Consider the following 57,671-nt stretch of genomic DNA (forward strand, 5'->3'; position numbering starts at 1 on the left):
TCGGCTTGAGGGTTCGAAATTGCCAGGAAAGGGCAGTTTCTAAAAAGTCAAAAAAAAAATCCATCCCACTGAAAGTCGTGAGATGGATTCAAAATAAAGAGATTATGGATTATACTTGCCTTTTCAGGCACTTATTAATTGTTCGCGTTTTCTACGTAGCGGAAAGAAGCCGCATTGTTGATGTCCGCTGAGTTAGTACCAATCCACAGGTTGAATTTACCTGCTTCAGGTGCTATCACATTGTTGAACGTTAAGAATTCGATAGTTGATTCATCGATACTGAACTCGATTGTTTTAGTTTCACCAGCCTTGATCATTACTTTTTCAAAACCTTTCAATTCTTTTACCGGACGGGTCACAGAACCTGCGATGTCACGGATGTAAAGCTGAACGATTTCCTCACCGTCTAATTTAGAGGTATTGGTCACCTCAATAGAAGCTGTGATATTGCCCCCTTTAGAGAATTCATCAGAAGAAAGGTTCAAATTTTTGTACTCGAAAGATGCGTAGCTCAAACCAAAACCGAATGGGTAAAGTGGGGTGTTAGGTACATCTAAATAAGTAGATTTGTAATCTGCCCATTTTGCTGGATCCTCCGGACGACCGGTGTTCTTGTGGTTGTAGTAAATTGGGATTTGACCAACGTTGCGTGGGAAAGTCAAAGTAATTTTACCTGATGGGTTATAGTCACCGGAAATTACATCAGCAATCGCATGTCCCGCCTGAGTACCTAAATACCAGGTCTCCAAAATGGCATCCATATTTTCTTCTTCCCAGGAAAGATCCAAAGGACGGCCACCCATCAAGACCAAAGTGATAGGCTTATTTAACTCTTTCAATGCACGCAATAATGCTTTTTGTGATTTTGGAAGGGTGATATCCGTACGTGAAGCCGCCTCACCAGTCCATTTCCAGAATTCACCTGCTGCTACGATAATTTCGTCCGCATCCTGAGCTACAGCAAGTGCCTCTTCAACTTTTGCCTGGATTTCTTCCGCTGTTTTTGCATTTTCTGCTTCAATCTTACGAGGTAGCGTAGCGCCTTGGGCGTATAGGAAATCTACTTTAGATTTTTTATAAGCAGCCATTAGACCTTCTTCCAGAGTTACCGACTTTTTACGGTCTCCCTTAATCGCCCAGTCACCATTCAAAGACATGCGCTCTTTTACGAATGGCCCAATCAAAGCAACTTTTTTCTTCTCTTTCTTAGCCAATGGCAAGGTATTGTTTTCGTTTTTCAACAATACAATTGAACGCTGCGCGTTTCTTCTTGCTTCTTCAAAGTATTCCGCTTTTTCAATGGTAGCGGCCTCGCGCTCCTCATCCATATAGCGGTAAGGATCTTCAAACAATCCCAGGATAAATTTCAATTCTAGAATACGAGCAGCGGCCTGATTTACATGATCTTCCGTAATTTTACCTTCTTCAATCAATGCGCCAACGTGCTTGATAAATGCAGCGCCGTTCATGTCCATATCGATTCCGGCATCCAAAGATTTTTGTGCAGCTTCTTTCAAATCTTCTGCAAATCCATGGTCCACCATCTCATTAATCGCCGTGTAATCGGTAACTACTGTTCCGCGGAAATCCCACTCACCACGTAAAACATCGGAGTACAAATATTTTGAACCCGTACAAGGTACGCCACCAATTTCATTGAAAGAAGTCATGAAAGTCGCCACTCCGGCGTCAATGGCCGCCTCGAAAGGAGGGAAATAAATTTCGCGAAGTGTTCTGTCCGACATGTCCGTCGTGTTATAATCACGTCCGGCTTCAGCGGCGCCATAAGCCACAAAGTGTTTTGCTGTTGCCAACATGGTGTTAGGCTGATCGAAATCTTCCCAGCTTTCGATACCCTGGAAGCCTTTAACTCGTGCTTCTGCTACTTTTTTTCCTAAGTAAACGTCTTCACCAGCTCCTTCCATTACGCGGCCCCAACGTGGATCGCGGGAAGTGTCAATCATAGGCGCGAAAGTCCAGCTGATACCAGCAGCGGTACCTTCTTCGGCTGCAATTCTTGCAGAACGCTCCATCAATTCCAAATCCCAGGAACAGGATTCCGCCAAAGGAATAGGGAAGGTGGTTTTATATCCGTGGATAATATCCGCAGCAAAAAGTACCGGAATATTCAAGCGGGAATTTTCAACCGCATATTCCTGCAACTGGCGAAGGCCCTTGGCACCAAATACGTTGAACATGGAGCCCACCAGGCCCTTCTCCATATATTCTTTATAATCATCCTGAATGGCTGGGCCAGTTACCGCAGTTTTACCTGGGAACTGCGTCATCTGACCAATTTTTTCTTCTAGTGTCATTAAAGCCAATAAGGAGTCTACCTTAGCTTCAATGGTGGCATCTTTAGAATAAGATTTCCAGTCACCCGTGTGGGCTAGGCTGGATTGTGCAGTAGCGGAAAATCCCACTCCCGCAGCCAATGCTGTTGCAGCAATCAGCGATTTAAGTTTATTGATTTTCATATAGAAATGTATAAAGGGTTTAGCCGTAAATATGATGTCTGACCGCAAAGCGAAATAGGATGCTTTGCCTGTTTTTCCTGACCTTACAAAGATGGAGTAAAAAGGAGGCTTTCCATATTTTAGTCCCCCTACAAAAGCCCTTCATGCTTGTGTTTCCTGGTATTAGCTTGTTTAGCAGGCTTTTGATTAGGATTTGATTTTATGTGTAGGGGTGCTTGTAGTGGTAAAAACACAACAAAATTCAGCGCATAATTTTCAGTAAAGAGAAAAAATGTAGATTTTTGCTTTTGCCTTATTAGCGCAGGTTTTCCTCTGGTAAATGCTGGATCGGGTAATTTGAATGAGGTTTTGGGATAGTATTGATTTTTATATTTATGTTGGCTTGTGGATATTTGTAGCATGATAAATAGGAGGCAATGGTGTGAGGGATTTATATGGTATGGAGTTATTATTCCATTACTTTTTTTCACTTGTATTTTTGAAGCGAGCGCAGAAACTGTAGAAATTTCCCGATCCCCACGCATGCAAAATTTCAATAAACTTGCGTATGGGGCTGCTAATCAGAACTGGGATGTGGCCACTTCCGAGGCAGGTTATATTTATTTTGCAAATTCTGTAGGCCTGTTGCAATACGATAGTAAACGATGGGAGCTTTTTCCCACGAAAGAAATGCTGAGGGCGGTGATGCCTGTAAATCATTTGATTTATGTCGGCGGAAAAGATATCCTGGGATACTATGAAGAGACGCATCAGGGTTTGATTTATCATGATCTGACTGAGCTGATCGATTTTCAGGATGAAATCTGGAAAATTATCCCGGTAGCTGAGAAAATTGTATTTCAATCCTTCAAAGCGCTATACATTTATGATGGCAAGCGTATTCGGCAACAAAATCTGACGGGAAATTTGACTACCTATGCTTATGGGGTTCGCGATCACCTTTATTACCATGAGTCTCATGGGGCTTTGGTAAAAGTGAATTTGGAAGGAGGGCGACAGGTTTTTGAAGAGCAAATGCTGAAGCAGTGGAAGGTGAAGTTTATTTATGAACTTGAGCAAGACCAACTATTGCTGGGGACCTTGCGCCATGGCTTGTTCTTATATGATCAGGAAGGAATAATCCCTTTGGATAATGAACTTTCTGAGCTCCTGAAAAAATATCAAATCAATAAAGCCATTCCCTTGCCCCAATTGGGTTGGTTTGCTTTTGCCACCATGAATCAAGGGGTGCTGATCGCGCATTTGGATGGTAGGATTCGTCATCATTTAGATACCCAGAATGGGCTGTCGGATAATCGGATTCATGGCCTTGCTTATAAGAATGGCGCCCTATGGGTTGGAACGGAAAATGGTATTTCTCAGGTAGTCCTGGATGATCCGCTCTATTTTTTTCATGATCCCCTGGTACAGTTGGGCGCTATCGAAGATGCAATAGCCTTTGATGGACATTATTATATTGGGACGAATCAGGGCGTTTATGTAAGTGACGGCGCCTTGGAGGACCCTGATCATCGGCTAGAATTAATTCCGGGAACGGATGGGCAGGTTTGGAAATTTTCCATTGTCCATGGGGCGCTGTTTTGTGGGCATAATGATGGGGTGTTTCAACTCCAGGGGAAAGTTGCCAGGAAAATTTCCTCCCGTGGCGGGGCTTATCAATTAATTGCGCCCCGGGACAAAGAGGATTTAATGATCACCACAGGGTATCGGGGATTGGAAGTCTATCAGAAATCTGAGGGGGATTGGAAGCATCTTCGATTCATTCCCGGCTTTGATCAGGTACTTCATTATCTGTTGCCGCTGGAGGATGGGAGCTATTTGGCTTCCGGACCTAATAAAAATTTGTGGCAATTTCGATTGGATGAAAAATGCGTTAAAATTTTAGAATTAGAGGATTTGCGGGTAGATGCGCAACTGAAAAATTCGGGGAATTTAAAATTGGATTTTTGGGCCGGGGAGGCCTTGATTATTGACAAAGATTCGGTGTTTCGATTCAATCAAGACGGAATTTCCGCCGGGCCTGAAGAGTTGCAGGGGGTGCAGGAAATCTCAGCTCGCAATGGGGATTTTCATTTGTTGAATCAAAGAGGGCAATTGGTCCTTTGGGATTTGAAAAAAGGGCAGCGGGTAAGCTTGCCCAAGCATGTGGAACGGCAGGCTGATCTTCAGATTTTTGGTAAAGAGAAACTGATTCCATTTGGGGCGGCCTTATTTTTTATCCCGATCGAAAAAGGATTTGAGATTTTGAATGTTGCCCAATTAAATGACGGGACTACTCCTGCCTATGCACCGGTACTGAGAGGTATTTCCTGGAAGAATGAGCGGACGGATGAATTTTTTGAAAATATTGAGCAAGATGAAATTCCTTATGCATACAATTCCGTGAATCTTCGTTTCACGGATTTTAACTATTTAGAGGAAGTTCCCTATGAATACCAACTATCGGGTTATCATCAGGAGTGGATGCTTTTAGGTGGTCAGGAGAATTTGACTTTTGGTAACTTACCCGCCGGGCAATATCAGTTTCTTTTGAGGAATCCTGCAGGGGATGTTTTTCCTTTAACGGATTTTGAAATTTCACCTCCCTGGTATAAAAATTCATGGTCGATCTTATTGTATGTGATGTTCCTGATCAGCTTGATTGGCCTGGCCTGGAAATGGCATCAGCTAAGAATGCGCAAGCTTACTTTGGAGATGTTGCAGCGTAAGCGAATGCTTTTGAAGCAACAAAGGCAGGAGAATGAATGGCGTTTAAAAGAAATGGAGCGTTTGCAACTGGAAGAAGAGGTTTCGGAAAGTAATCGGGAGCTTTCTCGTATCATGGCCCGCCATGGTAAAAACCGGGAGTTGATCGGAAAACTGCGTGAGGAGGTAAACAAACTTAAGGATAAGGGGAACATCGGCCAAACAAAAGCGCTGACTAAGCTGCACGATATTATTGATAATAATTTGGATGAGGTTAAGGATTGGCAGGTATTCGAATCGGCCTTTAATCAAAAACATGCTAACTTTTTCACCCATTTAAAAAAGGCGCATCCTCAGTTGACGGCCGAAGATTTAAAACTTTGTGCTTACCTGAAAATGCACTTAAGCACCAAAGAGTTGGCGCCCATTTTTAATATTACCCCTAAATCAGTAGAGGTAAAGCGTTATCGTTTGCGAAAAAAGATGGACCTTCCGAAAGAGAAGAGTTTACAGGAGTATTTGGATAATTTTTAAAGCATGAGTGTTTCTTATAAAGCCGCCGACACCAATTACACGCCCAAGCATTGGAAATTTTTAGCAAGGAAATTTAAAAGCGAAATTAAGCAAGCCATTTTTTTTTATGAAGATGGCCGGGTGAATCGATTTGAATTTTCCTTTCAAAAAGACGGGCAACGGTTTCATTTTTTAGCTTTTGATGGCGTTTCTCCTGGCAGCAGGGGGAGAGGAAGAGCAGTTTTTACCAGCCTGAGAATGGAGGTTCCCGAAAAGCATCCTGAATTTATTTTGCGGCCAGCAATTCCAACAGTGGATTTCTTTAACCGCTTGGTCTTTAGAAAAAATTATACTTAGCCCGGATTATTCATGCTTAAATCCTCGTTTAGCTGTAAGGCGGAAAAAATGATGGAATAGTTTCCTATTTCGAGTTTTTTCCAACGAAACAGATGAATGAGGAGAAAGCAAGCTTTCGCAAATTTGGGCTATTATAATTCAAAGAAAATAAGTTTTTAAGAGCTGAGAATAAGCCGCTTGCTCGTGGTTAAAATAAGCGGTGAATAATTCGGGTTAGGGCACCGCACTTGAAGGTATATATTCGCTGTATGCGGAAGAGGCAACATTTGCGATGCAGTTCTCCAAAGGGCTGGCTTTTCTGACTAAAATGCCGTCAACTATTGTATGTGATAATCAAACCTATGATTGGGTCACTACCCAGCGATATCTGGAAGTCAGAACGCCCTTCCTTTTGGTGGGGAAAAAGGAGGTAGAGCATTTTTTAGTCATGGCGTTTGATTTGGCTGCTCAATACCAGGGCATTGTAAGTCATTCGTAATTTATTGAGGCTGCATGAGTTCTGCTAAATTTTGGGGTAGTTCTAGGAGCAAGATGGCTTTTGTCGGGGAATCGGGAAGATAGCAGATGGGGTATTTTTGGCTTTTGTTAAAGGATGATCTATTGGTTTTTTTGAGGGAGTAAAGATGATTTTTTTGATCTTCCCCTTTAAAGGTAAATTCAAACTTAAAAACAGGCTCCTCATTTATCGTAATGTTGGTGTTGTAGATATTGGTGAGCTTGGCTTTTGTTATCAGACCTTGTTCAATAACCTTCACAATACGGCTGGTGGAGTATAAATAATATATTAGGCCCGCAATACATATAGTGATGAGGATAAATATAAGCCCCATTTTTTTTCCTTCTGATTTGGTGTTGGTTAATCCCTTGATTCGATGTATATCCGGATTTTCAAGACTATATTCAATCTCTACTGGTTCCTGCACCTTAAATTTCGCTTTTGAGGAAAAAGAACTCCATTGTTTATCGCCCCAGGGAGAATGGAAAGTATATACGTATTCATAGGCCGATACTTCACCATCTTCATTGTAATTCCGGTAAATTTTGTCAATGGTGCCATCACCAATTCCGACTTCACTCCTCAGGTAACGGACCTCCTGCCAATCAACTTCTCTTGAAACGGTGAATAGAACGAATAATATTCCACAAAGGACAAAAATAGGGATCCACTTTATTTTTTTAAGGAAAATGGAGGTTTTTAAACCGAATGACAGTTTTCGATTGGTCAGGCTCATAAAAAATAGGTTTGTATAAATATGAGGAAATATTTATATATCTATAGAATTTCTTAGTTTATTATTACGATCAAAGATAAATAAATTTTGGAAGACTCTCATTAAGTCTGTAAACCTTGAAGAATTGGGACGCAGTTATTGGGCACCAATGGCGACCTCCATTCTGATGAAGGGCCTGGTGCTTCCGAAGACATGGCTAATGCCGCTTTATTTTTTTGCTTCCGAAGTGGTGTTATTAGCATAACAAGCTACATAGGGCGGTGGATGGAGGGCAGGTGCTGCCAGCGTCGTTGGGTGCGATGGTTTAGATTGAATATATAATTACATCCTTTACGGCAGTCAATCGAAATTATTTTGAAGTGATTATTTATTGATTTACAATTAAATATGATTTTGTAATGAATAGATTAAGCGGAGCCCAGTGCTCCGCTTTTTTATTAATATTTGATCATATTGAATACCAGATAAATGAACAGTAAGATTAAGTTGAGAAGGGTGAGCCATTTGATCGTTTTCCACATTGCTTTCATGAAATAGAATCTTGTCACCTGAAAAATGGAAACGAATAGGATGGTTTCAGGTTTTAGTATCCGCAATGCGGACTTGATTTTTTGACAATGTTTGATCGTGATTTTCAGTTTTTTACCAAAAGGAAAGAAATTGTGATCAATAATTTTGATGAGCTTGGTAAATTTATACTAAAAAAGCGACCAGTCTCATTATCGAAAGATTAGTCGCTATTTTCCTGAGAATTTTACCATTATGTCCGGATAAAATTATAGATCAAGTGGCCCGATAAAAGTATTTTTCCCGGTACCGAAAACATCTTCTGAAATGACATATTCCGTTCCTTCCAGGTTAAATAAGAGGTGGAAACGTTTTTGTCCCAGGTAAAAGCCAATGGCGGCTCCTACTTTTTTGCTGTTCAAATGGCAAGCTATCATCTGCCCAATTCGTAATGGCAGTTACGTTTCCAAAAGAATTCGGATTGTTTTGGTAAAAGGAAAACTGAGTGCCATCACTATTGATCATATACCGATTTGCCGGCCCTTCGCTGGATTTGAATCTAATGGCCATGGCTCCAATGCCGTTCAGACTGATGGGATTAAATCCATCGGCTAATTTGGGAATGGGCTGGGTGCCATTAAAAGACCAGCGGCTGTCAAAACGGATATAGGCATATTGACTACCCGTAACCTCCATGGTCATGATCCAGGGCGCAGCATCGTCATTACCATCAATATTACAAGCAGCACCTATATAGATTCCTATATTTATTCAATTTAGGAATCCCTGTAGCAAGATCTATGGGGGTGTTATATGCATGGTTTTCATAGATAAAAAATGACATGTTTATTATGCAGATGCCCGTATTCGTCAAAGGGTTGATTTTGAAGGGGAAAAATATTAATACTTAGAAAAATCTATTTTTGGGAGGGTTTAGAGGTGATGTCAACAAAAAAGCGCTTCCGTGAAGAAGCGCTCTGTTGGGGGGTTAATAGTGTTGTTCTAAAAATTGATAGAAATTTTGTTTGAGCTCTAGATTAATCTTTCGATTCAAAGCTAAGTTTTCTTTTAATTCCTGATGGGCGTTGATATCCATTTTTTCGGGGATTAAATCTCCATTTTTGGCGTGAAGATTCAGGTTTTTTTCCTGTTTATGGATGTGGTTTTTGTAAATATCGAGTACTTCCTTCTGGCGAATGAATTGATTCTGGAAATGTTCAACCTGAGCTTTGAACTTTTTTTCTTTGACTAATTTGGAGACTTCTCCGAGTCTCATATTTAAAACTTCCAATTCGTCGGCCATCAGGTAGATTTCAGTGATCCACTCATTGTTTTCATTTTTTAAGGCTTCAATGTTGATGGCCTTATTTTGGGGAATTTCCATGGGCGTAATAATTTTTTGGTTATTGAATTGGTTAATTCGGGTCACGCGATCCAATGGTTGCCTTTAGAGTCTTGATCTGAGATCAGTATTAAAATACAAAAAACTTGTCAGATTATGATGTTGAAAATGAGCTTTTTAATGCCGTTGTGAAAATAAACTAATTGGAAGGGGATGGGGGATTTTAGATTTGAAAATGAGGTTATTGAAATGCAGTCTAATGGTTTTGGTTTGGGGAATTTTTTATTTTTCCTGTAATGCACAGGGTCGGTTTCCGGATCCCGGTTTTAGCCCTATAAATTACCGGCAACAACGGATTGAATGTCAGGATTATTACAAGGTTGATGTAAGTCTCAAAACTTTATGGAAAGTCGGAGGAATTGATGTGTTGGACATTGAGTTGGAGACCAGAGGTCCAACAGGAGAATGTCACGATAGGTGCAAGAGCGGGGGATTTGTCCGTTTGTATGGGATGTGAATACTTCTTGTTTAAATTTCGGGTATTGGAGATCGTTTGAAGCTTTTTCGCGTCTTTATTATAATTTAGAAAAGCGAGTTTACAGCAAAAAGTCTGTTGAGTTTTATTCCGGGAACTATTTTAGTCTGGTGGTGGCGTGTTCCTATTCAGGCCTTTCTGCCTCTTCTGAAACTGAAGATCAAAAGAAACGGCAGGTTATGCTTACTTATGGCTTTTTATGAGATATGCAGCGATATTTTATAATTTTATTTATGGTATGGAAACAGGCCTGAGCAGGGTAAGCGATTTTCGCAATGCTCACCAATGGATGTTGACGCTTCGTTTCAGACTGGCTTATGTATTAAATGGATAATATAAAGGCGATTTAGGCCGGAACTTATTTTCTTTTTTTATCCACGTAATTTTCCCTAAGTTCGCCTCAGTTTTCTTCAGGGCGGGGTGAAATTCCCCACCGGCGGTGATAGCCCGCGACTCTCATATATTGGGATTGATTTGGTGAAACTCCAGGGCCGACGGTATAGTCCGGATGGAAGAAGAAAAAGCGAATTCAGATGATAAAGATTGTCTGACCAATTTTTTATGCCCTGATGAGTTTTTATGATTAATCACAGTTTTATGAAAACCATCAAAGAGTTTGACAGCAATTTTGAATTGCGTGTAGAAAAAGCAATAGAAGCCCTTCAGGATGGAAGAGGGGTTTTGCTAATGGATGATTTTGACCGGGAAAATGAGGGAGATATTATCTTTCCTGCTTCTACAATGACGGCCAAAGACATGGCCTTAATGATTCGGGAGTGTTCGGGGATTGTTTGTCTTTGCCTGACGGATGAAAAATGCCAATCCCTGGAGTTGCCGCCTATGGTTGCGGTGAATAATTCCAAAAATCAAACCGGATTTACGGTGAGCATTGAGGCTAAAGAAGGCGTCACCACCGGTGTTTCTGCTAAAGATCGTCTTACCACCATTCAAACAGCTATTGCGGCCAATGCGGTGCCGGAGAATTTAGCCCGACCAGGGCATGTTTTTCCTTTAAGAGCGAATGCGAAAGGAGTTTTCGGGCGGAGAGGCCATACAGAGGGAAGTGTTGATTTGGTGAAGTTGGCAGGCTTAGGAGAGGCCGCGGTTTTGTGTGAACTTCAAAACGAAGACGGAAGCATGGCTAAATTACCAGAAGTGTTGGTGTTTTCAGAAAAGCACAATATGCCGGTGCTTTCCATTGAAGATTTAGTACAATACCGTCAAAAGATGTTGGTAGCAATGGAATTGATGGAAAACTAAGTTTTTTAAAAAAATAAATAAGGAATTAGTCGTACGCTCTGGTTCCTTATTTTTCTTCCTGGCTTATTTCGCGGTCGGATTTAGCAGTTCTTTTGTAGAATAAATAGCCATTTTCTTCATGAATTAATTCGAGATCCCTAACCCCTCGAATTCGGTATTTATGATCTTTTCGGATGTACAGGTATACATCTTTATCAATATCACCAAAAAGGAACCATTCCTTAGATTTAGCTCTCGGGTTTTCGTATGGCATCACATTGCCATAGAAATAGGGTAGTGTTTCATCTTTTTCTCTGGCGATGATATAACAGTTTTTGTCTTTCATTTCTCCAACAAAACGGGTCAGCGGACCCTGATATGCTTCCTCAAATATGGGCAAAAACAGATGAATGGTGAATTGAATGCTTAATATGGCAGAAAAACCGAGCCATTCCATGCCAAGGGTGATCTGATTTTTTTTGATCAGGAGCAATGCGACCATAATTCCAAAAATATAGAAAAGCCCTACAATTCCTTCATTTCCGGTAGGGAATCGCATGTGGGTAATTGTCTCCTTCCAAAAGTCATTTTTGATGATCTCCCATGTTGAAAATTGCTCCAATAAAAAGGGACTCAAAAATACCAGGCAACCCATTACGGTAACTGTTATGATGATGGAGGAGCTGAGCCATGCGGGAAATTTCAGTCCCCCAGCCAAATATTTTCTTAAATATAGTGCCGAGAAATAGCTTAAAGGAATGAGGGATAAAGAGCTGAAATAGAGCCAGTTTTTTGCGGGAAAAATCGCGAAAAGGATCAGGATCGTCCAGGAGCAAATGCCCATTAATTTTTTGAATCCTTTGTTTCTCTTTTCTTTAAAATTAGCCAGGAAATAGGCCACTGAAAAGTAACTCATCGGAAAACAAGTCATTAAAACCAGCCAAAGGTGGGTGCTGGGTACCGGACCGTTTAAGATTTTATTGCGACCAAGGTATTGCAGGTTATGATGAATAATATTTTTTAAAAGCTCGAAGTCGTTTTTGCTCAAAAATAGCAGTAAAAAGAATAAGAGGAAACTTAATAAGCCTAAGCCCACTTTTAAAATAGTGAGGTTGTCTGGAAGGTATTCGAACCGATTAAGGGTCCAGAAAATGATGAGGATGACCGAGGGGATTACAAAGCCTTCCAGTCCGGAAAGTAAAATACTGATGCCGATAAAAATGCCCGAGAGGAAAAGCATAATGTCCTGCTTTTTTTCACTACCGATATAGTAAGTAAATAAGGTGGCGAAAATCAACAAATGGTTAAACGGAGTGGGCCCGGCGAAGCGGAAAAATAAATGGGGAAGAAAGGAAGACAAATAACTGGCTACCCAAAGCCAGGCCAAATAGCTTCCATGCATTTTTCTGCCCATTCGATAAATTAACAAGAGGGTCAAAATGCCCGCCATGGCATTAGGGATTCTAATGGCAAAGGGGTTGGTGCCAAAAAGCTTAATGGAAGCACTTAATAACCAAATATAGCTGGGAAGCTGATCCCATTGATATTGAAAGCCCAACTGTGGCACCCACCATTCTCCGGTGATCAACATTTCCCGGGCCTGTTCTGCAGTCTGTAATTCAACGCCTTCAATCAATGGGAGCTGATGAATGTAGGGGATAAATAATAAGGCACCCAGGAGTGTAATAATGATCTCGTCCTGAAATTGATGAAAGGAATTACGAATTCGGAGTTGGGTAGGGGTTTTAATGGCCTTTTCGTTTTAGCGTTTTTTTATTGTACGAAAAGGGGATTGGGGTGTTGGGACTAGGAGCTGCTGTTTGATCAGATTGAAAAATGCATAAATCTTTTCCTGAACCAGCGGAATAAGTAAATGATGAGCTATACGCTTGGATCTGCGTTTAGCGGTAATGGGGGTGAAAAAAAGAATAGGGCCTAAATGTTTTTTTAAGGCGGCAGAGACAAGAAGAGAAAGCTGGTTCAACCAAAACGAAGCCATTAGAAATTTATCAAAACCCATCACAACGACCTTGTATTTGGGCTATTAGGAGGTTTCCTGAATCAGGCAGTGCATAATTCGGTGGAAGGCAAAAAAAGCCCTGAAAGTCTCAGGGCTTTTGAGTAATTCTTCTTCTTGCAAAAGTGTTATTCTTCTTCCAGGGCTTCCAAAATATCCGCCATTTCATCATAGTCTTTGAAGCCAGGACGAATTTCCTCCCCGCCTTTAATCGAAATGCCTTTAATTTCAGAGGAGATTAATTGACTTACATTTTTTTCCTCAATGCCAAATCCAAGTACGATGTCATACTCCTTGGCAAGTTCAAAAACAGCATCCAGTTCTTCCTGAAGCGTTTCTCCCTTACTGTTTTCAATTAAAAGGTATTCGATATATTCTGAAACATCAGAAATTTCATCTTCGATCTCATCCATGCTTTTGGAGGCGAGATCCACCTTGTAAATTAATTTTTTACCAGTGGTCTGAAGGGCTTCCAATAGATCAATATCGCTCACCTGAATCGCTTCCAATTCACATTCACTGCAAATCTGTTGAATGGTTTGCAGATCATTGCTTTCAAACTCCACTACGCGATCAACACCAGCAATCCATTCAGTGATTTCGGCATATGAAGTAGGGTTCAGGTTGTTGTCTTGCTTGGTGTCCATAGGGAAACCAATGGCATCAACCAGCATTCCAGCACAGTAACGGGCATCGCTAAGATTATTCACCGCGCTAATTTTAACATATGTTTTGAGTGCCATGAGTATATTTTATCAAAAATTCGGGCTATGTTTAATGTTCATTCCAATAACAGGTTATTTTTTGGCAAAAACTGCTGTTTTGGAATGGCTACGAATTACGAAATTGTCGTTGTACTTAACAACCCCTATGACTAAATTTTTGACAAATGGAAAATTCTTCTCCTGCCGTTCAGCAAGTATCTCCGGAAGAGTTTCTTTCTCTTAATAAAAAAAGTGCCAAATCGATTGTGTTATTTTCAGCACCCTGGTGTGGCTTATGTAAAAGAATTACTCCCATTTATAGAAAAAAGGCGATGGAAATAGCCCAGGTGAATTTTTTTAGTATTGATCTCGGCGAATTTCCTCAGGCAAGAAATCTGGCTGAAGTGACCAGTTTACCTTTTTTCGCCACTTTTATTGATGGGAGAATACAGGAGCGTAAAGCCAGCAGTAAACCGGATGTACTTATGAACCTGATTAATCAACTTATAAATGAATAAAATTTTTACACTTTTATTACTCATGACCTCCACTTTGGTGTGCAACGCACAAGAGAGTAGGTTTTTGGTTCGCTTTATGGACAAATCAGATAATGAGTTTGACCTGAATCAGCCCGAGGCGTTTTTAACTGCGGAATCTCTTGAACGCAGGAGCCGACTGGGGATTTTTTTAGATGAAAAGGATTTACCCCTTTCTCCCAAATTCCGACAAAAAGTAAAAGATGAAGGATATTCCATCTGGGGTGAAACAAAATGGTTAAATGGGTTAGTGGTGCTGGCTGATCGCGCCCAGGAAAATGCTTTAAATCAGTTGGCCGGAGTAACCGAAGTGGCTTATCTTGGTCCACATATTATTAAGAATTCAGCTCCGGAAATTCCTGTTTCCAATGTCGGCAGCCCGACTACGGAATTAATGACTAGCCTGCAGAACAGCTTTCTGAATTTGGACTCCTTATATGATTTGGGATGGAATGCCGAAGGGGTGCGCGTGGCTATATTTGACGCCGGTTTTCTGAATGTTCCATTTGGGGAAAGCTGGGTAGCGGTACATGAAGATCGGATTTTTGGAGCAAGAAATTATATTGAGCCCGGATTGGACGTTTATCGTTATCATTTGCATGGAACCCATGTGTATTCCACTATGGGGTATTATAAAGAAGGGGAATTTGAGGGCATCGCACCGGAAGCGGACTATATGTTTTGTGTAACCGAAGACGTGGCCAATGAATATCCTTTTGAAGAAATTAATTGGCTAATGGCCGCTGAATATGCCGATAGCCTCGGGGCGGATGTTATTCAATCTTCCCTGGGTTATTATGACTTTGATGATCCATCAATGGATTATACACCGGCAGATTTGGATGGGAAAACAGCCTGGATTACTCAGGCAGCAGGAATTGCGGCAGAAAGAGGGATTTTGGTCGTGAACTCTGCAGGTAATGAGGCCAGAAATTATTGGCAAAAGATTTCCTTTCCGGCGGATCATGAACATGTACTGGCTGTGGGCGCAATGGATGAAAAATGGGCCAGAAGTAGTTTTTCCTCTTTTGGCCCAAATGCAAATGGGCTGATCAAACCCAATGTTTCTACCCTGGGCTCCTCTGTGGCATTGGCTGTAGGAGAAGGTAAATATGTAAGAAGTTCAGGAACCTCTTATGCTTCTCCGATGATAGCGGCTCTGGCAGCCATGGTAATTCAGGAGTATCCGGATAAAAAACCGGAAGAGGTGATCACTTACCTTCAGGAGAATGCGCATCAGGCTTATGCGCCGGATACTTTAATTGGATATGGCGTTCCGATGAATAACCAGCGTCCTTTATATGTTTTGGAGCCCAATGGGGAAAATTTGCAGGTGAGTCCGAATCCTATGGCGCCTAATCTTCTAAGGCTATTGGTAGGGGAAGCGCCATTGATGGATTGTCAGTTGCAAATCATCGGGGTGGACGGGAAGCCGCATTTTGCTCAGAAGGAGGATTTGAATGCTTTAAGCACCAAAGAAGTTCAGCTTCCGGCGCCTTTAAACGGTGGGGTCTATTTTTTGAGGTGGGCTACCCATAAGGAGCAGGGGGTGAAAAAAATTGTGGTACAATAATCTGCAGAAGTCCTGAATAGTTTGCCTGAACGGCATTTTTTGGCATATTTGTATTCTTATTTTTATATCATTATGAAATTCATCAAGCTATTATTTATACTCTTCTGTGTTTCAATTTTTTCCTGGAATGCAGTAGCTCAAAACACCACCGAAGCGCAAAAATTCATTGATCAGGGCTTGGCTGCTTTTGATAATGGCGCATTAGAAGATGCAGAAAAAGCATTCAGTGCTGCCGCGGAAAAAGACCTAAAAAATGCCGGCATTTATATGCTTCGGGGAATGACCCGCGAGGCGATGGATAACGGTCAGGGGGCGTTGGATGATTATAATATGGCATTAAATCTGAACCCGGAAGACACCGTGGGCTATGTGGTGAGAGGCCAATTGCGCATGGCCCTGGGCAATAATGATGGAGCAGTAATGGATTTTACCAAGGCGCTTGACCTGGATGATGAAATGCCGGAAGCTTATCGTTCGCGTGGAATGGTGTATTATTTCCAGAATAATTATCGTCTGGCGCTTTCTGATTTTCAGGAAGCCTTGCTTTTGGAAGCTGATGATGCCTCAGACTATTTTTACATTGGTATTTGCCTGCGTGAATTGGGGGATAATGCCCGTGCGGTAGGCTTTTTCAATACTTGTTTGCTTTTTGATGAAGAAAATGCAGAGGTTTATTACCAGCGTGGTTTAGCCAATAATGATTTGTTATTTGTGGAAGAGGCTTGTAGTGATTTTAGAAAAGCCTATCAGTTAGGGATGACTGATTTGAAGGAATTATTAGTGGAGTACTGCGGGAAAAATAAAGGCTAAGTGGTATTCATGAATTCAAAATCATTTCCCATAAATTGATTTGGATTAGGTGAGCCTGGTTATTTTGAGGCCGGAATGCGCAGAAGTCTGCTCAGAGACTTTTGAGAATATATTCCCAGCCTCTGCTGATATACTTTGGTTCACAATTTGCAGTTGCGTACCTTTGCCCACTTTCAAGCGAAAGGAGAATAAATGAAAAGAGTGGTAGTTGGTTTGTCAGGAGGGGTTGATTCCTCTGTGGCGGCCTATTTACTCAAGGAACAAGGCTATGAAGTAATAGGCCTTTTTATGAAAAACTGGCATGATGATTCGGTAACCATCAGCGACGAATGTCCGTGGTTGGAAGATTCAAATGATGCCTTAATAGTAGCAGAAAAGTTAGGAATTCCCTTCCAGACCATCGATTTAAGTGAGCAGTACAAGGAACGTATCGTGGACTATATGTTCAATGAATACGAGAAGGGCAGAACGCCGAATCCTGATGTATTGTGTAATCGCGAGATCAAATTCGATATCTTTTTGAAGGCTGCAATGGATCTGGGGGCGGATTATGTAGCTACTGGTCATTATTGCCGAAAGGATGAATTTGAGAAAGACGGTGAAATGGTTTATCGTCTGTTGGCTGGAAAAGATAATAATAAGGATCAGTCTTATTTCCTTTGTCAGTTGAATCAGGAACAGTTGTCGAAAGCATTGTTCCCGATCGGGCATTTGGAAAAGCCGGAAGTGAGAAAAATTGCGGCGGAAGCGGATCTGATTACTGCGGAAAAGAAAGATTCCCAGGGATTGTGCTTTATCGGCAAGGTACGCCTTCCTGATTTCCTTCAGCAAAAACTGAAGCCGAAAGACGGTAAGATTGTAGAAATTACGGAAGATGCGCCGGTATTTAAGGCACATCAGGAAAAAATCCAGCAGGCCGCTTCAGAAGAAGAATGGTTAAAGGCGATTTCAGCGCCCTATCAGTTTCATCCGACCATGGGGAAAGAGGTGGGAGATCACCGGGGTGCTCATTATTTTACCATTGGGCAGCGCAAGGGACTGTCGGTTGGTGGAACGAAGGAGCCTTTGTTCGTGGTAGATACCAATACGGATAGCAATGTGATTTTCACTGGTCAGGGGAAAAACCATCCCGGTTTGAAACGTTACGGCCTTTTTGTGTCGAATCAGGAAAGCCATTGGGTAAGGGAAGATTTACGCCTTAAAGTAGGCGAAATGAAAAAATATCTGGCCAGAATTCGTTACCGTGAGGAATTGAGTGCGGCTACGCTTTATCAAAAGGAAGATGGGCTGTACATCGTTTTTGATCAGGAGCGAGTAGGAGTTGCGGCCGGTCAGTTTGTGGCCTGGTACGATGGCGAAGAGCTAATTGGTTCAGGAACAATCGGATAAATTGACCATAATTTTTGGTGAAATTCCTATTGAAAATATTGATAGCCCCAAAGAGGTCTTGGTCTGATTTAAATTGAAAAAAAATAGCAAAATAGGACCTAAAAAATGCGCTTTAACTTAACAGAAGGACATTTTATGCGTATATTTGACTATTGAATTTCGAATCAAGATACACCCACCCGGTGGTCACGTTTTTCAAATCTAACAGTTACATAGTACCGGGTGAAGCGATGCGGTAAAACCGGGCCTCAACCAAGCCTTGCGTTTGGTCAAGTTCTTCGGAGCTTGTCAACAGTGGAGGGTTGATCCGATTAGCAGCCCAAATCGTGTTTTTTGGAGATTTAGATAAAACCTTCAATACGCCACTGGTGGGTACCTTATATAACCACTGTCTTTGATTAGGCAGTGGTTTTTTTTGGGTGAGACTTTTAGGGTTTTAGAAAAAATGTAGTGAGCACAGCCAAGGTGGTGTTTTTTTTTCTGCCTTTACCTTCATTTTGGGATTAATGGGTGTTTGATTTCCCGATAGATTGGCCATTCAATGCCTTAATTGAATATTGAAATGTTTCTTTTTCATTTTTTCTTGATAAAAAACGAAACAAAAAATCAAGGCTGTGATCAATTCTGGCGAGCCATCGAACCTGCTGCCGGAATTCATCAAGGCGTTATTTGAAGGTTGCAGTGCATAGAAGAAAGTATTGAGGAAATAACGCTGTGATGACTTCTCATCGGTAGCAGAACCCTTGGCTTTTCGCCAATTGATCAAGGCCGGATTGTTGTGATGGAAGGTTTCGTAGCTACCCTTACTCTAACAGTAAGCCCAGCAATAATTCGAGAAAATTTGTTCAATTTGTTGCCAAAAATCTCCTTCAATAATAAGCGCCAATCTGCTCAGTTCGCGATATAATGATATTTCCCTCTTTTCTTTTTCATTTTTTCTTGATAAAAAACGAAACAAAAAATCAAGGCTGTGATCAATTCTGGCGAGCCATCGAACCTGCTGCCGGAATTCATCAAGGCGTTATTTGAAGGTGGCAGTGCATAGAAGAAAGTATTGAGGAAATAACGCTGTGATGACTTCTCATCGGTAGCAGAACCCTTGGCTTTTCGCCAATTGATCAAGGCCGGATTGTTGTGATGGAAGGTTTCGCAGCTAACCTTTCCAAAAGTAAGCCTAAAAAAAATCGAGAAAATTTGTTCGATTTGTGGCCCAAAAACTTCTTTAATCAGAGCCATCGAACCTGCTGCCGGAATTCATCAAGGCGTTATTTGAAGGTTGCAGTGCATAGAAGAAAGTATTGTGGAAATAACGCTGTGATGACTTCTCATCGCTAGTAGCCTCAATGGCTTTTCGCCAATTGATCAAGGCCGGATTGTTGTGATGGAAGGTTTCGCAGCTAGCTACCCTCACTTCTAAAAGTAAGCCTAAAAATAATTCGAGAAAATTTGTTCATTTTGTTGCAAAAAATCTCCTTCAATAATAAGTGCCAATCTGCTCAGTTCGCGATATAATGATATTTCCCTCTTTTCTTTTTCATTTTTTCTTGATAAAAAACGAAACAAAAAATCAAGGCTGTGATCAATTCTGGCGAGCCATCGAACCTGCTGCCGGAATTCATCAAGGCGTTATTTGAAGGTTGCAGTGCATAGAAGAAAGTATTGAGGAAATAACGCTGTGATGACTTCTCATCGGCAGCAGACTCAATGGCTTTTCGCCAATTGATCAAGGCCGGATTGTTGTGCTGGAAGGTTTCGCAGCTAACCTTACTTCCAAAAGTAAGCAAAAAAAATTGAGAAAATTTGTTCGATTTTTGGCCCAAAAACTTCTTGAGTAGAATGTCGATACTTCGAAGGTATGTAGTAGCTTCACAACTAAAACAAGCATAACCTGGATTCTAATTTTAAGTGCAAGTTTATTTGGCATAAAAAAAAGGTATCCGGTACCTTTGAAATTTAAATCTAATTGCACTTAAATAAGAAATAACAATGGCCCAGATTACCCTGACACAAAGATATGAAATTGAAGCGTTAGTTAAAATAGGGTTCAATAAAACAGCTATTGCTGATAAAGTTGGATTTCATGTATCGACTATAGGGAGAGAAATAAAGCGTTGTCGTAAAGGGTATTACGACGCTGATACGGCGCATAGTAAGTACCTGGCCAATCGTAAAAATAATCGGGAACCGTATAAACGGACCCCTGAAATGGAACAAGTAATTCGTAAGTTTCTTATTGATAATGATTTCAGCCCAGAACAAATAGCTGGAAGATGCAAAGAGGAAGGGACTCCTATGATCTCAGTTGAAGGAATTTATCAATTCATTTATAGTGTCCCTGAATTGGCTAATCACCTTAGGATCAGTAAGGGGAAAAGGAAAAAACGGAAATCTAATTCAAAAAATGGATCAAAAATTCCAGATCGGAAACCTATTCATATTCGACCCACGGAGGCTGATAATAGATCGGAGTTTGGGCATATTGAACTTGATGTTGTGGTAGGGACCAAGGAGAAGTCAAATGTTTTGGTTACGGCTGTTTGTAGAAGGTCTAGATATACATTGATCGGAATAGCATTAAGCAAATCAGATAAAGATGTTTTGAAAGCTTTAGAAGATATGGCTTCAAGATCTTTAATACCTTGGAAGACGGTTACTTGTGATAATGGGAAAGAATTTGCATGCCATAAAGAATTAGAAGCCTCTGTTGGTTGTGTGGCCTACTTTGCAGACCCTTACGCCAGTTGGCAAAGGGGTACCAATGAAAACACAAATGGCCTAATAAGACAGTACTTTCCTAAAGGGAAATCAATGGACAATATCAAAATGAATTCAGTACTCCAAGTAGAAGAAACCCTCAATAATCGCCCAAGAAAGAAATTGAATTTTTGGACGCCTATCGAATATATTCATGGTGAAAGAAAAAATTTGATCACCATCAATAAAACTTGCATTTAAAATTGGAATTCAAGTAACCAAATATGGGCAATGGAAAAAAATAGGATAAATATTCATAATGACCTGAGCCTCAATTTTTTTAGGAGGTGCTGAGTCTTCCGTGGCCTAATTCGGCTAAAGATCATTTTAAGATGTACTTTTTTTTAGACTTTGCGACGGATTATTTCGTTTTCAGTTTTATCAAAAATAGTGATGCTAACAGGGCTGATTTACAGAGGAAGCCCTGCGGATAGGCCTGGTTTTTGATGACTTCAAGCGCATTCAATTAGTGAAATCCGATAGAGATGAGGGATTATGCCTAATTCAGTAGGTGATTTTAAAAAATCACTACTCATGAATCTAATTGGATTTTAATCTCGTTGTAAAAAAGTCTATATTTGAGTTAAGGACCTATTTTATATCAATGCAATATTGTCTATTTATTTATGGAACCCTGATGGATTTAGAAATCCATGAAATTCTTTTCGGCAAAACATTTCCGATTAAGCCGGCAGTGCTAGAGGACTATATGATCTGTCATCATGACGATTTTGACTATTTCTTTTTAAGACCAGCGCCTGGGGCGAAAACGCAAGGCGGATATGTGGAAATAGGAGAGCAGGAACTCCGGAAAATAGATTTATGGGAAGGTCGGGAAGAATATGAAAGAACTACCGTAAAGATTCAAACCAAACACGGTGTACAGTTTGCTCAAGCGTATATTGGCCTGATGGATGGAAAACCCTTACCGGAAAAATATATTGGAAAATACTCCAAGCGCACCCGTAAAATGCAGCAATTAGATCTGATGGAGTGGCGCAAAGAACAAAAAAAAATCCAACCTTAATGGTTGGATTTTTTTTTATCTAATTTCCTTCATAGCGAAGAAACCAATCATCACTAAAAAGATTGATTTTATGAATTCAAAGAGGTAATACCAAAATTCAAATGAGCTCTTTCCTTTGATGATCATTTTGAAACTTTCCAGCCAATAGCCATCCACATTGGGTAGGAAGCGAATACTTTGAACAATTAATAAGATCACTACAATCAGGAAGGACCAAAACACTTTAGCCCTGGGTATGGCAAAGATAAAGGTGAGTGCGAAAATGATGGACATATAGATTTCCATCTTGTTGAGGCTGTTGAAAACCATTTTACCGGCACCATCCATCAGATCAATGATGAAGTCTTCTCCACCCACTTTGGCGTGCACGGTATTTTGAATAAAAGATAAGCCAATCAGTAATCCCAACCACACAAAGGGGATTCCTACCCGCATTTCTCTTCCGAATTTTTTTAATTGACTAATCATGGTAAATAAAAATCAAACGTCAGTTCTTTCATACATTTAAAATGTCCCTTTGGACATGAATTTCTTCCCGCCTTTGAACAGGGGCGGCATTTTAATTTTGTATTTTCAAAGACAAAAAATTTAGTTTTATAGGGATGGAAATTATTCGGGACAGTGCTGCCCCAAATACTATAAATGGTCTTCTTGAATGCGGCTGCGATATGGGTAAGGCCGGTATCATGGCCGAAGACATATTGGGCCTGTTTCACTAAAGAGGCCGACTGATTCAAATTGAATTTCCCACAGGCATTGAAGATGACGGTCTTCTTACCCAATTCCGTCAGGCCTTCTTCATAAGGCGCATTGCTCTCTCTCTTCCGGAAAAATTCCTCCAGCTTTTCGCCATTTTCCGCATCATCAGGGCCTCCGACCAGTACGATCGGCCGGTTGATGCGGTCGCATAGTACCACCATCTGTTCAAAAGGCAGAATCTTAGTAAACTTCGTTCCTCCGATCACATAGGCGACATATCCCTTGCGAAACTCCTCCGGAAGCCACTCCATTTCCACTTCATCCTTTTCGGGAATATAATGATCCATTCCCTGCTCGTCATTCACCACTCCCAAAGGTTTCACTGCATCCATATACCGATCGGTGACATGCACATTGGGCATGAAATTGATTTGGAAATTGGTATAAAGGAATCGCTTGATCCTAAGTTTGTCATAAGTGGAAGAGGGGACACCCAGCGCCCATTTTATCCTGCTGGTTCTGAAGTTATTGTGGAGGTCCACCACGAAGTCAAACTTTTCCTGCTTCAAATCAGCGATCAAAGGCGACATACTGCCTTCCAGCAAATGTAGTTTATCAATATAAGGATTGGCCTCCAGAAGTCCCCGGAACTGTTTTTTTACGGCAAAATGCAGTTCGCAGCCCTCAATCTGAGTTTTGATGCAGCGCACCACCGTAGAAGTCCAGGCAATGTCACCAATGGAGGAAAATCGCAGTATTAATATTTTTTTATACTTTTTTGTCATTTTCTTAAGCGGCGCTTAGCCTTTCTTGCTTTTGAAATAAGCAGCCACTTCCGCAGTGCTTTTGGTGTTGAAAGTCTGATCTTTTCTCAAACCGGCCTTTCGTCCCACCTGTACACCATATTGCATGTCTGCAAAACCTTTGATTTCGTGTGCATCCGGATTAATGGAAATCTCCACTCCCTTTTCCAGCGCCTGATGCACGAAACGCCAGTCCATGTCCAGTCTCCACGGATTAGCATTGATCTCAATGATCACCTTATTGGCCGCACAGGCATCAATAATCATTTCATGATTCACCGGATAACCTGCACGCTTTAGAAGTAATCTGCCTGTAGGATGTCCCAACATGGTGGTGTAAGGATTTTCAATGGCTTTAATCAGTCGCTGCGTAGCGGTGGCCTCATCCATATTCATATTGCCATGAATGGAAGCGACAATAAAATCGAACTGTTTCAGGATTTCGTCCTCATAGTCCAGGCTTCCATCTTGCAGGATATCAGACTCTATGCCTTTAAAAATTCTGAAGTTTTCAAAGCCGGCATTAAGGCGATCAATCTCGGCATGCTGCGCCAGTACTCTTTCCACTTGCAGGCCATTGGCATAGGCGGCAGTCTGGCTGTGATCCGAAATCCCTAAATACTCCCATCCCTGAGACTGACAGTAGGCGGCCAATTCTTCCAGGCTATGAGATCCATCGGAATAGTTGGAGTGGTTGTGCATAGGCCCACGCAGATCTGCATAGGTCAGTAATTGATCCGGGGAATTTTTATCCAACCAATCCCATTCCCAAAGGCCTTCTCTCATTTCCTGAGGGACGAAGGGAAGGCCTGCGGCTTCATATATTTCCTGCTCGGAGGCAAAAGCTTTTTGATGCAATAGCTGACGCAATGTTTTTTCAGGACTCAAGCCCTTATTCAGGTGAGCGGGGGCAACGCCTAATTCAAATTGCCTGTTGGTGAATTGATCCAGTGGGCAGAAGTGAAGCAGAAATCTCATTTCATAATCCTCATGCTCGAGGTAAGCGGTGAATGGCCCCGATTGCTCCTTATTTTCCTGAAAACCGGTGGCTGCTAATATCTTTTGGTGGGCGGCTATCGGGCTTTCTGCAGCAATAACCATTTCAAGTTCGGCCACAGTTTCTCTTTGTAACAGATAGTCACCGGTAAAATCTATTTGCGCCTCCGGTAATAGGGTTTGTAAAAGGCTTTTCATTAATTCCGCCTCTTCCTGAGCGTCAGCCCAACGTTTCTTCCAGTGATTTTCTTGCCAAAATATCAGGGCCTCCTTTAAAGATTCCACCGTTTTGGCCCCAAAACCTTTGGCTTTACCCAGGCTTCCGGTATTGCAGGCTTCTAAAAGTGCTGCCGGAGTAGTAATATTTAAATCCATCCAAAGGGCACGTAGTTTTTTTGGACCGAGGCCTTTAATCTTTGCCAGTTCCAAAAGTCCCACAGGCGTACTTTCTTTTAATTCCACCAGCTTGGCGAAGGTGCCGGTTTCGTTAATTTCTGCCAGGGTGGCTGCCATGCTTTTCCCCAGACCTTCCTGTTGTTCCAGGTTTTCTACTGACCAGTCCTCCACCCAAAGTACATTATTTTCAATCATGCTGACTACTTTCTGGTAGGAGCGTAATTGAAAAGGATTTCCTCCGTGAATTTCTTTCAATAACAAGTACTGCTTTAGCGGGCTAATGAGGTCTTTTCTGGTCAAGGGTAATTTGGTTTAGGTATGGAAATATATTTCTGGCCAAAATTAATCAAAATGATCTCCTTTGAAAAATTTATACCCATATATGCTGTGCTGTTTACGATTTGTTTAAGGTATTGTCTGTTAGTGGTTTGTGTTTTTGTTTCAGGGGGGTGAGTGATTTGGGTTTCTTTTTATTTTTATAATGTTTGATTTATAGTGGTTGGTGATGCTTGTTTTTAATGCGAAAGTAATTCATTAAAACGGTCATTATGTGAGGAATATGGCGCTTTCTGAGAAAGCCTTCACAAATTTTACGTATATTTTAAAAAGTACTTTTACCGAGAGTTAAATTATTGCCCGATATGAGTTTCCTGCGTCTTTTTTCAGTAATCTTCCTGTCTGTTTATGTTTTTAATGCCCAAGCCCAGTTGGTGAAAAGCGAAGAGGTGATTGGGCAGGTGGCAGAAACGGAATCCTTTTTTCATGTATTCAGTAATGCTGATTCCTCCTTATATTTTTTTAAAAAAAATCAGCATAAGGTTAGAGATAAGCAAGCCTTATGGGAGGTGAGTAAATTTAATCAGGCTTTGGAGGAGGTGGCTCATCAACAATATTATTTAAGCAGTCGGGAGGATTTGATTGGTTATGATACTAATGGGCAGGACATTTTTCTTTTATTCACTGAAGACTTGGAGCATATTCGTAAGCTGACCCTTTACCAAATGCCTCTTTTCGGACAGCAGGCATTGAAGGAGTTTAAAATTGATTTACCTTTTCAATTAAAGATGCAGGCTTATGAGACGGTGGGGACGCATATGGTGCTCGCCGGAGATGTGAATGAAAAGGCCGTGGTGGTATTGTATGATTTGACCAACGGACAATTGAAAGTGGTTCGGAATCATTATAATGAAAAAAGCCGCCTGCTTTCACTGACCATTGATGATGCCACGCAAACATTTAAAACGGTTACTATTTTTCGGCACCGACAGGCAAAATATGAGGTGCGGCTTAGCATTTTTGATGAAACCGGCAAAGAATTACTAAAACATCAGTTTTTAACCCCGGAGAATCAGAATTTTCTTTCCGCTACCACCCAGACTCTCCCTAACTTTGATGAATTGCTGGTGGCAACTTATGCAGAGGGGGGAGCGAACATGGAAGATTATGCCAAGGGCGTAATGGTTTGCCGTTTACCGCTAAGAGGAGAACAGCAATTTCAGAAAATACCTTTTGGCGCTTTAAGGAATTACTATGGTTACCTTCCCCTTGACAAGCAAGAGAAAATGCAAAAGAAAAAGAAGAAGAGAAGCTCCAGTAGTAAAGATATGAATGTAATGAACCGGATGATCTTGTCTTCTCGTAAAACGGGCTTTGGCGAGTATGCCTTTTATGGGGAATTCTTTTATCCTACTTACCGGGCGCTGCAGGAAGGTATGAGTGCATTGAATACCATTGTTAACCAGACGCAGGTGTATCGGTTTAGCCATAATATGATGGTGGTTTTTGATGCGCAGGGGAATTTATTGTGGGACAGGGCATTTCCACTAAACGATCACGAACAGTTTGTCCTTAAAGGAGCGGGTGCTTTTGCATATTTGCCGGAAGATCATGCGGTGATGATTTATAAAGAAGAAGATGAACTTAAAGGATATGAAGTAAGCCTGTTGGGAGATGGAGAAATCACTGCCGGTCGGGAGTTTAGCCTGATGGGCCTGCCGGAAGATTATGCTAATAATCAACAGTATTCCGGTGCGGGTGGAGAGATTATGCACTGGTATGGAAATCACTTTTACCATTATGGGGTATATGATCCCATGGGGAAAGGCCGGGAGCCGTTTTTCTTTTTACAAAAGTATAGCTGGACGCCGGTAGTGGAAGGTAAAGCAGGATCCGTGGAGTAGGGCTAATTCCAAGAGTATTTTGAATAAATAACAAAAATACCCCACCTCTCAGGCAGTTCTCCTTACCTTATGCGAGTTTAATAGCCAAAATTGGCCATGAAAATTTCATTAGTGCAAAAGAAGCGCTGCCAGAGAATTTTGAGAGAACAGCATTGCTATTGTTGGGGAATTATCAAAAATCGTTTACAATAATTCCAATTTTCAGCCGGATGATGCGCTTTTAAACAGGCTCCTAATTGAGATTATTAAAAAGTAAAACTAATTTTTGGGGGCTGATATTCTCGGTGGATAACTTCTTTAAGCTTGAAAGGCAGAGAGAAAATAAGCGCTATTGGTGAAGTGCACGGCAATTTTAAAATTTTGATGCGGCTTTATGCGCGCTTTAGTGGTATAAAAAAACAGACCTTATTATATTTGCTTTCGCTATGAACAGACGTAAGATATTCAGTAGTGAATTGTTGGATATTACCATCCAACGAATGACTCAGCAACTCATTGAAAACCACGGAGACTTTGAAGACACCGTAATTTTGGCGCTTCAACCCCGTGGTGTTTTTTTAGCCGAACGTCTGAAGACGTGTCTGGAGGAAAACATCGGTCGCCCTATAAATCTGGGCTACCTTGATATCACTTTTCATCGTGATGATTTCCGCAGGAGAGAGAAACCTCTACAGGCGAACACCACTCACATCCCATTTCTAATTGAGAACAAGAAAGTCATCCTGGTTGATGATGTATTGTATACCGGTAGATCCGTCCGCGCTGCTATGGATGCGATGATCACTTTTGGTCGACCGCAGGCTGTGGAGCTGGCAGTGCTGATAGACCGGAAATATACCAGAGACCTTCCCATTGAACCGAATGTGGTCGGGCAGCATGTGAATACTGTCGCCAGCCAACGCATAGAGGTTGAGCTGAAAGGGAAGGATTATCAGGAAGATTCAATTTGGCTTACGGAAAAAACTCAGGATTAATGTCTCAATTAAGTACCAAACATTTACTAGGGATCAAAGACCTTACCCCGGAGGATTTGCATCTAATATTTCAAACTGCCGATCAGTTTAAAGAAGTGATTAATCGCCCCATAAAAAAGGTACCATCACTACGGGACATTACTATTGCCAATGTGTTTTTCGAAAACTCTACCCGCACCCGCCTTTCTTTCGAATTGGCAGAAAAGCGCTTGAGTGCAGATGTGGTAAACTTTTCGGCAGGTAATAGTTCGGTGAAAAAAGGCGAAACCCTTTTGGATACGGTGAATAATATCCTTTCTATGAAAGTGGATATGGTCGTGATGCGTCACGCCAGTCCCGGAGCACCTCACTTTCTGTCCAAACATATTGATGCCAACATTGTGAATGCAGGTGATGGTACTCATGAGCATCCCACTCAGGCTTTGTTGGATACCTTTTCGATTCGGGAGAAATTGGGCGATGTGGCCGGGAAAAAGGTGTGCTTATTTGGAGATATCGTCCATTCCCGAGTAGCCCTTTCCAATATCTTTGCGCTGAAGAAATTAGGCGCTGAGGTGATGGTGTGTGGACCCAAGACCCTTTTGCCTAAATATGTGGAATCTTTGGGAGTGAAGGTAGAGCTGGATGTTCGAAAGGCATTACAGTGGTGTGATGTGGCCAATGTATTACGAATTCAGCTTGAGCGTCAGCAGTTGAAATACTTTCCTTCATTAAGAGAGTATTCTCAGTATTACGGCATCAATAAAGGACTTTTGGACTCCTTGGACAAGGAAATCGTGATTATGCACCCGGGGCCGATTAACCGCGGAGTGGAATTGAATTCCGATGTGGCGGATTCCGATGCGGCGATTATTTTGGATCAGGTTGAGAACGGGGTAGCGGTTCGTATGGCAGTACTTTATTTGTTGGCCGGTGCCGGAGCCTAAGGAAAGCTTGCATCAATGATGATTTAAAAAAAAGTGCTATTAAGCGCTAATTGATATTTAACATAATAAGACCAGCCCTTAGTGGCTGGTTTTTTTATGGTTGAGATGGCAAAAGTGGAATCGGAATTGACCACCAGATTTGCACTATACCCGAGCATAGCGCCGGAAAAATATGGTTTCCCCCACCATTGCCTGATGGGGGATTAGTGCTTTAATTTTAGAAATTAGGAATGCTGGGTTGAGGAATGTTATTCATTTGCATCATCATTTGTTGCTGCATCATTTGCTGGTGAAACATCATATTGTATGAATTAATAACTCCTTCATTGGGCTGGGCCAGATACTTTAACGTATAGACGTATTCCAATTGATCCGCATGCTTAATTCGTTTTTTTCGAGCAAAGAAGTCTTTAGCATAGGGGGCTTTATCAAAGGCCTGAGTAAACCGCTCGCTTAATTTAGGGTGAAGTCCATCTGTTATTTTAGCGTATTGGATCACCTCTCCGTTATTGTCAATGTCTACCGCAATCATGGTTTTACCATTTCTTTTAAACGGGAGCGCATTTGCAGTGGTAAAGACGCTGTATTCTGCCTGAAACATAGAACCAATAAGCGTTAATGGACTCACATAGGCTTTACTTACTTGCTCTACCCGGATATTCCCTTTCTTATAAACGGAGGATTTCAATTTTCCTTTTTCAAAGGTTCTGGTGAAAGTGAGACCTCGAAAGGGATCATTGAAAGTTTCTATCCCGGATGATTTTTCATTAAACAAAATAGCCCCCACCTGATCACACACCGCATGATATTTAACTTTGTTCTTATTAGTTACATAATAGACATAATGGGTTTTCCCGTTGGGATGATAGGTATGTATAATTTTTTCCGCACGTTGGTTCGGATTTAATTGCAATGCCCCTTTAGGACTAACTTCCAAATAATAATCATGATTGTTTTCGGTGGAGGTAAAGTATATTGTTTTTAATGGAGCGCCATTGGGGTAATAATACTCCGTGGTAAGCTTTTCGATATAAAGTTTTGGGTATTTGCTCAATCCTTCTGATTGATCAATGATTTTTTCCAGGGTTTTGGTGACCAATTGGTCGGTTGCCAAAAGGTAGGTGGATTTGCTCCAGGTACCCGCAGGACTTAATAATTCTGTCTCGGTATAATAGGTTGCTTCCTCCTGATGCTCCACCATGGACCAGTTTTGGTCAAAATAGGTTTTGATTCCATTGATGGCATGAAAATCATTTCTTAATGCGGTAATAAGGTTATCAAGATTTTGATCTCCATTCGCCACTAATTTTTCCTTTGAAAAAAATGGGAAGCTACTGATAGAATTGAAATAACCTTCTTGGAGGTCTGGTTTGTGTGGTATTAAATTTTTTAGGACTTTTTCTCGTTCATACAAACTTTTTAACCTTCCCTTTTCCGTATAGGGGATCCCCAATTCATAACAAACGGAAGGGCTATTTAAAATAATTTTATTGAAAATATCATGATCAAAGTTTTTCCCATTTAATACATAAGCCTGCTGGGTTTCCATGTCTTTACAAACCAGGTATTTTTTCATTGGCTCCGATTTTTTACTTAAGGAACTCTTTTTCAGGGCAATGTAAAACATGAAGGAACCCATTTGAAATTCTTTTTTCAGTAGTCCCATATTATCCTTTCCGGAAAGAATTTCATTCCATATCTGGGGGTCATGATCGGTAAATAGAGAGTCTTCCCCAATCACAACACTATATTTTTGAAGTGGATCAAGCTTGGGGGTATTATAACCTTCTAAATATTTCAGTTTATAATTCCCAAAGGAAACCTTCACCTTGGTGTAAATGGGGGCTTCCTCCGAACTTAAGTATAGTTTTGCCGGTGTAAACTCCTGACCGTAATAGGCCTTTTCAGTAAAATTGCTTTTAGGGTTGTCCATCATGCCTAGATAGCCATATATAGGCTCACCATTCGGTAAGATGTAATGTCCAACAAGATTAGGATCCGTGCTTTGAGTGAAGGCCGTCAGAGCGGAGCTTAGATAAAAAAACAGGAATAATGTACGAGTCATTTATAATGAGATTAAAATAAAATTACAGGGCTCAATATAAAATATTCCTGTTTAATATACGATTATAAATATTTAAAATTAACCGTTTAAAATTTCACCATCCTCATGGCGCGTGGTGGATTGAATCGGAAACCTACAAAAAATTGGAGGCTTTGTCGACTACTCGTGTTGTAGATGTCTTTTTCTTCTATAAAGGCGCCACTGGCAAATTGCGTATACAGGCCCCCAAAATAGCGTTCCCCATTAATTCCAATTCCTATTCGACCATCAATGCGAAACAGAACCCCATAGTCCTGATCTCTAATAAGCTGTTCTTCTTCTAGTTTTTGTAACCAGCTGTAGACCAATCCAAAACCCGGGGCAATTCCAGCGCTGATATAAATGGATTTGTGGATAACAAAGGTGTGGAAATAACCATAGTTTAAGCCGATTTCAATATTATCGGATTGTTTTATCTGAACAGGCAAAAGGGTGTCTGCAGCATCCTGCGTTTGGAAATATCGATAATGTGAAATCACCATCCCACTACCTGCGCTTTTTAATTGTCGTTCTGTCTGGGTGGATAAAGCCCGCAGAGAAAATTTAGGATTAAATTTATAACCAGTGGCCCCCTCAAACGCTCTGTATCGCAATTGATTTTTTTGAATATAGGGGTCGCCAAATTGCCATTGTGGTAGGAAGTCGGCCGTATTGTCTAGATAAAAACCCTTTATCCGGCGCGTTCTAAAATTATGAAACCAATGGGTTCTTATAATAGAAAAGTCCAGATCATAGCCACTGCTTTTGCCTTTGATATCCCGATCCTGATTAGAGGTGAAGAATGGGGGCGTGTAGGAAAAGCCTCCTGCCAAGCCACGGTAATTGACCTGAAATTTTAACCGTTGGTTTGAATTCGGAATGAAATCAAACTTTTCATCACCTACCGGGTCAAGAATAAATAATTCGGCATTTTCGATTAAAGCTACTTTAAAGTGCAAATAAGCATTCATTTCATCGATCCACCCATTATATCTGATATGCGTATTGCTGATTTTCCTTAAAGAATCAGCTGTTATAGGTTGAATGAATCCGGGCTTTTTTTTTGTACTGTGTTTTTTATAGGTGGTTCGTTCCTGAATTTGTTCCTTGAAAATTTTGCTGAGGCTGCCTAATTTTTCATCATAAATCAAGCATAAATTTTTATTTGGATATTTTTCTAAACTTTTGTCAAAATATTCAAGACGGATTTGCTTAATCACCTCTTTCCGCTCCTTTGCAGGAAGAGAATTTTTAATGGGTGAACTGATGTGGGTATTGAGATCCTCCTGTGTTAATGGAATAGCATTATATTGAGATTCATACACTTGAACTATTTTTTTAGCTCGAATGCTAATAGTGGCTAAGTCGGCTTCTGCATACTGCTCCACAGATAATTGGTAGCGGTCTTTCAGTAAATCTTCCGCTAAAAGGTCATAGGATCCGGTGGTGGGTAGGTAGCCATATAGCTTTCGAACTTTCCTTAAATCGGTGGAGTCAGGGAGTACATAGTTGAATTCTTCCTGAATGATCTGGCTACCACTTATCCTTTGGTTTTCTACTAATTGATGGAGGTTTTGTATATAGGGCTTTTGTCCTAATAAATTCTGTTGAATGACGGTAATGGTCCTTCCTCCTTGTTGAAATGAATGATATTGCACATCATAGGAATTGGCATTTTTTATGATTTTTAGGCCTGTACATGAAAAGGAAAGTGATAAAAAAATAAATAGGAGACTTCTAAGCATTTTCGGGTAGGATTTTAACCATCTTTACATCATTATTACTTTTAAAAAGATGTTTCTGTTTACTTGGGATCAGGAATTATAAAGTTTAAATCAATTTTGCATGAGGATACTCTTGACTGCCATAGGCACCCGTGGAGATATGGAGCCTTTTTTGGCTATAGGAAAATTGTTAGTACAAAGAGGACATGAAGTGCATTTGATGATGCCGGCACAATTTGAGCCATTAGCGCAAGAGGAAGGCCTGTCCTTTCACTCTATGGGGGAGGCCTTTATCAAAATGCTGGATAGTGAGGTGGGGAAGCGCGCGCTCGGAGGAGGTGGGGAATTCTGGTCCAAAATATTGGCCTACATTCAGTTAGCCATGCAACAGGGAAAGATAAATAAAGACATGGTGCTCATTCAGCAGGAAGTCATTTCCCGACTTCATCCGGAACTGATCCTATACAATGCCAAAGTCATGGTCCCGGTATTATGGGGGATGCAACCACACCATAGGGCCATTCAGGTGAGCCCTGTTTTGTATTTGCATGAGGTGAGGGATCATAGTCATATTGCTTTTAATCGCAATTTCGGACCATTCTGGAACCGACAAACCTTTGCTTTGGCCCGTTTTGGCTTAGTAAAAACCTTGCTAAAAGCACAGGAATGGCTTAAGGAGAGCAAGCCCTTTGACAAGCAGGCCATTACTCATTATCTGAAAAATAATGAGGTGATCTATACTATTTCTCCTTACTTATTTCCCAAACCCCAGGAGTGGCCTGAACACCGCCGCGTAATGGGCTACTTTGAGCGGCCCAAGGAAATTCATTTCACGCCCTCAGCGGAATTACTGGCATTTTTGGACCGGCATAAGGAGATCTTATTCATTACGTTCGGAAGTATGACCAATCCCGCTCCGGAGGAGAAGACCCGCATTGTACTTCAGGTCCTGAAGGAATTGCAAATTCCCGCTCTTATTAATACCGCCGCTGGCGGATTAGTGGTTCCTGAAAGTTATGATCAGCAGAGGGTGCATTTTGTGGATCAGGTACCCTATGATTTTATTCTGCCTCATATGAAGGCTATGGTGCATCATGGAGGAAGTGGAACGGTGCATTTGGCTTTAAAAAATGCTTTACCGACCTTGATCATTCCGCATATTATTGATCAGTTCGTATGGGATCGGGAACTTTCAGCCCAGGCTTTTGGTCCGCGGGGTATTCCAATCGCTAAGCTTAATGAAAAGGTATTGAAAAAGAAGGTTTTGGATCTGTGGACTAATCCCCTATACGCACAAAATGCAAAGGCCATCTCAGAAAAGATGGCCAGTGAAAATTTTGAAAAAGAATTCTTTAAAGTGATCGAAAATCAGGGCTAGCTTTCCATTACTATTCTTCCTTTTTACTTAAAAGATATTTCAGGCGTTCCAGGGTTAAAGGTTTGGAGGTGAAACCTGAAACAGGTTTGAAATTAGAAGCCTTATTTTCATCATCCGGATCAATGGAGGAGGATAACATATGAATTTTAATATTAAAAGAACGTTCCTCAAAAGCTTCCAAAAACTCCCAACCGGACATATACGGCATATTGATATCCAGAAAGATAATGTCCGGAAGGCTTTGGCTGTTTTGTAGTTCCTCCAATGCCTCATCCGCACGAAGAAATGATTTTACTTTTAGGCCCGAGTCCAGCAACTCCAGCATTTTGGTGGAGATTTTATGATGCAGCGGATCATCGTCAATCATCCAAACATTGGATACCGCCAAAGGGGAGGCCTGTTCAAAGACGGGCTTTTCTCTTTGGTGCAGGACATCATTCATTTCATGAAGTTGATCATCCAGCTCATTGGCGCTTTGAAGCAGTAATTGTATGTTTTCATTTTCCGGGCAATCTTCCAATAACAATTGCGACAGCCCGATGATGCTGCTTAACTTTGCACGAATCTTATGCGAATTAATATGGTTAAGCTCGCGTAGTTTTTCATTTTGTGTCTGTAGATCCCTATTCAGGGCTTTTAACTGTTCCTGAAAGCGCATTTCCTCTGAAATATCTTTCACAAAAACTGCGCATCCGGTCACTTTTCCATCCATGATGATGGGGTTGTAGTTCGCCTGAAAATAGGTGCGCTCATAAAGCTCATTGCCATATACCTGCGTGATGGAATAAGACTCCCCATCCAATGCACGCTGGATATCGCTTTCTGCCTTGACATGGTCTCCGTTTACCCGCATATATTCCAAAACGTTTTTACCAATTTCAATATCCAGCCCATAAATCTTTTTCATGGTCAGGAAATGGTTGCGGTTAAAAGCCGTGTAACAGAATTGATTATCAAGCGAAAAAATAATGTCCTCCGTGCTTTCAATAATACTGACCAACTGCGTCTCTAATTGGCTCGGCATCAAAGAAAGCGAAGCATTAGATATTTTTTGTGGAAAAAATTGAACAACACAATCTTCCACTGATATTTTCTGATAGAAAATTCGAAAGGGGTGAAGTGTTTTGGATTGTGGAAGCTGAAGCGCTAACTCAACGGCCGGACTATCCGTTTCGATTTGATTTTGCTGACAATGGAGAAGGATTTCTTGGATTAAAATTCCGGTAAACTCTTCACTGAGATATTGAAGTGCATTCTTATTATAATCTAAAATTTTAGCATTGGGAATATTTAATATAACTGCAGGAGTTGGGTATCCCGAGTGAATATTAATAAGCCCATTTTGTCCGGTATCGTTTTTCATCTCCATTTTCGTTACTTCCTCACGTAAAGTCGCAATATAAACGAAAATAATAATTGATTTGTATGATTCTTTTTGGAATTTTTAATGATCTGCCCGAAATCAAACGATTGTTGTGATTATTCAGGGATATTTCCGTCTAAATTTTGTTAAATTATGAATTGGGGAGTTGGTTTGTTATTTACAATACAAGATTAAAATGGTATGTTAAATAGACTTTTTACTGGACTGTTTGTCGCTTTCCTGTTCACAGGACAGGTATTTGCTCAACGCGCATATCAGGGGTACCAATATCATCCTGATCACCTTGAGGTTAACACCAATGATGGGAAAATTCATATTACGCCCTATGGCGCATCTTCCTTTCGGGTAGATTTTTTAGCCAATGGAGAGGCATTGCCTTTTCCGGTGAATGCGGCGGCAGGTGCTCCCGAACGTACGGAAACCAAGGTAAAAGAAACGGATACGCAATTGATTTATTCCGTTGATGATTTATCGGTGATATTAGAGAAAAAGCCCTTTCACCTAAGCTTTGTACGCGATGGAAAGGTCATCCTATCTGAAGAGAAAGGCTTCTTTGATCAGGATTCTGTGGCCGGATTCCGCTTTGAATTACAGGATAATGAAAAACTGATCGGTGGAGGGGAACGTGTATTGGGCATGGATCGCCGTGGTCACCGCTTAGAGTTGTACAACCGTGCTTCCTATGGTTATGAGAAACATGCGGAATTGATGTATTACTCTATGCCGATGTTGGTTTCTTCGGAGAAATACGCTTTGATCTTTGATAATGGCGCCAAAGGATTTCTGGATCTTGGCGCTACGGAATCCAATATTCTTCAATTTGAAGCGATGGGTGGCAACATGAGCTACTTTGTTGTCGCTGGAGAAGATTATCCGGAGCTTATGAATAATTTTACGGCTTTGACTGGCCGTAACCCTATGCCGGCGCGTTGGACACTGGGGAACATTGCTTCCCGTATGGGCTATCACAGCCAGGAAGAAGTGGAAATGACCGCCGGAAAATACAAAACCGAGGAAATTCCATTGGATGGTATCGTGATTGATCTTTTCTGGCAAGGTAAAGACCTGACCGGTCATATGGGGAATTTGGATTGGGAACCGGACAGCTTTCCGCAACCCGAACAAATGATGGCGAACCTAAAAGAGGATGGTGTTAAAACGATTTTGATTACCGAACCTTTCATTCTGACCAATTGTAAGACCTGGGACTCAGCGGTGGAAAATAAAGTTTTGGGAACGGATACTTTAGGGAATCCTTATAAGTTTGATTTCTTCTTCGGAAACACCGGTTTGGTGGATATTTTCAAACCTGAGGCCAAAGATTGGTTCTGGTCTTTTTACAAAAAGCATACTGATGCTGGTGTTGGCGGATGGTGGGGCGATTTGGGAGAGCCTGAGGTTCATCCTGCTGGTTTGCAGCATGTGAATGGTTCTGCTGATGAGGTGCACAATATTTATGGACATGAGTGGGCGAAAATGGTCTACGATGGATATGCCAAAGATTTTCCAAATGAGCGTCCGCTGATTTTGATGCGTTCCGGCTTTGTGGGTTCTCAACGTTATGGATTAGTGCCCTGGACGGGAGACGTGAACCGTACCTGGGGTGGTTTATGGCCACAGGTAGAACTTTCTTTGAGCATGGGACTACAAGGAGCAGCTTATATGTCTTCTGACTTGGGTGGTTTTGCGGGGACTTATGAGGATCCTGAATTATACCTGCGTTGGTTGCAATTTGGCGTATTCAACCCGGTTTATCGTACGCACGCTCAGGAAGAAGTGCCCGCAGAGCCGGTATTTTGGGATGTGAAAACCAAGGCCATTGCCCGTGAGTTTATTCGTTTGAGATACCAAATGATGCCTTATAACTATACTTTGGCTTATGATAACCACACTACGGGTATGCCATTGATGCGCCCATTGTTCTTCGAAGAAGATCGTGCAGATTTGATCGACTATGTGGATGCTTATATGTGGGGAGATGCCTTCCTGGTAGCGCCGGTTCGTGAAAAAGGACAGCAAAGCAAAAAGCTTTACTTGCCAATAGGTCACCGTTGGTTTACTTTCGATACCGATCAGGTATTTGATGGCGGTCAGGAGATTTCATTGCCTACAAATATTAAGCATTTGCCGGTAATGGTGAAGGCAGGATCCTTTGTACCGATGGCGGAGGTTTTCCAAAGCACTGAATTTTATAATACTGAAAAATTGACCCTGCATTATTTTGCTGATCCTTCCGTGGAAGAAGCCAAAGGAGAAATGTATGAGGATGATGGCCATTCGAAAGATGCCATTGCCAAGGGGGATTTTCAATTACTGAAATTTGAAGCTGATCAGGTGGGTGATGCTTTGAAAATTGCATTGGAGAAGACCGGTAAAGGTTATGTAGGAGCTCCTGCGGAGCGTCAGACGACTTTGATTGTCCACCAATCACCGGAAGCGAAAAAGGTGTCCGTAAATGGTGAGAAAGTAAAAGTGCAGAAATCGAAAGAGAAGTGGGCTGCCAAAGGTGGTGCATTCTATGACGAGGCAAGCAAGCAGCTGCATTTGACCGTAGCATTTAACGATAAAGTTGACATCGTGATCAATTAAGTATATCTGATATCGCATTTCAAGGGCCGGGGCTATTTTTAGCTCCGGTTTTTTTATGACCGATTTTTAATAAATTGCTTTTTTATTTCTGAACCTTCCTGCCATGTCGTTAAATCTTTCCCTTCTTCAATCCATCATAAAAATTTATGGAGAGGTCTCTTCGGCCAACCTGAAAAAGATTACGGATTTGGCGTCGCTTGTTCAATTGGAAAAGGGGACATTAATTTGTAAGGAAGCAGTAATGACCGTAGCATTTAAAGATAAAGTTGACATCGTGATCAACTAAGTATATCTGATATCGCATTTCAAGGGCCGGGGCTATTTTTGGTTCCGGTTTTTTTATGACCGATTTTTAATAACTTGCTTTTTTATTTTCGAACCTTCCTGCCATGTCGTTAAATCTTTCCCTTCTTCAATCCATCATTAAAATTTATGGAGAGGTCTCTTCGGCCAACCTGAAAAAGATTACGGATTTGGCGTCGCTTGTTCAATTGGAAAAGGGGACATTAATTTGTAAGGAAGGGAGCAGTAATAATAAAGAGTATTTCCTGACAGCCGGAATTTGTCGTTCCTTTATCTTATCGGAAAAAGGAGAGGAGATCAGTTTGGGCTTTTATATCGGCCCTGTTGTTTTACCTCCACAGACCAGCAGAGTAAAGTTTGAAAAATCTTTATATCAAATGGAATGCCTCTCCGGGGTGGAGATACTGGAATTACCAGCGGATCAATTTTTAAACCTCATGGTGGAAGAGGAGGAAATCCGCAACTGGGGAAATGCGGTACTGCATCAGGAATTAAGTGAAAAGGTGGAGAAGGAATTAATATTGGCCAGTTGTGGAGGGAAGGAAAAGCTTCAGTGGTTTCGCTCCAAATATCCCCTTTTGGAACAACAGATCCCACATGGGATGATTGCCTCATTTTTGGGCATGACTAATATTTCACTAAGTCGGTTACGCGGTGGGGTATAGAGAGGACAGGATGGTTCTTTTTTTCTTTTATATTATTATCCCAAAATAGCGTTTTTTTTGATATGGTTTGATCCTAATTATCAGAATGTTGAACTTGAAATAACAACATTGATGATTTATGAAAACCTGGTCAATTTTAACGATTTTCGTCTCCTTTTTTTGGGGAGCAACCGCTGCAAAAGCGCAAGAGTCTGATGGACTAAAAGAGGAGGTAGCTCAATTAACACCTCCTTCCAGAACAGGTCAACCTCGATTATCAGATTTTCAGTCTCAACAAAAAGAGAGACCGTTTCATAAACCACCGCATCTGCCGGACGATATTTTGGTGAAGCCTTTGGAAGAATTGGCTTTGAAATCCACGGATTTCAATTCGATGTTAACGGATATTTCTACAGAAAACCTGCGTTTTAAGAAAGAATTATTGGCAGGTAAAAAGCCAAATCAATTGCGCCAGAAAGGAGCTGTGGACAGCTTCCTTTTTTATCAAAAAGGGGCACTTCGACTGGAGCAATATTTTGCTTATTCTGCAATTGACCGTCCTCATTACCAAATGTCAATTACGAAAAGCATGACGGCTCTGGCGGTAGGCCTGGCTTTGGAGGAAGGTATTTTTCATTCGGTGGAAGACCCTGTTTTGAAATATTTTCCTTTTGATCAGGGAGAGTTGCCGGAAGCTGCATTCCAAATCAAGATGAAAGATGCACTCACGATGCAATCTGGTATTCGACTACCGAAAAATTTTAAACCCGCCACAGTAAAGGAAGATATAGAGCTTTGGCGTCAGATTTTTAAGGAGGCAGAATACCTTCCTGCTGGTTCTGCCTACAAATATCAGGGGATTGATCCGTCCTTGTTCAGTTCCGCCCTTTATCTGCAGACCGGGAAAACCATGGAAGAATATTTACATGAAAAATTATTGATGCCAATGGGTATTCAAGCTGCTTTTTCAACCACCCCACAAGGGATGACCAAAGCTCCCGCAGGAATGGATCTTACCTCCAGGGATATGCTTAAATTAGGAATTTTAGTTTTAGAGCAGGGGAAATTTGCAGAACATCAGTTTCTATCTTCCTCTTGGATAAAGGAAATGACGGACGGATATGCTCAAAATGGAAAAAATGAATACGGATATTTTTGGTGGCGCCATGTTGAGCGTTATAATGAAAAGGAGATTGCAGTTATTTCTGCGCGGGGAGCGGGAGGACAGTTTATTTTTATTTTGCCGGAATTTGAGGCGATCTGTATTTTTACCTCCTATGGCACGCGGAAACCATTTCAATATTTATCTCAGGAAATTATTCCCATTTTGGCCGAGGGGAAAAACTCCTGGAATCTCCATTAACAAATGTTAATGCAGGGTATTTAATTTTCTGCCTAATTGGGAATAAATCAAATTAATGGAAAATGAAAAAGTAGTGATTTATGTTATTTGTTATTGGCTAGGTCAGGCCTCTGCTCAAAATACCGCCCTATTGGTGATTGATTTGTAAACTAATTTCCTTAAGGAAGATCCCCTATTCATGTGGATTTGGCCGCAGTGGAGATTTTCTTTGAAGCCATTCATAAGCAGGAGCGAAATTTTTGCCGAAGCGGACAGTACTTTAATATTTTATGTGCTGAATGTATGGCATTCGCCCTTAGTCCGGATTCAATCCTCTTTTAGCTGCAAGGAGGGAAAAATGAAGGAATAGCCTCCTGTTTCGAGTTTTTTCCAATGAAGCAGAAGAATGAGGAGAAAGCAATATTGCCCAAATTTGGGCTATAAAAAAATCCGCAGGAATGTATTGAGTTGATGATAAATCAGATAAGGTGAATTGCTTAATTTAGTGGTGAATAATTCGGGTTAAAAATTGGATTGCCGGAAATGTATCAAAGGCAGATACGGAGGGGGTAGGGCTTGATGATCGCTTAATGCTTTGTGCCGATCAGTTTTATAGCTTTCAGAAAGCGAAACCAATTTAGGAGGAACCGTATGCGGGAAATCCGCTCGTACGGATCTGTGAGGGGGCGTGGAGATAACGAACCGCTCTACTCGGAAATCCGGCCGGCTTAGGCTTGGTGGAATAATTGATTAATAATACTGACCGTTTCTGCTGCGGCTATTTTTGGCTGAAGAGCCGTATCTGAAATGCCCGAAACGACACGAGTAATATCATGGTCGATTTCACCTTTAGCCCAAAGGTCTTTATTCGAAACAGTTAAATAGGCGGAGAAATTATGATGTCCGGAGCCGGGGCGTTCTCCAATAATGTGGATGATCCCGCGCTTTTCTTGCTGTTTTCCTGCCTCACCAAAAATATGTTGCCCACAGTGATAGCCTGCCCTTACACGTCCATTTTTGATGATGACAGGCTGTTTGCTCAAGCGGTAATTATTAACGGCCAATTCATTTTGCAAATGTTCCAAATAAGGAAATAGATGCCCATCATCCATGATGGCCCGGGCGTTTAAGCCATCCGAAATAATGATCTGAATTTCGGGACTTTCGCCTTTCCAACTCGTTCGCATTTCTCGTAAAGCGCTTAGCGATTGACTCGTTATTTTTTCTCCACTCTCCGGATGGTAAACATAGTCCTTGCGGTCAGTTGAGGCCGTAAATACCCTCAAAGCAGCAGGGATGGATAAAACAAAATCAGCATTCATTTCTGTCCAAATGCTCACTTTTGCATCCTGGTATAAACTTTCTACTTCCGCAGCTAAGCCGGGATTTAAATCCCAATAATTTTCCCCATAACCTTCTGCAATGTTAACGCCTCTGGCTTTGATGCGCTCAATGGCGGCTTGGCCTTCGGCATAAATATCCTCTTTACTTCGGTGATCGTTCTTGTGCTTACAATATTGATAATACACCCAAATCGGATCTCCAAAGTGCGCGGTAGGTAGATCATCTTCCCCAATAATTTCCAAATCTTTAAAAAATTGCCATATGGTATCATCGACCTTATAATTGAATTTTTCCCGTACCCGTACATGGTCACTGAAGGAAGTAGTCAGGTAGCTTAACATGGGGTCATTTTTAGTCGGTAAGGCCATGAAATAGGCTGGATTGGCGGGCATAATTTCATCGATGCACCAGTTCAAATCGTCCAGGTCGATGTCCATATGCAGGGTGGAGCAGATGTCCAGTCCAATGGTTAAGCCGTGGAGTTTTCCCATGGTAATATCTTCCAGACAGCATCGGACTAATTGTTCCTTGGTTCGGAAAACCTCAGGGCCAATAAAGCCGGCCACATTATTCAAAAAGGAGGTAGGAGGGTGCTGGTCATTTTGTGGCATATAGGTTTTCAGTGCCCTTAGAAAGCCATATTTTCGCGCTTCATGGATCACCATATCAAAACCTTCTCCATGTCCGTTGGTGAAATCGGCTCCCTGCCCCGTTTCAATATATAAACCATATTGACCATTGCGCTGCTTCGCATATCGGATCATTTTTTCGATGGTCACATCAAAAGTTTGATTCGCTTCGACGGTTCCTGCAAGACTTTGAAACCAAATGCCAGTGCTTCCCGGATGCTTTTCCTCTACCTTCGCTTGGATGTCGATATGGGAAAGTACACAATTGGGCATTTGACCCTGAAGATTGAAGGTTTTTAGCACATCAAGCAGTGCGGCTTCAATTTTGGCGACCGAATCCGGATTACTGGAAACAGGATTGGTGCCTAAAAGTAAATCGCCTACGGCAAAGGACCAGGCATTGAATACCTGCCAAATGATATCCTCCGTATTATCTGTAGGAGAATTCGGTTGCACACGCGCCCCTAAATATCCTTTGCTACCAATTTTACTGTTGGGCAAAACATTGAAAATTTTACTGCCGGTTTGGATGAGTTCCTGATTGCTCATGAGTTTGACGACACAGGCGATCACGTCACTACTCAGGTAGGGCATTACCGCTTTTATGGCCTGTTCATCTTCTTCAAGGATAAAAGCTTTGAGGTCGCCCATCGTCCAGTCCTGATATTTTTCATCGTATAAGGTGGTCTTTAGGATCAATCGATATAAATCATCCTCGAAAATAGGATGTTGAACCAGCGACCCAATTTTAGTATTGGAGAGTAATTTTCTTGCTGTTGCCCGCTGTTGTGGATTTTCAGCAGAGATGCCCAGTAGGTCATCTCCTTCCTTAAATTCATTGGCCGCCCCTAATAGTTTTTTAAAAAGATCAGTATCAAATTGACCAGCAATTTGTGTGATATAGGAAAATAGATCTTCTTCCGTAGGAGAGGGCTGAATGTTCTTATAGGGCGGTTTTAGCCCAAAGGCATCCAAACAGCCGAAACTACTAAAGGCAAAGTAAAGGCCGAATTTTTTGGATTGCGCTAAAAATTGCTTGCGGGAGATGAGCTTCATGCGGGATATGGTTGGTAGACTATTAATTTACAAAAACATTTATTCTTTTCTTAGGTGCAAAGTATTGAGGTACATCATTTTAAATAGGTTTTCGGAAATAGGGTATAAAGTTCTAACCAGCATGAGGTACTACTAAGTTTAAAAAATCTATCCCATAAATTTAACTTCAATACCCACCAGGGCGATTACGGATGTTTTTTCCACCAGAATCAGGGGAGCTTAACTTCCTGTGATTCCACTTCAGGAAAGTGATATTTTACCAGTGCATTATCTGGTGTGGAAGTTCTGGTATGCGGGTGTATGGGGTGAAAATCTCTCCGAATATCAAAAAAGACCATGTTGTACACCACCATTAACAATTGTTAATGCGCTAAACTTTTTTTTCCATTTACTTGTGCGCGTATCAAAATAGTTAATGATGAAAAAGTGGTGTTTTATCTTCCTTTGCCTATGTATGTGCTCGATTAAGCTGGTCGCACAGGAATCTGCCTTATTAGTGATCGATGTTCAAAGCAATTTCCTGCGGGAAGATTCCCCCATGCATGTGGAGCTGTCCTCCATATCGACCTTCTTCGAGGGGATTAATGGGCTGGAATACCAATTTTCCCAAAAGGATAGTACTTTGGTTTTTTATGTGGTGAATGAATGGCATGCCCCCATCAAAAACTGGATGACCGGAAATGTCTCCAAAGCAGGTGAAGCAGGAGTGGAGCTGGATGATCGCTTGTTGTTGTGTTCTGATCAGCTTTATTCCAAATCTAAAGGCGATGCGCTATCCAATTCAGCATTGAAAGAGGCACTTATGGAAAGGCAAATCGAGCAGGTAGTCGTGGTAGGCTTATTTGCAGAAGGCTGTGTCAGGAAAACAGTAAAGTCGTTGGTCAGGCATGGTTATAAGGTCATCGTTCCATCCTCTGCCATCGCCTCCAAAAATGAAAAGAAAAAGGAGAAAGCCCTTCGTCAATTGGAAGCACATTCTCCTTTTGTAAAAGTAATATGGGAATAGGTCTATTCTCCTTTCCAGTCCAAATAAGTGACATCAATCTGGACATTCATCATTTCGCCCATTTTGACACTTTGTCGACTGGAGGCAGGCCAGTAACGACCATTGGTTTTTTCAAATTGAAAATTCACCGTGGAGGTCATTTTTGGGGTCGCCATATTGATTTTCTCCAGGAACAGCCATTGGTCTAATTGTAAAGTCCTAATTTGGGCAAATATACTGGTGCCATCCGGCATGCTGGAGTTTACACTGATGCTGGAATAATCCTGCGTGATCGAGATCTCATCATTTTGCATTTCCTTTTCCAGGCTTACCTGAATGCCATTTTCAATGTTTTTAATTTTGGTTTTATTCGCGGGAGCATCCAGAAAGTCGGTCATGAAATATTCTTTTATCAGCACAAAAGCACCTTCCGCTGCCTGCAGGTAACCGGCTTTCATTTGGCCAAGGCCCTCAATTTCATTTTCGGCAATATCCAATTCAGAAAGTTCGAATTGGCTTTCCTGGCTTAGCAAGTCATAGTGAATTTTTACGGTAAGGTTTTGCAATTGGCTGGCCACTACATCTTCCCCCTCCGCCAAATACTTTGGAGCAAGCTTAGCGAAAAGTTGTGCGACTTCCGGTATATAGACTTTAAAGCTGATTTCCTTTTGAAGGTCCCGATCCAGACGGTAAAATTTTTCATTGATCTCTGTGATCGATGGTTGCTGGGCAAAAGCGGGAATAATGGTTAACCAAAGGGCGGTGATAAGGAAAGCGATATTTTTAAACATAAATCTTCTGTCTTTGTGGCAAAATACAGTTTTTAGGCCAAGCATAAATGTAAAACAAATGAAAATTGAGCAAGTGTCCGGGCTTTTCCTGAATTTATAGGGAGTAAGGTTGTTTTTGTGTTATTCTTGAATTCAGTGCGGTTTTTATGGGGAAAAGCGAAATATTTATTGCATTATTTCATCTTAATGGCTTCCTTTTGGTTGGATTATAAATGAATTAAATACCGAATATATGAAGGCATTCAAAGCGCAGTTCGGGGGGAAGCCTCGCAAAGATGATATTCAGCGATACGAAAAATCTCCTAATTGGAATGCGGGTAAGTTTCAGAATCTGGAAGAGACTACTATGGCCATTAACCTGAAAGAATTACCTAAATTATTAAAGCAAAATTTTTCAGATAAAGCGATTCGACGCCCTCAGCAGGTTTTGCCGGTAAAAAAGCTGGATATTGATGCTTTTTTGGAGAATGATGGACGGGCCCGCTTCGTCTGGTACGGGCATTCGGTATTGTTGATACAAATTGCAGGGAAGATCATATTAATAGATCCCATGCTTGGCCCTAATGCCTCCCCAATCGCCCCTTTTTCAACGGATCGCTTCTCTGACCATACACTGGATATAATTGATGATTTTCCCGACATTGATTTGGTGCTGCTTACCCATGATCATTATGACCATCTGGACATGGCCAGTATTATGAAGTTAAAATCCAAGGTAAAAAACTGGTGGACGGCCCTGGGCGTTTCCCGTCACCTGGAATATTGGGGGATTCCAAAAGAAATAGTAAAACCCTTTGACTGGTGGGAGCAGGCGGAATTCGAAGGACTGCAGATTACCTTCACACCTTCTCGACACTTTTCCGGTCGTGGGGTACTCGATCGGGCCAAGTCTTTATGGGGAGGCTGGGTAATTAAGAGTGAAATGGAGAACATCTATTGGAGTGGTGATGGTGGTCGTGGTGATCATTTCCATGAAGTGGGAGCGCAATTGGGGCCATTTGACATTGGTTTTATGGAGTGTGGACAATATCACCAGCAATGGCACGATATTCATATGTTTCCGGAAGAAAGTGTGCATGCGGCGCTGGATGCAGGTGTAAAAATAGCAGTACCGGTTCATTGGGGAGGGTTCTCTTTGGCTTTACACCATTGGAAAGAACCGGTAGAGCGATTTCAGACTGCAGCTGTTACAAATGAATTGAAATGTTTTTTTCCGGAACTCGGAGAGGTTTTTACAAAAGATTTTACGCTTGGGGAAAACCCATGGTGGAGTAGGGAAAAATAAAATTTCGGGAACAAAAATCCATTTGGAAGGCGATTTAATAAGGTACTTATTTTCACTTTGTCGGCTAAGTCGAACTAGTTCCTATATCCCCATTAGTTTGGCTCAATAAGAAGACCTTGAAGTATGGATAATAATGTTTTTTATGGGAGCAGATGGAGCGTACTATATAAGCCTCAAAAATCATATAGGATCAAAAGCATTTGGCAAATTTTGCCTGTGGACCCGGGATTTCAATGCATGTATGGAAGGTGAATGCATGGAAATACCTGACATTGGCCTGCTTAAGTGGTGTCTTATCTTAAAAAATTAAAATTGTCCATGGACATTTTTTGAATTTACTCTTCGAGCTTGTCCTTTCTGTGATGCGCTAAACGAATAGCCCAAAAATACCCATCAAATGGAATCAAAGTAGAGAGGATCGAAATTTGGCAATTCTAATGCGGTATTGAATTCCTACTGGGAATTAATCGTTTGAGAATAAATTATTTAAATCCATCTTTAATTTTTGGATGGAACATACAACCTATCCGTTAATTTTTGGTAAACACCATAATAAAAGATATCAGGATTATGAGTGTATTCACGGAAGTAGATCGTCAGCAAGACATCAAAGGATTTGATGTACCGGCTTTTAAAAAATATTTAGTAGATAAAGAAAAAGAACTTCAGCACCTTCGCCATCAATTAGTAAATAAGGAGCATCTTATTATTCGTGCGAAAGATTTTATTGGACTGGCTAATAATAATATAGCGGAATTTCAAAATAAAATTGCAGCCAATAAAGTTAGTGCCCAGGAAGTTCAGTTGGCGCAGGATCAGATTGTGTTTTTGGAAATTAAGCGGGAGCGCCAGCAACAGACTTTAAAGGACTTAGAGGAGCTTCATGACCGCATTGAGCAAAAAATCACGAATTTAGAAAGTGGGGTAGCGGAGAAGCTAAGAGAATTTCAAAATGGGATGATTGGTAGCGGAATGGTACGCTGGAATCAGCAGGAATACCATTATTGAAAATGGAGATTTAGGAAGATAATCCACTAGAAGGTAATCTGCTTTACTTTTTCCCAAGTGAAAAAACGATTTTCTTTGTGGTATGGAATCTCTGTCAATCTCATTGGAGTCTATCACATCAATAGTGAAGGATCACAAGCTTTTATTGCTATTGTTTTATAATAATGACTGTCTCGGTTGTACCGGTCGGGCGATACCTTTTGCCCACCAGCTGAATCAGGAATTTCCCGAATTAAAAGTGGTAGGCGTCCATAGCAATTTTGGAAAACGTGCGGCCCACAATGAACAGGAGCTGTTGTCCATTTTCAGAACAGCTCAGGCACCCTTCGAATTATTTATTGATGTCGACCATCAGCTTTATGATGCGCTCAATTGTGAAGGCACCCCACATTGGGCACTCTTCGATGTCAGGGGGGAGCAGTTGCTATCCGTCTTTGGTTCGCAGGGCAATGCACAGAACCGTTTACTGTATTTTCTGGAAGAATATTTTCAGGATGTTTAAAGAAATCTCCCTGGCTTCGTGTTTCAAGAACCGCCAATATCGTTTGGGAATGGATGATTGGTGATTTTAGCCACAAATTCCGCAATTTTTCACAGATGAATTTTTTAACCCGAATTATTCCCCGCTAAATTAATCGACTAAGCATAAGTAACTTATTTTTAGTTCATTATAATTTATTTTCTTTAGTTTATAATAGCTCAAATTTGGGCAAGCTTGCTTACTCCTCATTCATCTGTTTCGTTTGAAAAAACTCGAAATAGGAAACTATTCCTTCATTTTTTCCGCCTTACAGCTAAACGAGGATTTAAGCCTGAATAATCCGGGTTAGGTTTATTCTGACCCTGGCTTTGACATGGGGGCCGAGCTTTTGTTTTGATTTTAAATCTTCCCGGCCCAACATCCGGCCCGGTTCAATTGGTAAAATTTCCGCGAGCTGGTACCGATAAGGAAATTTACTTAAACAGGTCTTTTAGGGCCTTATTAAGGAACGATAAACATGGCCTCCGAATTTCCCTTCTTTGTTTTCAGGCTGGCAATATACCGGCCCGTCGGCAGGAAATGTACTTCCAATTGGTAAATTTCTTTAGGACCATTGACTTCCATTACCTGATGCCACACACACTGTCCATTCATTTGGTAAATGAAAAATTCACCACTTTCTGCAGGGCTAGCCACAGCAAATTTTAGCTATTGATTTTGAATCGGATTTGGCGCAATTACCAACGCCGGAATGATTTCAGGAACTTCCAGCTGAACAATAAAATCGAAGTCCTGTTTTTCGTTTACCTTCACCAGATGGAAATTTTGAAGGTTTCCATTTTGATTAATCGATAAAAAATAATGACCAGCAATTTCAAGTTCTTCTCTGGATTGCAGCCGATTGCTTTTTTCGGCCATCAAAGATTTTTCAATAAGGGCACGTCCAAACTGATCAAACAATTTAATGCTCACACTATCTCCATAGCTGGCCGGAATGCTGATTTCCAATTCGTTTTCAATCAGGTGCGAGTTAATGCGCGCTGCTGGATTTTGTTCCTGCCCGGAAGTATTAAAAAAAGTAAGAGCGTGTTTAAAAGCCAAAATTCGCAGCGAAAATTTGAAGTATTGCAGAAGCGATACCCGATTATATTGAGAGGATAGCATCGCTATTGTTAAGAAATTATCCAAAATCGCTTCCAATAATTCGAATTTGCAGCCGGATGGTGTGCTTTTTACCATGCTCTAAGCAAGAAAAGGAGAGGAGTGATAAAAATTTTTATAGGATTAAGAATGAAGATGAAAGCAGTTAAGAGGATTGAATTTTATTGACAGGCTTTTATTTTTTCCAAAGACTTTTCGTATTGGGCAATTAACTGTTGGCGGATGTCCTGAGCGATGGTCATGGTTCTTCGTAGTTTGGGGAGATCCTCCGCGATGATATGGTTGGTCATTTTGGCCTGCTCATCCAGAAAAAACTGCTGCGCACTGTACACGTTGATAAGTTCGGCCAGGCATTCATAATCAATTTCCTGACTGAAGTCAGAGAGGGTAGCGGCCTGCCAGGCGACATCCGGCAGCTGAATCATATTGATGTTGAGCTCCAGATTGAGATCATACTCAAATCTATTTCCCGAAATTAAGGTCGAATCTCATACAACTAGACATTTATTGATTTGGGGCAAATTTTCCGATCATGACTCAAGAAGTGATTCAGGATATACTCGCCCCAATTTTCTATTCTGTAACCAGCTTCTGCGATGCATTCGACTCCTTTTCGAAAAACGGAAATGGATCTATACCTTTTACCATTGGCATAAGTTTTCAGACGAACATTTTTGTACTTTTTTAACCCATGAGCTATGGATACCGAATATGCAAAAACGACAATAGCCATCATTAACCGGCATCTATCTGCTCCCTGAACATTCATTTTTTCAAGGTCAAAACCATTGGTCTTCAAATGTCTGAAACATGTCTCAATTTGCCATCGCTTCCGATAGTCCTCAGCCACTTTATATGCGTTTTTAGACAGGTTTGTCAAAAGGAAAATCACAGGTTCCTTTTCCGCATCTTCACTTTTCTTGATGACCATCCGGCAATTGTCTCCAGCTTCAAACTTCATTTTAGCGGACATCGTTTTACCTTTCACCTTACTATTGGTGACTTTTGAAATCATTTGCGCTTTCGTCATAGATTTTTCATTCCACTGAGTCTTAAAGTTGCATTCTTTTACCCGAAGCACATATTTAAAGCCGTTATCTTCAAGGTATTTGATGAATTTCTGTCCTGCATATTCACGATCAGCCAAGAGAATTTTACCTTCAAGATTGAATAACTTTGACGCCTCTTCAAGCAACTGAATTCTTTCTTCCTGATTACTGATGCCCTTCTTTTCCAGATTCATGAAATAGATCGGCACCGCTACTCCATTATACAAAATGGCCAAGGTCATGAAATGAAAAGTACGATCCCCTTGCGTCCAGCTGGTGCCATCGACCATCAAAAAATCCCCACCTTTATGCATATGCATGGCGGATAATTGCAATAGATCACTCCATAAATTGGTGTCAGAATATTCCGTAAATATGCGGGTTAAGCGTTTGTAATGGCCAGAGGCGGAAGTACGCTGATTATCTAAAATGCTACCGATGGAATCTTTCACTTTATTAAGACAAACGGTTCCTTTTCGGATGATGCCTAAACTTAGGGCGAGTACATTTTTCCAGCAAGCTTTACCCCATTTTGGAAATTCTTGCGTAAGTTTGCTGTGAAGCGAATTGAACATAGATCTTTGTTGGCGTTGGAACCCAAAGTTACTATTGTTGATTCGCTTTTTACGTTTTTAGGCAAAAATGTCTAGCTGTATGGTCGAATCTGTAATATGAATATGGGGGTGAGGATCAATAAAAGCATGAATTTTTTCCGGTTCCCCCATAATCACATTCAGGTCTTTGCCCTTATTCAATTGGGTCAGGGTATCCAGCAAATAAAGGATACGGATATTATCCGAAGGCTCCTCCAGCTGTTTTCGGTTATTAGTCAGCTCCTCAATGATATTTTTCAGTGCAAGTGCCTTTTGTTTTTTGATGCGATGCTGTTGTCCCAGACCATCCACATAAAAGGCCAAAAGCACGCCCATGGTAGTGGCGACCAAAGTAATCACCCAATTTGAAGAAAATATGCGTTGGAGCAGGGACACAGTGAAAGCAGGTAGTTTTGAATTTCAGGGATATTCCCCTTGTCAATAAAGATAATTATCAATATTGAAATTCAATGGCAGTTTTTGGAAAAAATACAGGCCTAAGCTTTCTTATAAATTCATTTTCAATTTTATATGCAGGGCTTTTAAGTAAAGTTTGTTTTCCTTTTTAGCGGCGTTTTTGAGCTGCTATATAGCTCGACTTCTTGGCGGTATTTCCTCTCTGAAAATATTTAAACGTAGTGTCAGATGGTTTGGTGTAAAAGAACGCAAGCTTCCGGAATTTAAATCAGTGGGTTGTATTATTTACTTAGTTGCAGCAATTTTCCTTTCTGCAAACTTCCGGAACTCCTGTTCTTTCTCCTGAAAGATTCTTTTAGGGACGATCACCGCCTGTTGGCTGGTAATGAAAAGGTAGTAAAACAGCTGGTCTTCCCGAAAGCTGTGCATACTTTCCCACTTAATAGTGGAGACGATTTCTTCGTCGGCAGACAGGATTAAATTGTTTTCGGTCAATGCGATTGCTCTTTCTCCGGTGATATGAGCAGCCGGATTTTGCCGGAGATATTTTAATGATTTCGATTTAATCAGTTTTCTGTATAATCTGCCGATAAACGGACTAATGGCAACTGTTAGCCCAAGGGTAATCAAATTCGGGATACTGAAAACCTGACCACTATTTTGTACCGCCAGCACTGCCAATACGGCTAAGAAAGGGTATAGGTAAATGATCACCCTTAGCTTTTTCTTTTCCGGACGATACCATCCATAGTAATAGTTAAAATGGATAAAGTCTTCCGGTAATAACTCAAAATTGAATTTCATAGCTTTTAAATATAAAAAAAATAAATGTGTTAACCCGGACGCCTCAAAGCATCCGCATATATATTGGAGAAATCAGGTCCTAAAGATCCGGATATTGTTCAAATTATATGATAACCATCACCGTGGGAATTGTTGATCATCATTGCCGTGAATTATTGTAATCACTTTCGTTTGGGATAGTTTTATTTAATTTCAATTTTTATTATATCAGGCCATAAAACCATTTTTGGAGTATTGAAAAATATAATTTTTGCTATTGTCATCTTGATTCCGCTAGCTTTGTTGGGCCTATTTGATTTGAGATTATCGGCTTATGAGGAAAAAACTGCAGAGAACTTGGTAAATTTTACCCTTGGGGCTGCCACTCTGGCTTTTGTATGCTTCGCATTCGTAAGAAAGTTTAAAAAACTGGAAGTTGCTTCCGGGAAAAATATCTTTAATTATTTTGTGAAGATGTTCAGACTTTTGTTAGGGACAACTTTTGTTTATTTTATGTTCTTTCTTCCGGTATTTATCAAATCCGTAATTTTTCTGAATGCGAAGATCGGAAAACATGAGACGGTATGGATAGAGGGAAATGTTTTTTACCGGGAATCTTCAAGGGTTCATATTAATACAGCTCCATCCTCCAAAGAGTACATTTTCTTGATTAATAAATATCCTCATTTTCCAAAATCAGGCCCTTTTAAAATAGAAATGAAAAAAGGTTTTTTGGGCCTCCTGTACATTCAATGAAAAAGGCCTGATTTTAAATGCAGAACTCCCTACTATTTCGCCAATCTCAACGCATCGGCATAACTATCCGGAAAATCAGATTGAATGACGCCCTGTGCAGCTTTTTCTACATCATAGGTAAACCGGACAAATTCCACTTTTAAGCTGTCCGGATTTTTGGGATCCAATTCATCAAATTCCACTAACACACAGCAACCCTGAGTATTCCGGTCTTTGGGTTTTCCGACCGAACCGATATTGATCACATGCTTGAAAGTATCGCCTGTCGGGATGATACGATGATAGGGCTTATGGGTGTGTCCGCAAAGGATCAGGTCAGCTTGCGTGCTATGCATCATTGCCAGCACTTCTTCTTCCGGATAATCTTCCAACAGATAATCGTTAATGGCTTTTACACTACCATGCACCAATTCCATCCGGAAAACTTTTTCTCCTTCACCGAATTGCAAGGTCATTTGACGAGGCAACTGTTGCAGGAATTTTCGCTGGTTTTCTCCTAATAATTGTTGGGTGATGCCGGCATTGCCTTTATCTCCTTTGAGATCTTTCAGTTGCGCTTCATCATGATTGCCCATGATGGTTGGGATTTTATTGCTTTGAATATAATCCACAATTTGATTTGGCCAGACATTATAGCCCACTAAATCCCCCAGACAATAAATCCCATCGGGTTGAATTTCCGCTACTTTGTGTAGGAAAGCCTCAAAGGCAGGAAGGTTGGCGTGTATATCAGAGAAGAAAATGATTTTCATATTAGCTCAATTTTGAAATGATAGATTTATCGTGTGGATTCGGCGGGATATTGTTCCCGTTTTTCTTTGCCAGCATAAAGCCAAAGATGGATCCGCAAATGCCACCGATAATGTGGGCGGTATGACTGATGTTATCCTGCTGATAGATGGACAAAAATTCCTGTCCAAGATAGAGGATGCTTACCAGAATAAAGGTCAGGGGAATATGTCCGCGGCGGTAGTTCACGATCGAGCTCAACAGAATCATCATAAATACAACACCACTGGCGCCTCTTAATCCCGTATCGAACATTAAAATATTGAAGATGCCGGTAAAAAGGCCGGTCATCAGGATCATGACCATTAGTCGGTAGGGTCCGTATTTTTCTTCCAGTAGTGGCCCCAGCAATAAAATGTATAACATATTACTGATCAGATGGGTGGCATCGGCATGTCCGAAAATGTGGCTGAAGATTCGGAAATAGTCCAGCGGATCAAAAAAATTGAAAGTTCCGCTGACCGAAAAAAGATAAACCATCAGCTGAGGAAGGAAAGCCTGTAAAACCAAAACCAGCAGACAGATGCTGGAAAAGCCAATGGTGATCGGTGCGTTATTATAAATTTTCATGTGTTTGAGTGATAGCTTTGGAAATCATCCGGCTTAAACCTAATACCGAAATGATAATCAGTCCCAAGATAATCCATTGTTGCCAGCCGGAAAAAGGATCTGCCAATAAAGCCTCTAATTGATTGGCCTGAATGCCGACATAGATCACCAGCAAAGTGCGGGGCAACATGCCGATGGCTGCTCCCCAAAAGAAAGGGCGAAGACGGGCACCGGCAATGGCCAGCAGAATATTACTGACTGCGAAAGGAAGCACCGGGGAAAGCTTGGTCAGAATGACCAGCTGCAATTCCTGATGTTGTAAGCGGTCAAGGATCAGACGGGCCTGTGGGTGCTCCCGCAGGCTATTGGTGAAATTTCCATGGTCCAGCTTTTGAGCGGTGAAATAGCACAATACGGAGGCCAGCAGATAGGAAGGAACAATGAAAAAAATCGCCTTCCAGCCTAAAAGGTATCCGCTGATCAGTGCAATGAGGGTGGTGGGCGTCAGGGCGAAAGCCATGGTGATTACCGTCAGGGCATAAAACAATAACCACTGTGACCAATCGAATGCCCGAAGGGTGGCTTCATTTTGCAACACCAATACCGATGCTGTCCCGCTAAAGATCAGCGGCAGCGCAGTAAGTCCTAAGGCAAAACCCAGAGAGGCACCATTGGCCCGAAGTATTTTGAAAATTTCTTTCATATTAATAAAGCTCCCATCGTCCGTCCAGGTAATATTTATAGAGGGTCGGGTGGTGGAGGTAATTCGGTTTTACCTGACTCAAATCTTCCTTAAAAACGGATTTCCCGAAGGCCATCATCATCAGCATGGCACTTTGATTGAACCAATGGGTATGCTCATCCGGATAATCTAAACGACCGAAAGCTTCCTTCATTTTTTCTTGCGGGATGTTTTTACTACCCAAAATCCAACCCCATTCTCCAAGGGTAATCAGATGGGTGTGGTAAGGCAAAGTATTAAAGCCTGCCTGCTGAAAACTGAGATCAATGCAGTGAAAAGCTTTCTCTGCATAATAGGGACTTCCGGCTTGAGTAACCAATAAACCATCGGGTCTTAAGTGCTTGTAACACAACTTATAAAACTCCACACTGTAAAGTCTTCCAATATCCACATTTTTCGGGTCGGGAAGGTCCACGATAATTCCGTCATAATAATTTTGATGGTCAGCCAAAAAGGTGTAACCATCACCATTAATGACCGTCACCCGTGGATCCTTCATGGCATTCTGATTGATCTCCGCCATCACCGGATGTTCCATGGCCAGCTCGGTCATGGCCGGATCAAGATCCACCAGTGTAATATTTTGTACCGAAGGATATTTTAAAACTTCGCGTACTGCACAACCATCACCACCGCCAAGGATCAAAATATCTTTGGGTTGTTTCAACTGTGAAAGCATGGGGTGCACAATCGCCTCATGATAGGGCACTTCATCTAAAGTGGAAAGCTGTTGGTTACCGTTCAGGAATAGCCAGTATTCCCCTTTGTTCTCCGTCATCACAATTCGCTGATAATTCGTTTGCTGATCGAAAATCACGCGGTCCGCATATCGCTGTTGCTCCCCGTAAGCGATAATATCGCCGGCCTTCCATAGCCCCAGTCCCCAACAGGCCATTACGAACAGGGAAGCCAGTCTTAATTTTTTCAAGTGCCCGGATTTCAAATGTCCTTTTAGTAAGTAAAATAACCAAAAGGCTACGGCAAAGTTGACCATTCCCAAAACAAAGGGAGTGTAAGTAAGTCCCAAATAGGGGCGGCCAATAAAAGCAAAGAAAATTCCACCCAACAAGCTGCCATAATAATCATTCTCCATAATGTTGGAGACATTCACTTTCAGCTCCTCATAGGCATCGTTCATCCGAATTACCAAAGGAATCTCCATACCGATGAGTAATCCGATCACAATACTAAGACCGTAAATCACTACAGCAGTCAGGGCAGGAAACAGGCTGATGCCATAGGCAATGAGGGAAGCGAAGGTCACCAAAAAACTCAGGATGTACTCCAGGGAGATAAAAGTAGCCAGCAGATCCTCATCAAACCTACGGGATATTCGCGACCCTAATCCCATGGCAAAAAGCATCAGGGAGACAATCAGCGTAAACTGAATCACAGAATCCCCCAAAAAATAGGAGGCGAGGGTGGACAAAACATATTCCGCCACTATGCCGGAAAGGCCGGTAGCGAATAAGGCAATCTTTAAACTTCTGGAAAATATGGGATCTTTGGTCATGTTGTAATTTTGCTCCTGCGCATAGGCGCGTATTTTGGCTCAAAATTATACAATTTATTGGTTCAGTTGCCATGATGGCCATGATTAAAGTGCCATGATTAGAAGGATTAAAAGGATTTAGGGATTAAAGTTTGTGTTAATTCCCTGAATCCTTTAGATCCCATCACTCATTGTGCCAAGATAACACAGATGAACAGGAATAAAGGGTACCGGGTTAAAGTTTGTAGTAATCCTATCAATCCGGTTAATCCTATTAATCAAGGCAATCAAGGCAATCAAGGCAATCAATCCTATTAATCAAGATAGACCACCGTCTTCTGCTTCGATTGCTCACTATGCGCCAGCGCCTCCAACATTTGTTCAAAAGGAAATTCAACAGGAGCAGGCACCAATAATTTTTGTCTGCTAACCGCTTCCATTAGTTTCATTCTTGCGATGGTGCATACTCAAATCTATATTGCCAATAATCCGTCCTTCATGCTCCGCTAGCAGGAGTAAATCATGTTGACCTTCCTGAAATTTTGAAATCCATTTCCCCTGTTCCTTGGGACTTGGTTGATATTCATCTTTGGTCAGTGGAATAGTTTGATTTTTCAGATAAGCCTGGATACAACCGGTGAGGGCCAGGGCATCTCCGGGATGAGCCTCCCTGATGGTGATTTTTATTCCGCTGGAAATTGGGCAGATGACAGGTTTGAATTTCATTCAAATTAAAATTATATCAAAAATTAAGGAATTCAGGGAAGATCAGATTATTCAGGAGGGATTTTCGGGATTATAATTTCATTAAAGACAAAATATGCAATTGCATAATTTTAATACTAAATATTTTGATTTTAACTTAATCTGCAGAGGCATTTCGAAATAATTTTTACCCTAAGATCTGTTGGCTTATGAAGAATTTTTTTCTGTTTACCTGTATATGCTCCCTTCTTTTTTCTTCCGCTTTCGCTCAAAATGAATGCGATGGCCTTGTGGATCGGGTGGAGGAAATGAACAGGCAGATTAACGAAAAAACCAATGAAATACAGCAACTAAATGCCAGTATTGCTTATTACAAAAATACCCTGAAGATCATTAATTCGAAAAAGGAAACTGAATGCAACGACGTTCTCTTTAAAATTAATAAAGTGACCGGCAATTCGAATTCCGGGGAGGTAAAGATAGAAGGGGTGGTGATTAACACCAAATTGGAGCGTTCTTTACAGGGTTCTTTTTCGGAAGTTTTTGATCCGCAGGGAAATGTCTCCACCTCCTATAAGATTGAGGTGGGCAATCAGAAACGATTAGCCGCCTTATATAAAGATGTTCCGGTGAAATTTTCAGCGGTTATTGAACAATATGATTTAGATGCTCCAATCATAAATCTGTTGAAAATGAAATTCTATTCTTCGGTGGGTTACAAAAAAGATGATTTGATCGTGGTCTTCAGAAATTTGGAGGTGGATTGGCGTTAGTCCATAATAGCTGCTAAAAAAAAGGGAAAACCGTTATAAGCTTTCCCTTTTTATTATTTTGAAAATAGATTTTGAGCATTTTTTAGGCAATTATTCCCCTGCTAGTTCTCCCAAAACCTGTTGTGCTTTAGCTTTTTCCTGAGCTATTTCATTTTCCATTTCCGA

General features: G+C 41.2%; 53 protein-coding genes and 1 riboswitch (1 of these 54 cut by a window edge). Of the genes, 25 read left to right on the forward strand and 28 right to left on the reverse strand.

The annotated features are described in order from the left end of the window. Nucleotides 1-134 precede the first annotated feature (134 nt). Nucleotides 135-2,477, reverse strand: a complete 2,343-nt coding sequence (bglX, locus tag AAA970_RS07470) for a beta-glucosidase BglX (protein WP_338236582.1) — start codon at nt 2,475-2,477, stop codon at nt 135-137. A 522-nt stretch (nt 2,478-2,999) separates the two neighbouring features. Here bglX and AAA970_RS07475 point away from each other — a divergent pair. The 3 genes from AAA970_RS07475 to AAA970_RS07485 all read left to right on the forward strand — a co-directional run bounded on the left by AAA970_RS07475 (nt 3,000) and on the right by AAA970_RS07485 (nt 6,510). Continuing rightward, a complete protein-coding gene (locus AAA970_RS07475; RefSeq protein ID WP_338236583.1) occupies nt 3,000-5,696 on the forward strand; it encodes a helix-turn-helix and ligand-binding sensor domain-containing protein in 2,697 nt (898 codons plus the stop codon). Nucleotides 5,697-5,699: 3 nt separating this feature from the next. After that, nucleotides 5,700-6,032, forward strand: coding sequence for a hypothetical protein (locus tag AAA970_RS07480; RefSeq protein WP_338236584.1), 333 nt, complete (start codon nt 5,700-5,702; stop codon nt 6,030-6,032). A 271-nt stretch (nt 6,033-6,303) separates the two neighbouring features. Then, nucleotides 6,304-6,510 (forward strand): hypothetical protein, encoded by a 207-nt coding sequence (locus AAA970_RS07485; protein ID WP_338236585.1) that lies wholly within the window; start codon nt 6,304-6,306, stop codon nt 6,508-6,510. Between the two features lies 1 nt (nt 6,511). Here the strand turns inward: AAA970_RS07485 and AAA970_RS07490 are convergent, their stop codons facing one another. The 3 genes from AAA970_RS07490 to AAA970_RS07500 form a co-directional block, all read right to left on the reverse strand. After that, a complete protein-coding gene (locus AAA970_RS07490) occupies nt 6,512-7,264 on the reverse strand; it encodes a hypothetical protein (RefSeq protein WP_338236586.1) in 753 nt (250 codons plus the stop codon). A gap of 858 nt (nt 7,265-8,122) precedes the next feature. Next, nucleotides 8,123-8,473 (reverse strand): hypothetical protein, encoded by a 351-nt coding sequence (locus AAA970_RS07495; RefSeq protein ID WP_338236587.1) that lies wholly within the window; start codon nt 8,471-8,473, stop codon nt 8,123-8,125. Nucleotides 8,474-8,759: 286 nt separating this feature from the next. Next, a complete protein-coding gene (locus AAA970_RS07500; RefSeq protein ID WP_338236588.1) occupies nt 8,760-9,155 on the reverse strand; it encodes a hypothetical protein in 396 nt (131 codons plus the stop codon). Nucleotides 9,156-9,847: 692 nt separating this feature from the next. Between AAA970_RS07500 and AAA970_RS07505 the strand changes: the two genes are divergently transcribed. After that, the gene (locus tag AAA970_RS07505; protein WP_338236589.1) at nt 9,848-9,982 is read left to right on the forward strand and encodes a hypothetical protein; all 135 of its coding nucleotides are present in this window, start codon (nt 9,848-9,850) and stop codon (nt 9,980-9,982) included. A gap of 68 nt (nt 9,983-10,050) precedes the next feature. Then, a riboswitch (FMN riboswitch) is annotated at nt 10,051-10,172 on the forward strand. Nucleotides 10,173-10,245: 73 nt separating this feature from the next. Beyond that, nucleotides 10,246-10,908, forward strand: a complete 663-nt coding sequence (ribB, locus tag AAA970_RS07510) for a 3,4-dihydroxy-2-butanone-4-phosphate synthase (protein WP_338236590.1) — start codon at nt 10,246-10,248, stop codon at nt 10,906-10,908. A gap of 46 nt (nt 10,909-10,954) precedes the next feature. On the opposite strand, the gene AAA970_RS07515 is transcribed toward ribB, so the two are convergent. Continuing rightward, nucleotides 10,955-12,523 carry an ArnT family glycosyltransferase gene (locus AAA970_RS07515; protein WP_338236591.1) on the reverse strand — a complete coding sequence of 523 codons (1,569 nt, stop codon included), beginning with the start codon at nt 12,521-12,523 and terminating at the stop codon, nt 10,955-10,957. Between the two features lie 509 nt (nt 12,524-13,032). Beyond that, nucleotides 13,033-13,647: a phosphoribosylanthranilate isomerase gene (gene trpF / locus AAA970_RS07520; protein ID WP_053404849.1), complete on the reverse strand. Its 615-nt coding sequence runs from the start codon at nt 13,645-13,647 to the stop codon at nt 13,033-13,035. Nucleotides 13,648-13,793: 146 nt separating this feature from the next. On the opposite strand from trpF, the gene AAA970_RS07525 reads away from it, so the two are divergent. The 4 genes from AAA970_RS07525 (at nt 13,794) to mnmA (ending at nt 17,916) form a co-directional block, all read left to right on the forward strand. Further along, the gene (locus AAA970_RS07525; protein WP_338236592.1) at nt 13,794-14,126 is read left to right on the forward strand and encodes a thioredoxin family protein; all 333 of its coding nucleotides are present in this window, start codon (nt 13,794-13,796) and stop codon (nt 14,124-14,126) included. Beyond that, nucleotides 14,119-15,717 carry a S8 family serine peptidase gene (locus AAA970_RS07530; protein WP_338236593.1) on the forward strand — a complete coding sequence of 533 codons (1,599 nt, stop codon included), beginning with the start codon at nt 14,119-14,121 and terminating at the stop codon, nt 15,715-15,717. The genes AAA970_RS07525 and AAA970_RS07530 overlap by 8 nt, the downstream gene beginning before the upstream one ends. 72 nt (nt 15,718-15,789) lie before the next feature. After that, nucleotides 15,790-16,527: a tetratricopeptide repeat protein gene (locus AAA970_RS07535; protein ID WP_338236594.1), complete on the forward strand. Its 738-nt coding sequence runs from the start codon at nt 15,790-15,792 to the stop codon at nt 16,525-16,527. A gap of 192 nt (nt 16,528-16,719) precedes the next feature. Continuing rightward, the gene (gene mnmA / locus AAA970_RS07540) at nt 16,720-17,916 is read left to right on the forward strand and encodes a tRNA 2-thiouridine(34) synthase MnmA (protein ID WP_338236595.1); all 1,197 of its coding nucleotides are present in this window, start codon (nt 16,720-16,722) and stop codon (nt 17,914-17,916) included. Nucleotides 17,917-19,412: 1,496 nt separating this feature from the next. Here the strand turns inward: mnmA and AAA970_RS07545 are convergent. Beyond that, nucleotides 19,413-19,700: a hypothetical protein gene (locus AAA970_RS07545; protein WP_338236596.1), complete on the reverse strand. Its 288-nt coding sequence runs from the start codon at nt 19,698-19,700 to the stop codon at nt 19,413-19,415. Nucleotides 19,701-19,902: 202 nt separating this feature from the next. Between AAA970_RS07545 and AAA970_RS07550 the strand changes: the two genes are divergently transcribed. Together AAA970_RS07550 and AAA970_RS07555 are read left to right on the forward strand one after the other, a co-directional pair. Then, nucleotides 19,903-20,871, forward strand: coding sequence for an IS30 family transposase (locus AAA970_RS07550; protein ID WP_338236266.1), 969 nt, complete (start codon nt 19,903-19,905; stop codon nt 20,869-20,871). Between the two features lie 403 nt (nt 20,872-21,274). Then, nucleotides 21,275-21,697, forward strand: a complete 423-nt coding sequence (locus AAA970_RS07555; protein ID WP_338236597.1) for a gamma-glutamylcyclotransferase family protein — start codon at nt 21,275-21,277, stop codon at nt 21,695-21,697. A gap of 15 nt (nt 21,698-21,712) precedes the next feature. Here the strand turns inward: AAA970_RS07555 and AAA970_RS07560 are convergent, their stop codons facing one another. Genes AAA970_RS07560 through AAA970_RS07570 form a run of 3 tightly spaced genes read right to left on the reverse strand, consistent with a single transcriptional unit; the run spans nt 21,713 to nt 24,891 of the window. Then, complete coding sequence (locus tag AAA970_RS07560) at nt 21,713-22,165, reverse strand: hypothetical protein (protein WP_053404858.1); 453 nt, start codon at nt 22,163-22,165, stop codon at nt 21,713-21,715. Further along, entirely contained in the window at nt 22,162-23,181 is a 1,020-nt protein-coding gene (locus AAA970_RS07565) for a glycosyltransferase family 9 protein (RefSeq protein WP_338236598.1), read from the reverse strand. The genes AAA970_RS07560 and AAA970_RS07565 overlap by 4 nt, the downstream gene beginning before the upstream one ends. A 15-nt stretch (nt 23,182-23,196) precedes the next feature. Then, nucleotides 23,197-24,891, reverse strand: a complete 1,695-nt coding sequence (locus tag AAA970_RS07570; RefSeq protein ID WP_338236599.1) for a DNA polymerase/3'-5' exonuclease PolX — start codon at nt 24,889-24,891, stop codon at nt 23,197-23,199. Nucleotides 24,892-25,232: 341 nt separating this feature from the next. Between AAA970_RS07570 and AAA970_RS07575 the strand changes: the two genes are divergently transcribed. The 3 genes from AAA970_RS07575 to AAA970_RS07585 all read left to right on the forward strand — a co-directional run bounded on the left by AAA970_RS07575 (nt 25,233) and on the right by AAA970_RS07585 (nt 28,671). Beyond that, nucleotides 25,233-26,771: a hypothetical protein gene (locus AAA970_RS07575; protein ID WP_338236600.1), complete on the forward strand. Its 1,539-nt coding sequence runs from the start codon at nt 25,233-25,235 to the stop codon at nt 26,769-26,771. Between the two features lie 425 nt (nt 26,772-27,196). Next, nucleotides 27,197-27,745, forward strand: coding sequence for a bifunctional pyr operon transcriptional regulator/uracil phosphoribosyltransferase PyrR (gene pyrR / locus AAA970_RS07580; protein WP_053404862.1), 549 nt, complete (start codon nt 27,197-27,199; stop codon nt 27,743-27,745). Next, nucleotides 27,745-28,671, forward strand: a complete 927-nt coding sequence (locus AAA970_RS07585) for an aspartate carbamoyltransferase catalytic subunit (RefSeq protein WP_053404863.1) — start codon at nt 27,745-27,747, stop codon at nt 28,669-28,671. The genes pyrR and AAA970_RS07585 overlap by 1 nt, the downstream gene beginning before the upstream one ends. Nucleotides 28,672-28,888: 217 nt before the next feature. Here AAA970_RS07585 and AAA970_RS07590 read toward each other — a convergent pair whose 3' ends face one another. Next, nucleotides 28,889-30,736, reverse strand: a complete 1,848-nt coding sequence (locus AAA970_RS07590; RefSeq protein WP_338236601.1) for a hypothetical protein — start codon at nt 30,734-30,736, stop codon at nt 28,889-28,891. Nucleotides 30,737-30,822: 86 nt separating this feature from the next. Further along, complete coding sequence (locus AAA970_RS07595; RefSeq protein WP_338236602.1) at nt 30,823-32,412, reverse strand: DUF4421 family protein; 1,590 nt, start codon at nt 32,410-32,412, stop codon at nt 30,823-30,825. Nucleotides 32,413-32,599: 187 nt separating this feature from the next. On the opposite strand from AAA970_RS07595, the gene AAA970_RS07600 reads away from it, so the two are divergent. Beyond that, a complete protein-coding gene (locus tag AAA970_RS07600; RefSeq protein ID WP_338236603.1) occupies nt 32,600-33,856 on the forward strand; it encodes a glycosyltransferase in 1,257 nt (418 codons plus the stop codon). Between the two features lie 10 nt (nt 33,857-33,866). On the opposite strand, the gene AAA970_RS07605 is transcribed toward AAA970_RS07600, so the two are convergent. Then, entirely contained in the window at nt 33,867-35,219 is a 1,353-nt protein-coding gene (locus tag AAA970_RS07605; RefSeq protein ID WP_338236604.1) for a response regulator, read from the reverse strand. A 201-nt stretch (nt 35,220-35,420) separates the two neighbouring features. Here AAA970_RS07605 and AAA970_RS07610 point away from each other — a divergent pair, with 201 nt between their 5' ends. The 4 genes from AAA970_RS07610 (at nt 35,421) to AAA970_RS07625 (ending at nt 40,139) form a co-directional block, all read left to right on the forward strand. After that, complete coding sequence (locus AAA970_RS07610; protein WP_338236606.1) at nt 35,421-37,829, forward strand: glycoside hydrolase family 31 protein; 2,409 nt, start codon at nt 35,421-35,423, stop codon at nt 37,827-37,829. A gap of 103 nt (nt 37,830-37,932) precedes the next feature. Then, nucleotides 37,933-38,115: a hypothetical protein gene (locus AAA970_RS07615; protein ID WP_338236607.1), complete on the forward strand. Its 183-nt coding sequence runs from the start codon at nt 37,933-37,935 to the stop codon at nt 38,113-38,115. A 103-nt stretch (nt 38,116-38,218) separates the two neighbouring features. After that, entirely contained in the window at nt 38,219-38,797 is a 579-nt protein-coding gene (locus AAA970_RS07620; protein ID WP_338236608.1) for a Crp/Fnr family transcriptional regulator, read from the forward strand. Nucleotides 38,798-38,915: 118 nt separating this feature from the next. Then, a complete protein-coding gene (locus AAA970_RS07625; protein WP_338236609.1) occupies nt 38,916-40,139 on the forward strand; it encodes a serine hydrolase domain-containing protein in 1,224 nt (407 codons plus the stop codon). Between the two features lie 707 nt (nt 40,140-40,846). Here the strand turns inward: AAA970_RS07625 and eutB are convergent. Then, the gene (gene eutB / locus AAA970_RS07630) at nt 40,847-43,147 is read right to left on the reverse strand and encodes an ethanolamine ammonia-lyase subunit EutB (RefSeq protein ID WP_338236610.1); all 2,301 of its coding nucleotides are present in this window, start codon (nt 43,145-43,147) and stop codon (nt 40,847-40,849) included. Nucleotides 43,148-43,562: 415 nt separating this feature from the next. Between eutB and AAA970_RS07635 the strand changes: the two genes are divergently transcribed. Then, a complete protein-coding gene (locus tag AAA970_RS07635; protein WP_338236611.1) occupies nt 43,563-44,153 on the forward strand; it encodes a cysteine hydrolase family protein in 591 nt (196 codons plus the stop codon). Nucleotides 44,154-44,155: 2 nt separating this feature from the next. Here the strand turns inward: AAA970_RS07635 and AAA970_RS07640 are convergent, their stop codons facing one another. Beyond that, the gene (locus AAA970_RS07640; RefSeq protein WP_338236612.1) at nt 44,156-44,923 is read right to left on the reverse strand and encodes a hypothetical protein; all 768 of its coding nucleotides are present in this window, start codon (nt 44,921-44,923) and stop codon (nt 44,156-44,158) included. Between the two features lie 232 nt (nt 44,924-45,155). Between AAA970_RS07640 and AAA970_RS07645 the strand changes: the two genes are divergently transcribed. From AAA970_RS07645 to AAA970_RS07655, 3 genes are all read left to right on the forward strand, one after another. After that, nucleotides 45,156-46,208: an MBL fold metallo-hydrolase gene (locus AAA970_RS07645; RefSeq protein WP_338236613.1), complete on the forward strand. Its 1,053-nt coding sequence runs from the start codon at nt 45,156-45,158 to the stop codon at nt 46,206-46,208. A gap of 570 nt (nt 46,209-46,778) precedes the next feature. Beyond that, a complete protein-coding gene (locus AAA970_RS07650) occupies nt 46,779-47,216 on the forward strand; it encodes a hypothetical protein (RefSeq protein WP_338236614.1) in 438 nt (145 codons plus the stop codon). An 82-nt stretch (nt 47,217-47,298) separates the two neighbouring features. Next, nucleotides 47,299-47,718: a TlpA family protein disulfide reductase gene (locus tag AAA970_RS07655; RefSeq protein WP_338236615.1), complete on the forward strand. Its 420-nt coding sequence runs from the start codon at nt 47,299-47,301 to the stop codon at nt 47,716-47,718. Between the two features lie 480 nt (nt 47,719-48,198). On the opposite strand, the gene AAA970_RS07660 is transcribed toward AAA970_RS07655, so the two are convergent. The 6 genes from AAA970_RS07660 to AAA970_RS07685 form a co-directional block, all read right to left on the reverse strand. Beyond that, entirely contained in the window at nt 48,199-48,393 is a 195-nt protein-coding gene (locus tag AAA970_RS07660) for a hypothetical protein (protein WP_338236616.1), read from the reverse strand. Nucleotides 48,394-48,405: 12 nt separating this feature from the next. Beyond that, nucleotides 48,406-48,798 (reverse strand): hypothetical protein, encoded by a 393-nt coding sequence (locus AAA970_RS07665; protein WP_338236617.1) that lies wholly within the window; start codon nt 48,796-48,798, stop codon nt 48,406-48,408. A gap of 221 nt (nt 48,799-49,019) precedes the next feature. Further along, nucleotides 49,020-49,283 (reverse strand): hypothetical protein, encoded by a 264-nt coding sequence (locus AAA970_RS07670; RefSeq protein ID WP_338236618.1) that lies wholly within the window; start codon nt 49,281-49,283, stop codon nt 49,020-49,022. A gap of 71 nt (nt 49,284-49,354) precedes the next feature. Further along, nucleotides 49,355-50,482, reverse strand: a complete 1,128-nt coding sequence (locus tag AAA970_RS07675) for a transposase (RefSeq protein ID WP_338236619.1) — start codon at nt 50,480-50,482, stop codon at nt 49,355-49,357. A 57-nt stretch (nt 50,483-50,539) separates the two neighbouring features. Further along, nucleotides 50,540-50,896, reverse strand: coding sequence for a hypothetical protein (locus tag AAA970_RS07680; protein WP_338236620.1), 357 nt, complete (start codon nt 50,894-50,896; stop codon nt 50,540-50,542). Between the two features lie 306 nt (nt 50,897-51,202). Further along, nucleotides 51,203-51,721, reverse strand: a complete 519-nt coding sequence (locus tag AAA970_RS07685; RefSeq protein ID WP_338236621.1) for a YcxB family protein — start codon at nt 51,719-51,721, stop codon at nt 51,203-51,205. Nucleotides 51,722-51,955: 234 nt separating this feature from the next. Here AAA970_RS07685 and AAA970_RS07690 point away from each other — a divergent pair, with 234 nt between their 5' ends. Next, nucleotides 51,956-52,456: a hypothetical protein gene (locus AAA970_RS07690; RefSeq protein ID WP_338236622.1), complete on the forward strand. Its 501-nt coding sequence runs from the start codon at nt 51,956-51,958 to the stop codon at nt 52,454-52,456. A gap of 32 nt (nt 52,457-52,488) precedes the next feature. On the opposite strand, the gene AAA970_RS07695 is transcribed toward AAA970_RS07690, so the two are convergent. The 6 genes from AAA970_RS07695 to AAA970_RS07720 all read right to left on the reverse strand — a co-directional run bounded on the left by AAA970_RS07695 (nt 52,489) and on the right by AAA970_RS07720 (nt 56,754). Then, nucleotides 52,489-53,208 (reverse strand): metallophosphoesterase family protein, encoded by a 720-nt coding sequence (locus AAA970_RS07695; RefSeq protein ID WP_338236623.1) that lies wholly within the window; start codon nt 53,206-53,208, stop codon nt 52,489-52,491. Between the two features lies 1 nt (nt 53,209). Then, nucleotides 53,210-53,815 (reverse strand): rhomboid family intramembrane serine protease, encoded by a 606-nt coding sequence (locus tag AAA970_RS07700; protein WP_053404885.1) that lies wholly within the window; start codon nt 53,813-53,815, stop codon nt 53,210-53,212. After that, nucleotides 53,802-54,497 carry a TVP38/TMEM64 family protein gene (locus AAA970_RS07705; protein ID WP_053404886.1) on the reverse strand — a complete coding sequence of 232 codons (696 nt, stop codon included), beginning with the start codon at nt 54,495-54,497 and terminating at the stop codon, nt 53,802-53,804. The genes AAA970_RS07700 and AAA970_RS07705 overlap by 14 nt, the downstream gene beginning before the upstream one ends. Nucleotide 54,498: 1 nt before the next feature. Continuing rightward, the gene (locus AAA970_RS07710) at nt 54,499-56,049 is read right to left on the reverse strand and encodes a polyamine aminopropyltransferase (RefSeq protein WP_338236624.1); all 1,551 of its coding nucleotides are present in this window, start codon (nt 56,047-56,049) and stop codon (nt 54,499-54,501) included. 293 nt (nt 56,050-56,342) lie between these two features. After that, complete coding sequence (locus AAA970_RS07715; protein WP_338236625.1) at nt 56,343-56,477, reverse strand: hypothetical protein; 135 nt, start codon at nt 56,475-56,477, stop codon at nt 56,343-56,345. Continuing rightward, entirely contained in the window at nt 56,455-56,754 is a 300-nt protein-coding gene (locus AAA970_RS07720; protein WP_338236626.1) for a GNAT family N-acetyltransferase, read from the reverse strand. The genes AAA970_RS07715 and AAA970_RS07720 overlap by 23 nt, the downstream gene beginning before the upstream one ends. 188 nt (nt 56,755-56,942) lie before the next feature. Here AAA970_RS07720 and AAA970_RS07725 point away from each other — a divergent pair, with 188 nt between their 5' ends. Then, complete coding sequence (locus AAA970_RS07725) at nt 56,943-57,506, forward strand: hypothetical protein (RefSeq protein ID WP_338236627.1); 564 nt, start codon at nt 56,943-56,945, stop codon at nt 57,504-57,506. A 90-nt stretch (nt 57,507-57,596) separates the two neighbouring features. Here AAA970_RS07725 and AAA970_RS07730 read toward each other — a convergent pair whose 3' ends face one another. Continuing rightward, a protein-coding gene (locus AAA970_RS07730; protein WP_338236628.1) for a hypothetical protein crosses the window boundary here: on the reverse strand, nt 57,597-57,671 show its 3' end. Its footprint extends 552 nt past the window's final position; 75 of the gene's 627 nt are visible here — the last part of the coding sequence; its start codon lies beyond the right edge, outside the window; its stop codon occupies nt 57,597-57,599.

It is taken from the genome of Persicobacter diffluens, assembly GCF_036244895.1.
Classification (GTDB): domain Bacteria; phylum Bacteroidota; class Bacteroidia; order Cytophagales; family Cyclobacteriaceae; genus Persicobacter; species Persicobacter diffluens.

Bases quoted from the DNA above. Each gene is read 5' to 3' on its own strand.
- AAA970_RS07550 (WP_338236266.1), top strand. From the start codon at position 19,903: ATGGCCCAGATTACCCTGACACAAAGATATGAAATTGAAGCGTTAGTT.
- mnmA (WP_338236595.1), top strand. From the start codon at position 16,720: ATGAAAAGAGTGGTAGTTGGTTTGTCAGGAGGGGTTGATTCCTCTGTG.
- eutB (WP_338236610.1), bottom strand. From the start codon at position 43,147: ATGAAGCTCATCTCCCGCAAGCAATTTTTAGCGCAATCCAAAAAATTC.
- AAA970_RS07625 (WP_338236609.1), top strand. From the start codon at position 38,916: ATGAAAACCTGGTCAATTTTAACGATTTTCGTCTCCTTTTTTTGGGGA.
- AAA970_RS07475 (WP_338236583.1), top strand. From the start codon at position 3,000: ATGCAAAATTTCAATAAACTTGCGTATGGGGCTGCTAATCAGAACTGG.
- AAA970_RS07650 (WP_338236614.1), top strand. From the start codon at position 46,779: ATGAGTGTATTCACGGAAGTAGATCGTCAGCAAGACATCAAAGGATTT.
- AAA970_RS07495 (WP_338236587.1), bottom strand. From the start codon at position 8,473: ATGACCATGGAGGTTACGGGTAGTCAATATGCCTATATCCGTTTTGAC.
- AAA970_RS07685 (WP_338236621.1), bottom strand. From the start codon at position 51,721: ATGAAATTCAATTTTGAGTTATTACCGGAAGACTTTATCCATTTTAAC.
- AAA970_RS07530 (WP_338236593.1), top strand. From the start codon at position 14,119: ATGAATAAAATTTTTACACTTTTATTACTCATGACCTCCACTTTGGTG.
- AAA970_RS07500 (WP_338236588.1), bottom strand. From the start codon at position 9,155: ATGGAAATTCCCCAAAATAAGGCCATCAACATTGAAGCCTTAAAAAAT.
- AAA970_RS07535 (WP_338236594.1), top strand. From the start codon at position 15,790: ATGAAATTCATCAAGCTATTATTTATACTCTTCTGTGTTTCAATTTTT.
- AAA970_RS07700 (WP_053404885.1), bottom strand. From the start codon at position 53,815: ATGAAAATTTATAATAACGCACCGATCACCATTGGCTTTTCCAGCATC.
- AAA970_RS07720 (WP_338236626.1), bottom strand. From the start codon at position 56,754: ATGAAATTCAAACCTGTCATCTGCCCAATTTCCAGCGGAATAAAAATC.
- AAA970_RS07605 (WP_338236604.1), bottom strand. From the start codon at position 35,219: ATGAAAAACGATACCGGACAAAATGGGCTTATTAATATTCACTCGGGA.
- AAA970_RS07670 (WP_338236618.1), bottom strand. From the start codon at position 49,283: ATGATTCAGCTGCCGGATGTCGCCTGGCAGGCCGCTACCCTCTCTGAC.
- AAA970_RS07610 (WP_338236606.1), top strand. From the start codon at position 35,421: ATGTTAAATAGACTTTTTACTGGACTGTTTGTCGCTTTCCTGTTCACA.
- AAA970_RS07490 (WP_338236586.1), bottom strand. From the start codon at position 7,264: ATGAGCCTGACCAATCGAAAACTGTCATTCGGTTTAAAAACCTCCATT.
- AAA970_RS07675 (WP_338236619.1), bottom strand. From the start codon at position 50,482: ATGTTCAATTCGCTTCACAGCAAACTTACGCAAGAATTTCCAAAATGG.
- AAA970_RS07695 (WP_338236623.1), bottom strand. From the start codon at position 53,208: ATGAAAATCATTTTCTTCTCTGATATACACGCCAACCTTCCTGCCTTT.
- AAA970_RS07555 (WP_338236597.1), top strand. From the start codon at position 21,275: ATGCAATATTGTCTATTTATTTATGGAACCCTGATGGATTTAGAAATC.
- ribB (WP_338236590.1), top strand. From the start codon at position 10,246: ATGAAAACCATCAAAGAGTTTGACAGCAATTTTGAATTGCGTGTAGAA.
- pyrR (WP_053404862.1), top strand. From the start codon at position 27,197: ATGAACAGACGTAAGATATTCAGTAGTGAATTGTTGGATATTACCATC.
- AAA970_RS07620 (WP_338236608.1), top strand. From the start codon at position 38,219: ATGTCGTTAAATCTTTCCCTTCTTCAATCCATCATTAAAATTTATGGA.
- AAA970_RS07565 (WP_338236598.1), bottom strand. From the start codon at position 23,181: ATGACAAAAAAGTATAAAAAAATATTAATACTGCGATTTTCCTCCATT.
- AAA970_RS07585 (WP_053404863.1), top strand. From the start codon at position 27,745: ATGTCTCAATTAAGTACCAAACATTTACTAGGGATCAAAGACCTTACC.
- AAA970_RS07525 (WP_338236592.1), top strand. From the start codon at position 13,794: ATGGAAAATTCTTCTCCTGCCGTTCAGCAAGTATCTCCGGAAGAGTTT.
- AAA970_RS07645 (WP_338236613.1), top strand. From the start codon at position 45,156: ATGAAGGCATTCAAAGCGCAGTTCGGGGGGAAGCCTCGCAAAGATGAT.
- AAA970_RS07590 (WP_338236601.1), bottom strand. From the start codon at position 30,736: ATGACTCGTACATTATTCCTGTTTTTTTATCTAAGCTCCGCTCTGACG.
- AAA970_RS07635 (WP_338236611.1), top strand. From the start codon at position 43,563: ATGATGAAAAAGTGGTGTTTTATCTTCCTTTGCCTATGTATGTGCTCG.
- AAA970_RS07600 (WP_338236603.1), top strand. From the start codon at position 32,600: ATGAGGATACTCTTGACTGCCATAGGCACCCGTGGAGATATGGAGCCT.
- AAA970_RS07615 (WP_338236607.1), top strand. From the start codon at position 37,933: ATGTCGTTAAATCTTTCCCTTCTTCAATCCATCATAAAAATTTATGGA.
- AAA970_RS07480 (WP_338236584.1), top strand. From the start codon at position 5,700: ATGAGTGTTTCTTATAAAGCCGCCGACACCAATTACACGCCCAAGCAT.
- bglX (WP_338236582.1), bottom strand. From the start codon at position 2,477: ATGAAAATCAATAAACTTAAATCGCTGATTGCTGCAACAGCATTGGCT.
- trpF (WP_053404849.1), bottom strand. From the start codon at position 13,647: ATGGCACTCAAAACATATGTTAAAATTAGCGCGGTGAATAATCTTAGC.
- AAA970_RS07560 (WP_053404858.1), bottom strand. From the start codon at position 22,165: ATGATTAGTCAATTAAAAAAATTCGGAAGAGAAATGCGGGTAGGAATC.
- AAA970_RS07715 (WP_338236625.1), bottom strand. From the start codon at position 56,477: ATGAAACTAATGGAAGCGGTTAGCAGACAAAAATTATTGGTGCCTGCT.
- AAA970_RS07640 (WP_338236612.1), bottom strand. From the start codon at position 44,923: ATGTTTAAAAATATCGCTTTCCTTATCACCGCCCTTTGGTTAACCATT.
- AAA970_RS07485 (WP_338236585.1), top strand. From the start codon at position 6,304: ATGCAGTTCTCCAAAGGGCTGGCTTTTCTGACTAAAATGCCGTCAACT.
- AAA970_RS07575 (WP_338236600.1), top strand. From the start codon at position 25,233: ATGAGTTTCCTGCGTCTTTTTTCAGTAATCTTCCTGTCTGTTTATGTT.
- AAA970_RS07505 (WP_338236589.1), top strand. From the start codon at position 9,848: ATGAGATATGCAGCGATATTTTATAATTTTATTTATGGTATGGAAACA.
- AAA970_RS07710 (WP_338236624.1), bottom strand. From the start codon at position 56,049: ATGACCAAAGATCCCATATTTTCCAGAAGTTTAAAGATTGCCTTATTC.
- AAA970_RS07725 (WP_338236627.1), top strand. From the start codon at position 56,943: ATGAAGAATTTTTTTCTGTTTACCTGTATATGCTCCCTTCTTTTTTCT.
- AAA970_RS07655 (WP_338236615.1), top strand. From the start codon at position 47,299: ATGGAATCTCTGTCAATCTCATTGGAGTCTATCACATCAATAGTGAAG.
- AAA970_RS07705 (WP_053404886.1), bottom strand. From the start codon at position 54,497: ATGAAAGAAATTTTCAAAATACTTCGGGCCAATGGTGCCTCTCTGGGT.